48 protein-coding genes and 1 other RNA gene (2 of these 49 running past the window's edge) are annotated in these 57,671 nt (G+C 53.1%); 13 read left to right on the forward strand and 36 right to left on the reverse strand.

Going from position 1 to position 57,671, the window contains the following annotated elements; all coding sequences use genetic code 11:
- Positions 1 to 304, reverse strand: the 5' portion of a protein-coding gene (locus C8275_RS10705; RefSeq protein ID WP_106485090.1) for a hypothetical protein. Its footprint begins 95 nt before the window's first position; only the first 304 of its 399 coding nucleotides appear in the window; the start codon lies at positions 302 to 304; its stop codon lies beyond the left edge, outside the window.
- 237 nt (positions 305 to 541) lie between these two features.
- Positions 542 to 2,029, reverse strand: coding sequence for a Do family serine endopeptidase (locus C8275_RS10710; protein ID WP_022384397.1), 1,488 nt, complete (start codon positions 2,027 to 2,029; stop codon positions 542 to 544).
- A gap of 267 nt (positions 2,030 to 2,296) precedes the next feature.
- On the opposite strand from C8275_RS10710, the gene rnpB reads away from it, so the two are divergent.
- The 4 genes from rnpB to C8275_RS10730 all read left to right on the forward strand — a co-directional run bounded on the left by rnpB (position 2,297) and on the right by C8275_RS10730 (position 10,120).
- Positions 2,297 to 2,648, forward strand: an RNA gene (gene rnpB / locus C8275_RS10715) — RNase P RNA component class A.
- 63 nt (positions 2,649 to 2,711) lie between these two features.
- A complete protein-coding gene (locus C8275_RS10720; protein WP_106485091.1) occupies positions 2,712 to 4,046 on the forward strand; it encodes a YihY/virulence factor BrkB family protein in 1,335 nt (444 codons plus the stop codon).
- Positions 4,047 to 4,072: 26 nt separating this feature from the next.
- Entirely contained in the window at positions 4,073 to 7,252 is a 3,180-nt protein-coding gene (locus C8275_RS10725) for an exodeoxyribonuclease V subunit beta (protein WP_106625814.1), read from the forward strand.
- A gap of 18 nt (positions 7,253 to 7,270) precedes the next feature.
- Entirely contained in the window at positions 7,271 to 10,120 is a 2,850-nt protein-coding gene (locus C8275_RS10730) for a PD-(D/E)XK nuclease family protein (protein ID WP_106485092.1), read from the forward strand.
- 363 nt (positions 10,121 to 10,483) lie between these two features.
- Here the strand turns inward: C8275_RS10730 and C8275_RS10735 are convergent, their stop codons facing one another.
- Genes C8275_RS10735 through C8275_RS10745 form a run of 3 tightly spaced genes read right to left on the reverse strand, consistent with a single transcriptional unit; the run spans position 10,484 to position 12,622 of the window.
- Positions 10,484 to 11,167, reverse strand: coding sequence for a hypothetical protein (locus C8275_RS10735; protein ID WP_106485093.1), 684 nt, complete (start codon positions 11,165 to 11,167; stop codon positions 10,484 to 10,486).
- Between the two features lie 55 nt (positions 11,168 to 11,222).
- On the reverse strand, positions 11,223 to 11,975 hold the full coding sequence (gene truA / locus C8275_RS10740; RefSeq protein ID WP_106485094.1) for a tRNA pseudouridine(38-40) synthase TruA: 753 nt from the start codon (positions 11,973 to 11,975) through the stop codon (positions 11,223 to 11,225).
- Between the two features lie 5 nt (positions 11,976 to 11,980).
- Positions 11,981 to 12,622: a DUF5715 family protein gene (locus C8275_RS10745; RefSeq protein ID WP_106485095.1), complete on the reverse strand. Its 642-nt coding sequence runs from the start codon at positions 12,620 to 12,622 to the stop codon at positions 11,981 to 11,983.
- 337 nt (positions 12,623 to 12,959) lie between these two features.
- On the opposite strand from C8275_RS10745, the gene C8275_RS10750 reads away from it, so the two are divergent.
- From C8275_RS10750 to C8275_RS10770, 5 genes are all read left to right on the forward strand, one after another.
- Positions 12,960 to 13,925, forward strand: a complete 966-nt coding sequence (locus tag C8275_RS10750; protein ID WP_022384388.1) for a PhoH family protein — start codon at positions 12,960 to 12,962, stop codon at positions 13,923 to 13,925.
- A 35-nt stretch (positions 13,926 to 13,960) separates the two neighbouring features.
- Complete coding sequence (locus tag C8275_RS10755; RefSeq protein WP_022384387.1) at positions 13,961 to 14,905, forward strand: phosphoribosylaminoimidazolesuccinocarboxamide synthase; 945 nt, start codon at positions 13,961 to 13,963, stop codon at positions 14,903 to 14,905.
- 161 nt (positions 14,906 to 15,066) lie between these two features.
- A complete protein-coding gene (gene ubiE / locus C8275_RS10760; protein WP_106485096.1) occupies positions 15,067 to 15,804 on the forward strand; it encodes a bifunctional demethylmenaquinone methyltransferase/2-methoxy-6-polyprenyl-1,4-benzoquinol methylase UbiE in 738 nt (245 codons plus the stop codon).
- A gap of 30 nt (positions 15,805 to 15,834) precedes the next feature.
- On the forward strand, positions 15,835 to 16,578 hold the full coding sequence (locus tag C8275_RS10765) for a shikimate dehydrogenase (RefSeq protein ID WP_022384385.1): 744 nt from the start codon (positions 15,835 to 15,837) through the stop codon (positions 16,576 to 16,578).
- Between the two features lie 11 nt (positions 16,579 to 16,589).
- Positions 16,590 to 17,561 (forward strand): alpha/beta hydrolase, encoded by a 972-nt coding sequence (locus C8275_RS10770; RefSeq protein ID WP_106485097.1) that lies wholly within the window; start codon positions 16,590 to 16,592, stop codon positions 17,559 to 17,561.
- On the opposite strand, the gene C8275_RS10775 is transcribed toward C8275_RS10770, so the two are convergent.
- The 27 genes from C8275_RS10775 to C8275_RS10905 all read right to left on the reverse strand — a co-directional run bounded on the left by C8275_RS10775 (position 17,542) and on the right by C8275_RS10905 (position 46,523).
- Entirely contained in the window at positions 17,542 to 19,167 is a 1,626-nt protein-coding gene (locus C8275_RS10775) for an ABC transporter ATP-binding protein (protein ID WP_106485098.1), read from the reverse strand. The genes C8275_RS10770 and C8275_RS10775 overlap by 20 nt on opposite strands.
- Positions 19,168 to 19,196: 29 nt before the next feature.
- Positions 19,197 to 19,628: a S24/S26 family peptidase gene (locus C8275_RS10780; RefSeq protein WP_106485099.1), complete on the reverse strand. Its 432-nt coding sequence runs from the start codon at positions 19,626 to 19,628 to the stop codon at positions 19,197 to 19,199.
- A gap of 152 nt (positions 19,629 to 19,780) precedes the next feature.
- On the reverse strand, positions 19,781 to 20,971 hold the full coding sequence (locus C8275_RS10785) for an OmpA family protein (protein ID WP_106485100.1): 1,191 nt from the start codon (positions 20,969 to 20,971) through the stop codon (positions 19,781 to 19,783).
- Between the two features lie 22 nt (positions 20,972 to 20,993).
- A complete protein-coding gene (locus C8275_RS10790; protein WP_106485101.1) occupies positions 20,994 to 22,943 on the reverse strand; it encodes a fimbrillin family protein in 1,950 nt (649 codons plus the stop codon).
- A gap of 65 nt (positions 22,944 to 23,008) precedes the next feature.
- Positions 23,009 to 25,198 (reverse strand): fimbrillin family protein, encoded by a 2,190-nt coding sequence (locus C8275_RS10795; RefSeq protein ID WP_106485102.1) that lies wholly within the window; start codon positions 25,196 to 25,198, stop codon positions 23,009 to 23,011.
- 28 nt (positions 25,199 to 25,226) lie between these two features.
- Positions 25,227 to 25,424, reverse strand: coding sequence for a hypothetical protein (locus tag C8275_RS10800; RefSeq protein WP_106485103.1), 198 nt, complete (start codon positions 25,422 to 25,424; stop codon positions 25,227 to 25,229).
- Positions 25,425 to 25,463: 39 nt separating this feature from the next.
- Entirely contained in the window at positions 25,464 to 27,809 is a 2,346-nt protein-coding gene (locus C8275_RS10805; RefSeq protein WP_106485104.1) for a polysaccharide biosynthesis tyrosine autokinase, read from the reverse strand.
- Between the two features lie 24 nt (positions 27,810 to 27,833).
- Positions 27,834 to 28,631, reverse strand: coding sequence for a polysaccharide biosynthesis/export family protein (locus tag C8275_RS10810; protein WP_106485105.1), 798 nt, complete (start codon positions 28,629 to 28,631; stop codon positions 27,834 to 27,836).
- A 150-nt stretch (positions 28,632 to 28,781) separates the two neighbouring features.
- Positions 28,782 to 29,696: a phosphoenolpyruvate carboxykinase gene (locus tag C8275_RS10815; RefSeq protein WP_234395749.1), complete on the reverse strand. Its 915-nt coding sequence runs from the start codon at positions 29,694 to 29,696 to the stop codon at positions 28,782 to 28,784.
- 18 nt (positions 29,697 to 29,714) lie between these two features.
- On the reverse strand, positions 29,715 to 30,824 hold the full coding sequence (locus C8275_RS10820; RefSeq protein ID WP_106485107.1) for a nucleotidyltransferase family protein: 1,110 nt from the start codon (positions 30,822 to 30,824) through the stop codon (positions 29,715 to 29,717).
- Entirely contained in the window at positions 30,814 to 31,107 is a 294-nt protein-coding gene (locus C8275_RS10825; RefSeq protein ID WP_106485108.1) for a PqqD family protein, read from the reverse strand. Before C8275_RS10825 ends, C8275_RS10820 begins: the two co-directional genes overlap by 11 nt.
- A 23-nt stretch (positions 31,108 to 31,130) precedes the next feature.
- Positions 31,131 to 31,724 carry a sugar transferase gene (locus C8275_RS10830; protein WP_369861216.1) on the reverse strand — a complete coding sequence of 198 codons (594 nt, stop codon included), beginning with the start codon at positions 31,722 to 31,724 and terminating at the stop codon, positions 31,131 to 31,133.
- A 74-nt stretch (positions 31,725 to 31,798) separates the two neighbouring features.
- Positions 31,799 to 32,914, reverse strand: a complete 1,116-nt coding sequence (locus C8275_RS10835; protein ID WP_106485110.1) for a glycosyltransferase — start codon at positions 32,912 to 32,914, stop codon at positions 31,799 to 31,801.
- A 10-nt stretch (positions 32,915 to 32,924) separates the two neighbouring features.
- Positions 32,925 to 34,100 carry a hypothetical protein gene (locus tag C8275_RS10840; RefSeq protein WP_234395750.1) on the reverse strand — a complete coding sequence of 392 codons (1,176 nt, stop codon included), beginning with the start codon at positions 34,098 to 34,100 and terminating at the stop codon, positions 32,925 to 32,927.
- Complete coding sequence (locus C8275_RS10845) at positions 34,097 to 35,200, reverse strand: glycosyltransferase family 1 protein (protein WP_106485111.1); 1,104 nt, start codon at positions 35,198 to 35,200, stop codon at positions 34,097 to 34,099. Before C8275_RS10845 ends, C8275_RS10840 begins: the two co-directional genes overlap by 4 nt.
- Entirely contained in the window at positions 35,197 to 36,330 is a 1,134-nt protein-coding gene (locus C8275_RS10850) for a glycosyltransferase family 4 protein (RefSeq protein ID WP_106485112.1), read from the reverse strand. Before C8275_RS10850 ends, C8275_RS10845 begins: the two co-directional genes overlap by 4 nt.
- A gap of 4 nt (positions 36,331 to 36,334) precedes the next feature.
- Positions 36,335 to 37,627, reverse strand: a complete 1,293-nt coding sequence (locus C8275_RS10855; RefSeq protein ID WP_106485113.1) for a hypothetical protein — start codon at positions 37,625 to 37,627, stop codon at positions 36,335 to 36,337.
- On the reverse strand, positions 37,627 to 38,601 hold the full coding sequence (locus C8275_RS10860; RefSeq protein WP_106485114.1) for a glycosyltransferase family 2 protein: 975 nt from the start codon (positions 38,599 to 38,601) through the stop codon (positions 37,627 to 37,629). The genes C8275_RS10855 and C8275_RS10860 overlap by 1 nt, the downstream gene beginning before the upstream one ends.
- A complete protein-coding gene (locus tag C8275_RS10865) occupies positions 38,598 to 39,353 on the reverse strand; it encodes a glycosyltransferase family 25 protein (protein WP_157948252.1) in 756 nt (251 codons plus the stop codon). Before C8275_RS10865 ends, C8275_RS10860 begins: the two co-directional genes overlap by 4 nt.
- Before the next feature lie 165 nt (positions 39,354 to 39,518).
- Positions 39,519 to 39,665 carry a glycosyltransferase gene (locus C8275_RS10870; RefSeq protein ID WP_106485116.1) on the reverse strand — a complete coding sequence of 49 codons (147 nt, stop codon included), beginning with the start codon at positions 39,663 to 39,665 and terminating at the stop codon, positions 39,519 to 39,521.
- Complete coding sequence (locus tag C8275_RS10875) at positions 39,652 to 40,584, reverse strand: glycosyltransferase family 8 protein (protein ID WP_106485117.1); 933 nt, start codon at positions 40,582 to 40,584, stop codon at positions 39,652 to 39,654. Before C8275_RS10875 ends, C8275_RS10870 begins: the two co-directional genes overlap by 14 nt.
- Complete coding sequence (locus C8275_RS10880; protein WP_234395751.1) at positions 40,581 to 41,609, reverse strand: glycosyltransferase; 1,029 nt, start codon at positions 41,607 to 41,609, stop codon at positions 40,581 to 40,583. The genes C8275_RS10875 and C8275_RS10880 overlap by 4 nt, the downstream gene beginning before the upstream one ends.
- Positions 41,552 to 42,538, reverse strand: coding sequence for a glycosyltransferase family 2 protein (locus tag C8275_RS10885; protein ID WP_157948253.1), 987 nt, complete (start codon positions 42,536 to 42,538; stop codon positions 41,552 to 41,554). The genes C8275_RS10880 and C8275_RS10885 overlap by 58 nt, the downstream gene beginning before the upstream one ends.
- Positions 42,539 to 42,557: 19 nt before the next feature.
- Positions 42,558 to 43,577: an acyltransferase family protein gene (locus C8275_RS10890; RefSeq protein WP_106485120.1), complete on the reverse strand. Its 1,020-nt coding sequence runs from the start codon at positions 43,575 to 43,577 to the stop codon at positions 42,558 to 42,560.
- On the reverse strand, positions 43,574 to 45,007 hold the full coding sequence (locus tag C8275_RS10895) for a lipopolysaccharide biosynthesis protein (protein ID WP_234395752.1): 1,434 nt from the start codon (positions 45,005 to 45,007) through the stop codon (positions 43,574 to 43,576). Before C8275_RS10895 ends, C8275_RS10890 begins: the two co-directional genes overlap by 4 nt.
- A 109-nt stretch (positions 45,008 to 45,116) precedes the next feature.
- The gene (locus tag C8275_RS10900) at positions 45,117 to 45,542 is read right to left on the reverse strand and encodes a BT0820 family HAD-type phosphatase (protein WP_022384113.1); all 426 of its coding nucleotides are present in this window, start codon (positions 45,540 to 45,542) and stop codon (positions 45,117 to 45,119) included.
- Between the two features lie 36 nt (positions 45,543 to 45,578).
- Positions 45,579 to 46,523, reverse strand: a complete 945-nt coding sequence (locus tag C8275_RS10905) for a transcriptional regulator (protein ID WP_106485122.1) — start codon at positions 46,521 to 46,523, stop codon at positions 45,579 to 45,581.
- Positions 46,524 to 47,924: 1,401 nt separating this feature from the next.
- Between C8275_RS10905 and kdsA the strand changes: the two genes are divergently transcribed.
- From kdsA to C8275_RS10925, 3 genes are all read left to right on the forward strand, one after another.
- The gene (kdsA, locus tag C8275_RS10915; protein ID WP_106485124.1) at positions 47,925 to 48,677 is read left to right on the forward strand and encodes a 3-deoxy-8-phosphooctulonate synthase; all 753 of its coding nucleotides are present in this window, start codon (positions 47,925 to 47,927) and stop codon (positions 48,675 to 48,677) included.
- A complete protein-coding gene (locus C8275_RS10920; RefSeq protein WP_022383716.1) occupies positions 48,674 to 49,624 on the forward strand; it encodes an SIS domain-containing protein in 951 nt (316 codons plus the stop codon). The genes kdsA and C8275_RS10920 overlap by 4 nt, the downstream gene beginning before the upstream one ends.
- A gap of 121 nt (positions 49,625 to 49,745) precedes the next feature.
- Positions 49,746 to 50,606, forward strand: a complete 861-nt coding sequence (locus C8275_RS10925) for an RNA polymerase sigma factor RpoD/SigA (RefSeq protein WP_022383715.1) — start codon at positions 49,746 to 49,748, stop codon at positions 50,604 to 50,606.
- A gap of 62 nt (positions 50,607 to 50,668) precedes the next feature.
- On the opposite strand, the gene C8275_RS10930 is transcribed toward C8275_RS10925, so the two are convergent.
- The 3 genes from C8275_RS10930 to C8275_RS10940 all read right to left on the reverse strand — a co-directional run bounded on the left by C8275_RS10930 (position 50,669) and on the right by C8275_RS10940 (position 55,490).
- Positions 50,669 to 51,844 carry an MFS transporter gene (locus tag C8275_RS10930; protein WP_106485125.1) on the reverse strand — a complete coding sequence of 392 codons (1,176 nt, stop codon included), beginning with the start codon at positions 51,842 to 51,844 and terminating at the stop codon, positions 50,669 to 50,671.
- Between the two features lie 150 nt (positions 51,845 to 51,994).
- Entirely contained in the window at positions 51,995 to 53,740 is a 1,746-nt protein-coding gene (locus C8275_RS10935) for a phospho-sugar mutase (RefSeq protein WP_022385881.1), read from the reverse strand.
- 109 nt (positions 53,741 to 53,849) lie between these two features.
- Positions 53,850 to 55,490, reverse strand: a complete 1,641-nt coding sequence (locus tag C8275_RS10940) for a C69 family dipeptidase (protein WP_106485126.1) — start codon at positions 55,488 to 55,490, stop codon at positions 53,850 to 53,852.
- Positions 55,491 to 55,672: 182 nt separating this feature from the next.
- Here C8275_RS10940 and ald point away from each other — a divergent pair, with 182 nt between their 5' ends.
- On the forward strand, positions 55,673 to 56,773 hold the full coding sequence (gene ald, locus C8275_RS10950; RefSeq protein ID WP_106485128.1) for an alanine dehydrogenase: 1,101 nt from the start codon (positions 55,673 to 55,675) through the stop codon (positions 56,771 to 56,773).
- Positions 56,774 to 56,888: 115 nt separating this feature from the next.
- On the opposite strand, the gene C8275_RS10955 is transcribed toward ald, so the two are convergent.
- Positions 56,889 to 57,671: the 3' portion of a M23 family metallopeptidase gene (locus C8275_RS10955; RefSeq protein ID WP_106485129.1), read on the reverse strand. The gene runs 900 nt beyond the window's last position; the window shows 783 of its 1,683 coding nt (coding positions 901–1,683); the start codon falls outside the window, past its right edge; its stop codon occupies positions 56,889 to 56,891.

Here is a 57,671-nt window from a genome sequence, read left to right on the forward strand (position 1 = left end):
TCTTTTGCAACGCCGCTTTCTTCTCAGAGAAATAGGTGATGCACGTGTGGTTGATATTTCCGTCCTTTGCTTCCAGGTAGGCTTTCAACTGCTCACTGTATCCTTCGCGGCTGGGAAGGAAGCCTTCCTTGGTCAAACGCACGCTGTCAATCTGCTGGATGTCGGTAAAGTAAACCACCGAATCGCCAAAACACAGCGACACGCCCATCACATAGACGGGCTTGTAATCGTCCTTGCGGAGCGTAAAGGCCGACGTCACGACCAACAAAAGCATCAAAATACTTATCGTTTTCAGACTTTTCATAACCATTCTTTCTAAGATTAGTGTGTGCAAAAATACGAATTATCACGTAACGAACAAAAAAAGTAACACGGCGGACAACCTTCTCCGGATATCCGCCGTGCATGCACCTCTTTAAAAACTAAACTAAACTCTTGAATTTATTGCCTGGATTCCGCACGCTATCGGCTGCGGCTGTCGACACCTGTGCAGGTGACACGGGCACAACGGCAATTGGGGCGTGCGAAAGTAGGATTCTCATCATTCTCCCTGACTCAGGTCAACCGCATAGTTGCCACGACGGCCCGAGGGGAAGACACCGCTCAGGAACAATACCTGGTCGGGGGACTGGCTTGCCTCACGCAGGACATTCTCCAGGTCATCAACCGTACGGAGTGTCTCGCCGTTGGCACGCAGGATGATGAAGCCCTTGCGGATGCCGGCGTCTGCCATCTTGCCCTTCGATACACCGGTCACTTCCAGACCGTAGCTCAGGCGAAGCTGCTGCTTCATCTCGTCAGGCAATTCGCGGAAGGCAGCGCCCAGGATATCCATTCCGGCATTCTTCACCACTTTCGTGTTACCTTGCGTGTTGCGCAAAACGACGCTCACGGTCATCTCTTTCTTGGCACGCAGCAGAGTCACTTTCACCTTGTCACCCGGACGGTGCTTGGCCATTGCCTCTTGCAGCTCAGCCATGTTCTTCACTTTCTTTCCGTCAATGGCAGTGATCACGTCATCCTTGCGGATATCGGCATTGGCAGCCGCACTTGCTTCCGTGATGTCAGCCACGTAAACGCCCTCAACGGTTCCAAGGTCCTTGTCCTTTACACGGTCGTCGATGTCATGTCCCATGATGCCCAGGACTGCGCGTTGCACGGTTCCATACTGTTTCAGGTCAGAGACAACCTTTACCATGATGGAGGTCGGGATGGCAAAACCATAGCCTGTATACGAACCTGTCGGAGAGGTCAGCACGGAGTTGATGCCCACCAGCTCACCGCGTGCGTTCACCAGGGCACCGCCACTGTTGCCTTCGTTGATGGCTGCATCGGTCTGGATGAACGATTCGATACCGCCGTTATAGACACCCAACGTACGTGCCTTGGCACTCACGATACCGGCAGTCACCGTCGAAGTCAGGTTGAACGGGTTACCCACGGCGAGCACCCATTCACCGACCTTCAGAGCGTCAGAGTCGCCGACGGGAATGGTCGGCAGGTCATCCGCCTCGATTTTGATAAGTGCCAGGTCCGTGCTCGGATCGGTTCCGATGAGACGTCCCTTGAACTCGCGGTTGTCGTTCAGCGTGACACTGATTTCATCGGCTTTGTCAATCACGTGGTTGTTGGTCACGATGTAACCGTCCTTGCTGATGATGACGCCCGAACCGATTCCCACACGGGGCTGCGTACGCACACGCTGCGCACGCCCGTAACCGTCACCGAAGAAGTAATCGAAGATGTCGCCCGGCGTACGGACAATCTGGTCGCGACCGTTCTGGGTCGACTTGATATGAACCACGGCATGGAGCGACAGTTCGGCTGCCTGTGTCAGGTCGACAGGCTGTGCCTCCGTGGCGCTCATGGAAGCCAGTTTTACATTCGGATTCGGTGAAAACATCTCTGTGAATGAACCGGAGTTTTCCTTCTCACCTTTCATCATCGAATAAGTCGTCACTCCGGCTACAGTGGAGCTGAACAGCATCACAGCCGCAGCGCCTAAAACCATTTTAGTTGTTGTTTTCATAACCAATAATATTTAAATTGTTAATTTTCTACTAGTGTTTAACATCTACGCTGTTAAAGTAAAGACAAAAAACATTCGCTTATTCTTCCTGTCACAATCTTTTCCCATCTTTTAACAGAGCCGTTTTCTCCTTAACAGCGCTTAAGTCTGCCAACTGCCAAATTTGCATTCGTTATAGCATCCTGACACACACCTCCCTAGGAGAAAATTCAAGCTTTTTTGCCCTTCTGAAAGCTATTTTTCATACCTTTGCAGCCAGAAAAAGAGACAGAAGACCGGTCTGTCGCCGCCGGCTATGCCGGAGGAGGAAAGTCCGGGCAACGCAGAGCATCCCACTTCCTAACAGAAAGCTGTCCGTGAGGGTGGAGACAATGCAGAAGAAAAGAACCGCCTCTTCACAAGGGGTAAGGGTGAGAAGGTGAGGTAAGAGCTCACCAGCCGTATGGTGACATGCGGGCTGTGCATCTTGGGAGTTGTAAGATCATGTATACCGGCGTTAAGAGAGTTGCTCGCTCCAGTCGGAGGGTGGATTGCTAGAGCCCGGCGGTGACGACGGGCGTAGATAAATGACAGACGCCTGACAAAGGTACAGAACCCGGCTTACAGGTCTTCTGCCTCTTTTTCTTTTTCCCCTCATACTGGAACACACAATCCTCTGAAACCTCAAAATCAAGAAAACAACATGCTACGCCTCAAGACCCGAATACGCCTGATGAAACGATTCCTCACCGAGGAAATCTGGCGAGTGACTGAAAACGAAGTGAGCCGTGTCAAATACATCTTCTACAACATTCTCAAGGTCATGCTCCTCTCCATCCAGCGGTTCAATGACGACCGCATCGTCAACAAGGCATCGGCGCTGACCTACAACACCCTGCTCTCCATCGTGCCGATTCTTGCCATCCTCTTTGCCGTGGCACGCGGACTGGGATTCTCCGACATGATGGAGGAACAGGTCCGTCGCGGACTGGAGGGGCAATCGATGACCGTCGACGTCATCATCAGCCTGACAGACTCCTACCTCGCCCATGCGCAGAGCGGCATCTTCATCGGGGTGGGTCTGCTCGTCCTGCTTTGGGCGGTCCTCACACTGACGGGGAACATCGAGCGTACCTTCAATCAGATATGGCAGGTGAAGAAGCAGCGCAGCCCCTTCCGCAAGATTACCGACTACTTCTCCATCCTCCTGCTCCTGCCCATCGTGCTGGTCGTCTCGGGCGGTCTGTCCATCTTCATGACCACCGCGCTCAAGAGCCTCGACAGCTACCTCATCCTCTCGTCGTTCGCCAAGTTCATCGTCCGCTGTATACCTTATATATTTACGGGCTTCATCTTTACGGGGCTTTACATCTTCATGCCCAACACGCGGGTACGCTTCCGTTATGCCATCGTCCCGGGATTCATTGCCGGAGCCGCCTTCCAGGTGTTGCAGTTCTTCTACATCAACAGCCAGATATGGGTGTCCAACTACAACGCCATCTACGGTAGCTTCGCCGCCATCCCGCTCTTCCTCCTCTGGACACAGATTTCCTGGAGCATCTGCCTCTTCGGTGCCGAACTGAGCTACTGCAACCAGAACTTCGAGAACTATAACTTCGCCAACGAGACGCGCAACATCAGCCGTCGCTACCACGACTTCCTCTGCATGCTCATCCTCTCCTTCATCTGCAAACGCTTCGCACGGGGAGAGCGGCCCTACACCGTGCTCAGCCTGGCGCACCGGCACAACATCCCCATCCGCATGACGCGGCAAATCATCTACGAGCTGGTGGACCTGCGGCTCATCTACGAGTGCAACCCGGACGCCGACGGCAAGGGCTCGCAACCCTTCTACCTCCCGGCTGAGGACACCGACAACCTCAACGTCGCCACCCTCCTCACCCGGCTCGACATGGCAGGCAGCGAAAGCTTCAAGATTGACAAGGACAACAAGTACAGCACCGCGTGGGAGACGCTCGAACGTGCCCGCGACGAATACTACAAGAAGTTGGGCAACGTGCTGCTCAAGGAACTCTAACGACCGACTTTAACCCTACCATCATGATGGACAACGCTTCTGAACTCTTCGTCTACAAGGCTTCGGCGGGCTCGGGAAAGACGTTCACGCTCGCCGTGGAATACATCAAGCTCCTCATAGCCAACCCCACCGCCTACCGCAACATCCTCGCGGTGACCTTTACCAACAAGGCGACCACGGAAATGAAGGAACGCATCCTGGGACAGCTCTTCGGCATCGCCATCGGGGATGCGGCATCGGATGCCTACCTGAACGTGGTCAGCAACGGACTGGGACTGTCCCCTGAGGAGGTGCGCGACAAGGCACGGCGCGCCCTCTCCCTGCTGATTCATGACTACAGCCGCTTCCGCGTGGAAACCATCGACTCGTTCTTCCAGTCGGTGATGCGCAACCTGGCGCGGGAACTGGAACTGGGTGCCAACATGAACATCGCGCTCAACAACGCCGAGGTGCTCTCGGACGCCGTCGATATCCTTATCGAGAAGCTTGACCGACGCTCGCCCGTGCTGGGATGGCTCCTGGAGTTCATCCGCGAACGCATCGCCTCGGACAAACGCTGGAACGTGTCGGGCGAAATCAAAAGCTTCGGCTTGAACATCTTCGACGAGACCTACATCGAGAAGGGCGACGGACTGCGCGCCAAGCTGGCGGACCCGCAGACCATCCCCGCCTACCGCAAGCTGCTCGAGGCACTGCGCGACGAGGCGACGGACGTGATGCACAGCATCGCCGACCAGTTCTTCGGCATTCTCGAAGCAGAAGGACTGCGCCCCGACGACCTTGCCGGGAAGAGCCGCGGCATCGCCTCCTACTTCAAGAAGCTGCGCGACGGAAAGTGGGGCGACGACATCCGCAACAGCACCGTGGAGAAGTGCCTCGACTCCGCCGACAACTGGGCGGCGAAGACATCCCCACGACGTTCGGAAATCATCGCCCTGGCGTCGGCACAACTGCAACCCCTGCTCGTCGAGGCGGAAAAACAACGCCCCGAACAGGGACGGACACTCAACTCCTGCGAACTGTCCCTGCGTTACCTCAACCAGCTGCGTCTGCTCGCCAACATCGACGAGGAAGTCCGCGCACTCAACCGACGGGAGAACCGCTTCCTCCTCTCCGACACCAATGCGCTGCTCCGACGGCTGATGCAGGAGGGAGACTCCTCGTTCGTCTTCGAAAAGATTGGCACCACGCTACGCCATGTCATGATCGACGAGTTCCAGGACACCTCGCGCATGCAGTGGAACAACTTCAAGATGCTGCTCCTCGAAGGACTGTCGCAGGGAGCCGGAAGCCTCATCGTCGGCGACGTGAAACAGTCCATCTACCGCTGGCGCAACGGCGACTGGAGCATCCTCAACAACCTGCGCGGCAAGATGGAGGGCATCTACCCCATCCGCGAGATGAAGCTGACCACCAACCGACGCAGCGAGAGCAACATCATCCGCTTCAACAACGACATCTTCACCGCCGGGAGCGCCTGGCTCAACGAAATCTACCGCGACACCTACGGCACGGACTGCACCGAGCTGCAACAGGCATACAGCGACGTCTGCCAGGACTCGCCGCGCAAGGAGGAGAAAGGCTACGTCCACGTGGACTTCCTCATCCCCGAAGACAACGAAGACTACGTCGAGATGACCCTGGAGTGCCTCGCCGAACAGGTGGAAAAGCTCGTGAGCGAAGGCGTGCGGCTGGAAGACATCACCATCCTCGTGCGCAAGAACAAGAACATCCCCGTGATTGCCGACTACTTCAGCGCCAACCTCCCCTACCGCATCGTGTCCGACGAAGCCTTCCGCCTCGACGCCTCGTCGTGCGTCTGTGCACTCATCGACTGCCTGCGCTGGCTCGCCGACGAGACCGACACCATCGCCCTCGCCCGCCTCGCAGCCATGTACCAGCGGGAGATTGTCGGCAGCGACACCGACTGGAACACCCTCCTGCTGCAGGGGGCGGAACACTACGTCCCGCAGGACTTCATCACCCGACGGGAGGAGTTGCGCCTCATGCCGCTCTACGAACTGCTCGAACACCTCTTCACCCTCTTCGGCATGGCGGAACGCGAGGACCAGGACGCCTATCTCTTCGCCTTCTTCGATGCCGTCATCGAATACCTGCAGGAGAACTCCTCCGACCTCGACTCCTTCCTCGCCTGGTGGGACGACAAGCTCTGCGCCAAGACCATCCCGTCCGGCGAACTGGAGGGCATACGCATCTACTCCATCCACAAGTCAAAGGGACTGGAGTTCCACACCGTCCTCATCCCCTTCTGCGACTGGAGCCTGGAAAACGAGATACGCACGCAGATGATCTGGTGCACGCCGCAGGACAGCCCCTACAACGAGCTGGACCTCGTCCCCGTGAACTACGGAGCGAACATGGCAAACTCCACCTACGAGCAGGACTACCGCCACGAACGGGTCCAGCTGTGGGTCGACAACCTGAACCTGCTCTACGTCGCCTTCACACGCGCCGGGAAGAACCTCTTCGTCTGGGCAAAGGACGGGCAGAGCAACTCCATCTCCACCCTGCTCTACCACAGCCTCTGCCGCATCGACCCGGCATTCGAGGGAATGGGGGAATTCGAGACCGGCACCCTCTGTCCGTCGGTTGAAAAGGAAGAACGGCAGGCAGGCAACAACCGACTCACCGCGCAACCCGGCACACGGCTCGTCAAGATGGCATCCTTCGACAACCGCATCGACTTCCGCCAGTCAAACCGCTCGGCAGACTTCATCCGCGGAGAAGAGGACGAAGACGACAGCCAGCGGTACATCCGCCAGGGAAGACTGCTGCACTACGTCTTCGCCACCATCCGGACACGCGACGACGTGGAGCCGACCCTCGCACAGATGGAGAGCGAAGGACTCTTCGACTCCGCCGGCGACGTCGGACACGCACGCTCGCTCATCCAACGTGCCCTCGCACGCCCCGAGGCAAGGAAGTGGTTCGACGGAAGCTGCGAACTCTTCAACGAGTGCTCCATCGTCTACATGGAGGACGGCGAACTGCAGACCCGGCGCCCCGACCGCGTGATGATTGACGGCGGACAGGTCGTCGTCGTCGACTTCAAGTTCGGAAAGCAAAGCCCCGCCTACCACGAACAGGTGCGCGGCTACATGCAGCTCCTCCGACAGATGGGATACACCGACGTCCGCGGATACCTCTGGTACATCTATAAGAACGAACTCATCACTGTGGAATAAACCGTAAACAAGCCACCCATGAACCCATTCCTGAAACTCGTCGCCGAAGACCTCCATGACAAGCTCCAAGGCGACTTCACACATACCGCCGTCGTGTTCCCCAACAAACGTGCGGGCCTCTTCTTCAACGAATACCTCGCCACGCGCGCCGGGCAACCCGTCTGGTCCCCCGCCTACCTGACCATCAGCGAACTCTTCCGCTCACTGACCGACCGCCGCGTGGGCGACCCCATCGAACTCGTGTGCCGCCTCTACGAGGTCTTCCGCGATGCCACCCGGAGCCACGAGACACTCGACGAATTCTACTTCTGGGGCGAGCTGCTCATCAGCGACTTCGATGACATCGACAAGAACCGCGTCGACGCCGACCGGCTCTTCGCCAACCTCCAGGACCTCAAGGCATACGACACACTCGGCTTCCTCAACGACGAGCAGGCGGACGCCATCCGTCAGTTCTTCCGCAACTTCTCCGTCAGCAAGACTACCGAGCTCAAACAACGCTTCATCGCCCTGTGGAACGTTCTGGGCGACATCTACCACCGCTTCCGCGACGACCTCGCCGCACAGAACATCGCCTACGAGGGCATGCTCTACCGCGAAGCCTGCGAAGCGCTCGACGCCTCCACCCTGCCCTACGAGCACTACGTCTTCGTCGGTTTCAACGTCCTCAACCGCGTGGAACACCTCCTCTTCGAGAAACTCCAGGCTGCCGGGAAGGCGCTCTTCTACTGGGACTACGACGTCAGCTACCTCGACACCCCCAACCACGAGGCGGGCGAGTTCATCCGACGCAACCTCCGCGACTTCCCCTCCGAGCTGCCCGAATCCCACTTCCACGCCTTCGCCGGGCACAAGGAAATCGAGTACGTCGCCGCCTCGACGGAGAACGCGCAGGCACGCTTCCTCCCCGACTGGCTGCGCGCCCACCTGGGCAAGAAGGAGTCCGAGACCGCCGTCGTCCTCTGCAACGAGGCGCTCCTCCAGCCCGTCTTCCACTCCCTGCCCTCCGACACCGTGCGGCACGTCAACATCACCATGGGCTTCCCCCTCGCCCAGACACCCGTCTACAGCCTCATCAACGCCCTCGTCAGCCTTCAGACCGAGGGCTATCACGCCGACACGGGACGCTATGACTACGCCGCCGTCATCGCCGTGCTGAAGCACCCCTACGTCCGCAGCCTCTCGCCTGAAGCAGAGCCACTCGGACGCTCCCTCACCGCCCGCAACCGCTTCTACCCCCTTCCCTCCGAGCTGCAGACGGACGAGCTGCTGACGCACCTCTTCACACCCGTCAGCGGGAACGCAGCCCTCTGCACCTACCTGGAGGCGGCACTCGAACGCACCGCCTCGCTCTACCGTCAGGAGACAGCCGCCCCGAACCCCTTCGACCAGCTCTACCGCGAGTCGCTCTTCCAGGCATACACCACCGTGAACCGCTTCCGTCGCCTCATCGAGGGCGGCACCCTCCGCGTGCAGACCCCGACCCTCGCCCGCCTCATGAACAAGGTCTTCTCGACCGCCTCCATCCCCTTCCACGGCGAACCCGCCATCGGGCTGCAGGTCATGGGCGTGCTCGAGACCCGCAACCTCGACTTCAAGAACGTCGTGATGCTCTCGCTCAACGAAGGCAAGCTCCCCAAGGGCAGCAGCGACTCGTCGTTCATCCCCTACAACCTGCGGAAGGCCTTCGGCATGACCCTGCTCGAACACAAGAACGCCGTCTATGCCTACTACTTCTACCGCCTCATGCAACGCGCCGAGCACGTCGCCCTGCTCTACAACACCTCGTCTGACGGACTCAACCGCGGCGAGATGTCGCGCTTCATGCTCCAGCTCCTCACCGAGAGCAACCACGACATCCGCAAATCCTCCGTCACCGCCGGACAGATGCCCATGAGCACCGCGCCCATCCGCGTCGACAAGACTCCCGAAGTCCTCGAGCGGCTCTACCGACGCTTCCACACGGGCGAGAAGGGCTTCATCTCGCCGTCCGTCCTCAACACCTACCTCGACTGCCGCCTGAAGTTCTACTTCCACTACATCGCCGGGCTCCGTCCCAAGGAGGAAGTCAGTGCAGAAATCGACTCCGCCACCTTCGGCAGCATCTTCCACCGCAGCGCCGAGCTGGTCTACCGCGAGCTGACCGCGCACGGCGACACGGTGCGTCGGGAGGACCTCGAACCGCTGCTACGCGACAAGGTGCGCCTGGAGTACTTCGTCGACAGCGCCTTCAAGGAACTCTTCTTCCACGTCCGTCCCGAGGACAAGCCCGAGTACAACGGCGTGCAGCTGCTCAACTCCGAAGTCATCGTCAGCTACCTCCGCCAGCTGCTCGAGAAGGACCTCTACCACGCTCCCTTCCGCATGGTCGCCATGGAGCTGCCCGTCCACGAGGATTTCACGCTCAGCACCCCGACGGGCACGCATACGGTCCGCATCGGCGGCATCATCGACCGCCTCGACAGCAAGGACGGCACGCTGCGCATTGTCGACTACAAGACCGGTGGCGAGCCTTCCGTGGCATCCAGCATCGAGATGCTCTTCACCCCCACCGAACGCCGTCCGAACTATGTCCTGCAGACCTTCCTCTACGCCGCCATCATGACGCACCGCCAGCCGTTGCCCGTCGCCCCGGCATTGCTCTACATCCACAAGGCAGCCTCGGCAGACTATTCGCCCGTCATCCGCATAGGCGAACCGTACAAGGAAAAGAAGGAGGTGACCGACTTCCGTGAGTACGACGAGGAGTTCCGTGCGCGTCTGCGCGAATTGCTGGAGGAAATATTCCATCCCTCCGTCCCTTTCACACAGACGGACTTCGACACGCACTGCGCCTACTGCGACTTCAAGGACTTGTGCTGCCGATGAGTCTTCCCGTCGTTCCCTTTGGTCGTGGAAATGCCGTATCCAGCGTCTCGCAAAACTTTTTGGTGCTGGATACGGCATTTCCTTAACCTTTCAAAACGTTTTGGAGCTAGATACGACATATCCTTAACCTTTAGAAATGTTTTGAAGCTGGATACGGCGTATCCTGAGCCTTTTGAGACGTTTTGAAGCTGGATACGACGTATCCTGAGCCTTTCGAAATGTTTTGGCGCTGGAAATGGTGTATCCTAAGCCTTTCGAAATGTTTTGAAGCTGGATACGACGTATCTGACGTCCGGGAAATAAAAAAGACGCCGGAAACAGGGTTCTCGACGTCTTATCAAATCAGGGGGAAGAAGAAACGGGTTACAGGGGCATCCGGCTTTTCACCAATTCAGGCATGTACCTGTTCTTGTCGTGCACATCGCCCAAACCAAGCCTGGGATAGACCATTCCGCCTATTCCCGGGATGACTCCATGCTGTTCATCCCGTTCCGTATCTACCGCGAATGTGATAAATTCAAACTTTTCGGCAAGTGCGGACGGAAATTCCTCTTTCAGGTTCCTTGCCGCATCCTTATACATCACCGGAGCCACAATATATACCTTCTGCGGCTGAATGTCGGTCATCAGCCTCGTCAGCTGGGTCTTCACGACGCACGACGTACTGACAATCGACTTCACCAGGACCAAGGTCCGGCATTCCTCGACAGGCTCCACATACGACTTGACAATCGGACTATATTCCAAGTGCGTTTTGGGGTCCAGCATCATCCGTTCATTCCAAAACACAGCCAGGGACACCTTATCGGACGACAGTACATCCAGCACGCCCCGTGCCAGCCAGTCGGCATCCTCGGATGCACATGCCAGCATGGTGTTTCCATAGTTTCCGCCCGCTTTTTCATTCAGCAGCAGTCCCAACTCCCTTCCCAAGCGGTAAAAGGCGTGCCGATAGTCCTCCACCGACACATCCGGCTCTGTCAAGAGCTGCATCAGCCGGATGGTCTCCCGGTCTTTGTCAAAAGTGATATTCTTATAGGTCCTCATATTTTCCGTATCATTTTAGCTCAGCAATTGTCCATTGTCAATTATCCATTGTCAATCAGATAAACACTTCCTCCGGATACTCCACATCCACGAGGAAGAGGGCATGGCCGGGAGCCGACGTGCCCGCCTTGCAACGGTCCTTCTGTTCGATGATGCAACGGAAACCCTCAACCGAGAGCTTGCCGCGACCGACCTCGAAGAGCGTACCGACGATGGCACGCACCATGTTGCGGAGGAAACGGTCGGCACGGATGGTGAAGACCCATTCGGTGTCGCTCACCTGCTCCCAGCGGGCGTGCATGATGCGACAGTTGTTCGTCTTCACGTCGGTGTGGAGCTTGCTGAAGCTCGTGAAGTCGGTGTACTCTGCCAACACACTCGCCGCCTCGTTCATCCGGCAAAAGTCGAGCGGAGCGCCGAAAAGGCGGCACTTGTACGCGCGTCCGAAGGGAGTCTTCGTGGTCGTCACATAATACTTATAGGTGCGGGACGTGGCATCAAAGCGGGCGTGCGCGTCCGCCTTGACAGGCACCACCCGGTAGACGGAGATGTCGGGCGGGAGCAGCCGATTGAGCTTGTCGGCGAGGAAGGCGGGGTCGCATGGCTCCGTCGCGTCGAAGTGCGCCACCATGAGCGAGGCATGCACCCCGGCGTCGGTGCGTCCCGCTCCCACCACCTCGACCGGACGGCGGAGCAAGGTGGAGAGCGCCTTCATCAGTTCCTCCTGCACGCTGTTGCCGTTGGGCTGAATCTGCCAGCCGTGGTAAGACGTGCCATCGTAGGCCAGATAGACGAAATAGCGTTGCATGGCGGTCAGCGGACGGTGATGTGGAAGCAGCCCTGCTTCAGTTCATACTTCACATAGCACTGCTCGCTCTCGCGCAGGTCGCGCAGCACTTCCGAGAGGACCAGCTTCAGCGTGTCGGCACTCACATCCTGATAGGGGCGTCCGTCGAGCTCCTCGATTTTCTTGAACCGTTTCCAGCTGACGTCGAAGGTCGTGCCGTAGCAGTGTGTGGAGTTGGCGGACGCGTTGCCGTTGACGCGGCGCAACCGCTTGACGTCGCCCTGTGTGCGGAGGACGGAGGTAACGATGATTTTATTGGGGTTGAGTCCCTTTGCGGTCAGCGAATCGAGAAAGTTCTGTCCGATGGACTGCAAGAGGGTGTTTGCCTTGGGGACGAGGAAAGGGATGGAGTGCGTCAGTGAATCGAGATGGTAGGCGTCGCACGATGCCAGCTCCTCGAGCTTGCCCACCCGTTCGAGTGCCTCCTCGCGCGACGCCACGGGACGGATGCCCAGGCTCTTGGCAGCTTTCAGGTGGGTGTCGTTCAGGTCGGGGAAACTCCGTTTGTAGCTGATGACGCCCCGCACGTTGTGCGGATTGTTCATAATCATGGACGTGTCCTGCTTGCATCCGCCCGACAACACTGCCACGAGGCAAAGGGCCGACATCAGTCTGATGGTAAGTCTACGCTTGCTTTTCATTCGAATCGTTATTTTGTTGCATTTATTGAAGTTGACGGGAATCCGGCGGATTCCGCTTGCGAAAGAGATGTTCTGTCAAAAAAAAACTGCGTGCAAAGATAGGCGAAAATCGAGAGCACGGGAAAAATAACAAGCGCTTTATTCCGCCAAAAAAGGAAGATTCACTACCTTTGCGCCGACAAAAAGGGCCGAAAGTGCTCAATCAGAAGCGAAGACGCCGCTCCCTGCAACAGACACGGCAGTAGCCCCCGACCGGCAGCCGGCGGAATCGTTGTCAACCTAAAAACCAAGAAACCTACTCCGAATGATAGAGAAGCATATAGTTCTTGAAGACATAGACCCCGTAATCTTCTACGGCGTAAACAATGTGAACATCCAGATGATAAAGGCTTTGTACCCGAAGCTGCGCATTGTCGCACGCGGCAATGTGGTCAAGGTCATGGGCGATGAAGAGGAGATGTGCGCATTCGAAGAGAGCCTGCTGGCACTGGAGAAGCACTGCGCGCAGTACAATTCGCTGACCGAGGAGGTTATCCTCGACATCGTGAAGGGCAGACGTCCGTCGGTGGAGCCGGCGGGGAACGTCATCGTCTACAGCGTCGGCGGGAAACCCATCACGCCGCGCAGCGAGAACCAGGAGAAGCTGGTGAAGGCCTTCGACGAGCACGACATGATTTTCGTCACGGGACCTGCCGGGTCGGGCAAGACGTACACCGCCATCGCCCTTGCCGTGCGCGCCTTCAAGAACAAGCAGATACGGAAAATCATCCTGAGCCGTCCGGCAGTGGAAGCCGGTGAGAAGCTGGGCTTCCTCCCGGGAGACATGAAGGAGAAAATCGACCCCTACCTGCAACCGCTCTACGACGCCCTGCAGGACATGATTCCGGCTGCCAAGCTTCAGGAGATGATGGAGCAGAACGTCATCCAGATTGCTCCCCTCGCCTTCATGCGCGGACGTACGCTGAACGACGCCGTCGTCATCCTCGACGAAGCGCAGAACACCACCTCCCAGCAAATCAAGATGTTCCTCACCCGCATGGGCATGAACACCAAGATGATTGTCACGGGCGACATGACACAGATAGACCTGCCGCCGTCGCAGACCTCGGGACTGATTCATGCCCTGCACATCCTCAAGGGCATCAAGGAAATCAGCTTCATCGAGATGAACAGGAAGGACATCGTCCGCCACAAGCTCGTGACCCGCATCGTCGAGGCGTACGAGAAGTATGAGGCGGCGAAGGAGACGAGGGGACGCGCCGACAAGTGAACAAGCATATACAACCATTTAATCCATACAGACAAATGAAAGCATTAGTAAAAACAGACTTCCACTTTCCCGGTCAAAAGAGTGTTTATCATGGAAAGGTACGCGATGTGTACAACATCAACGACGACTTGCTGGTCATGGTTGCCACCGACCGCATCTCTGCCTTCGATGTCATCCTGCCGAAAGGCATCCCCTTCAAGGGACAAATGTTGAACCAGATTGCAGCCAAGTTCCTGGATGCTACTGCTGACATTGTCCCCAACTGGAAGATTGCCACTCCCGACCCCATGGTGACCGTCGGACTGAAGTGTGAAGGCTTCCGCGTGGAAATGATTATCCGCGGCTATCTCACCGGCAGCGCCTGGAGAGAGTACAAGGCTGGCTGCCGTTCGCTCTGCGGCGTGGCTCTCCCCGACGGAATGAAGGAAAACGAGAAGTTCCCCACCCCCATCATCACCCCGACGACCAAGGCTGAAGCCGGACACGACGAGAACATCTCGAAAGAGGAAATCATCGCTCAGGGTCTGGTGAGCAAGGAGGACTATGAACTGATGGAGAAATACACCTACGCCCTCTTCGAGAGAGGCAGCCGGATGGCAGCCGAGAAGGGCCTCATCCTGGTCGACACGAAGTATGAGTTCGGCAAGAAGGACGGCAAGGTGTACCTCATCGACGAAATCCATACGCCCGACTCTTCCCGCTACTTCTATGCCGACGGCTACCAGGAGAAGTTCGAGAAGGGCGAACCGCAGAAGCAACTCTCCAAGGAGTTCGTCCGCCAGTGGCTCATCGAGCACGACTTTATGGGCAAGGCAGGCCAGCAGGTGCCTGAGATGACCGACGAATATGTCAACAGCGTGTCCGAGCGCTACATCGAGCTGTACGAACACATCGTCGGCGAGAAATTCGAGAAGGTGGAGTCGGCAGACCTTGCCGCACGCATCGAGAAGAACGTGACTGAATTCCTGAAGAACAGATAAGCGAACAGTTGACGAGTTGACAGGCAACTCCCATTGACATACATACCAGTTGACGAGCTGACGAGGACAGGACCATCGGACAATCTCCCGGTCCCCTTGTCGACTCGTCAACTCGTCACTTCAAACACTTACAAACTCACAACCTAAAAAACAAACACAACATGGGATACGCGCAAGAACAGATTACGCCGTATAACACCGAAGAAAGCAAGAAGGAACAGGTGGAGCAGATGTTCGACAACATCGCCCCCGCCTACGACCCCTTGAATCACCTGTTATCCCTGGGCATCGACCGCCACTGGCGACGCACCGCCATCGAGTGGTTGAAGCCTTTCCACCCGGAGCGCATCCTCGACATTGCCACCGGAACGGGCGACTTCGCCATCCTGGCAGGCAAGGAACTGGCACCACGCGAACTCATCGGCGTGGATATCTCGGAGGGCATGATGCAGGTAGCACGACAGAAAGTGGAGAAAGCCGGTCTCTCGGACCACATCCGGTTCCAGCAGGCAGACAGCCTGAACCTCCCCTTCCCTGACGAAAGCTTCGACGCTGTCCTCATCGCCTTCGGAGTACGCAACTTCGCCAACCTCGATGCTTCGCTCAACGAGATTCACCGCGTGCTCGCCACCGGCGGCCACCTGGTCATTCTCGAACTGTCCACCCCGATAAGCTCGCCCATGAAACAGCTCTTCGGCATCTACTCAAAGTGCGTGCTGCCCTCCCTCGGACGGCTCATCTCCAAGGACCACAATGCCTACACCTACCTGCCCGAAACCATCAAGGCATTCCCGCAAGGGGAAATCATGCAGGACATCATCGGCAAGGCAGGCTTCGGCACGGTGACCTTCCGCCGGCTCACGATGGGTATCTGCACGCTCTATATGGCTACCAAATAAGACTAACTGATTTTAACCTACACACGAGTTATGGATAAATACGGATTGATAGGTTACCCCCTGGGGCACTCCTTTTCCCGTGGTTATTTCAACGAAAAATTCGAGAACGAAGGCATCGACGCACAGTATCTCAACTTCGAGATACCCGTTATCACCGACCTTCCTCAAATCCTGGCAGAGAATCCCGAGCTGAAGGGACTGAACGTCACCATTCCCTACAAGGAACAAATCATCCCGTTCCTCGATGAACTGGACAAGGATGCCCTCGCCATCGGCGCGGTCAATGTGGTCAAGGTCATCCCGCAGAAAGGCTACAAGTACAAACTCGTCGGCTATAACTCCGACGTCATCGGCTTCACCCAGTCCATCGAGCCGCTGCTGGAGCCGCACCACAAGCAGGCACTGGTCCTCGGCACCGGCGGGGCAGCCAAAGCCATCACCTACGGACTGAAGAAGCTGGGCGTGGAGAGCACCCTCGTCTCGCGCCGCCCGTATCCGAACGCCTTCACGTATGACGAACTGACTCCCGAGGTCATGCAGGAGTACCAGGTCATCGTCAACGCGACTCCCGTAGGCATGTATCCGCACAGCGAACAGTGCCCGGACATCCCCTACCAGCTGTTGACCCCGCAACACCTGCTCTACGACGTCATCTACAATCCGGACATCACCCTCTTCATGCGCAAGGGCATGGCGATGGGCGCAACCACCAAGAACGGACTGGAGATGCTCCTCCTGCAGGCCTTCGCCGCGTGGGACATCTGGAACCAATAACTCCGCGCATCATGAACAGACGCAGCAAACGCATCGTGAGCAGTGTGGCAGGCATTGTCGCACTGCTCTTTGTCGTATTAGCGGGCGGGGGTCTCTACCTGACGAGCTACGCCCTCCAGCCGGACGGCGGCGCGAAGGACTTCCGCGCTTCGGACCTGAAAGGTTCGTGGAACTACCTCTACCGCGAATACCCGTACGTGGGGCAATGGGTGGACAGCCTGCAACAGGTCTCCGCCCTGCGCGACACGTTTATCACCGCTCCCGACGGAGCACGCCTGCACGCACTCTATGCCGCCGCTCCCGACACGACGCGACGGACGGCAGTCATCGTGCATGGCTACACGGACAATGCCATCCGCATGCTGATGATAGGCTATCTCTATCACCACGACTTGCGCTGCAACATCCTCCTGCCCGACCTGCGCTATGCCGGGCACAGCGAGGGGACCCACATCCAGATGGGATGGAAGGACCGCCTCGACGTGCTGCGCTGGATGGATGTAGCCAACCAAACCTTCGGCGGGAACACCTCGATGGTGGTGCACGGCATCTCGATGGGCGCCGCCACCACGATGATGGTCTCGGGCGAGCCGCAACAACCCTATGTGAAGGCATTCGTGGAAGACTGCGGCTACACGAGCGTCCGCGACCAGTTCGCCAAGGAGCTGAAGGAGCAGTTCCACCTGCCCGCCTTCCCCCTGCTCGACGTGGCAAGCCTGCTGTGTGAGTGGCGCTTCGGCTGGGACTTCGACGAGGCGAGTGCGCTCCGTCAGGTGCGTCAGTGCCGGCTGCCCATGCTCTTCATCCACGGCGACGCCGACGACTATGTCCCCACGTGGATGGTTTACAAGGTCTATGAAGCCAAGCCCGCCCCCAAAGAGTTGTGGGTCGTGCCGCGTGCCGCACACGCCATGTCCTATCACGACAACCGCGAGGAATACACGCGCCGGGTGAGCGCCTTCCTCACCGACTGCCGATGGTGACCACCTCCGTACACAGACGGGCAATCGTCTCCCGATGCGTGACGAGAATCAGTGTTTTGCCCTGCACCTGAGTGGACAGCCGTCCGAGCATCAGCCGTTCGGTCTCGCTGTCGACCGATGACGTCGGCTCGTCCAGCAACAGGATGCCGCCGGGACGAAGCAGTCCGCGGGCGATGGCTATGCGCTGTGCCTGTCCCTCGCTCAGTCCCGCCCCCTGTTCGCCGCAACGGGTATCCAGTCCGTCGGGAAGTGTCCCGACAAAATCCGCCGCAGCCGTGTGGAGCGCGGCATGCAATTCCTCGTCCGTCGCATCGGGACATCCCATCAGCAGATTCTCGCGGATGGTTCCACTCACCAGTGTGTTGCCCTGAGGCACGTAGGCAAAGTTGCAACGTGTCAACGGGGAGGCAGTGGCTTCCCTGTCGCCGTCATAGAGCGTGATGCTTCCCCCGCCGGGCTTATGAAGGGCAAGCATCAGCCTAATCAAGGTGCTCTTGCCCACGCCGGTCTCGCCCACCACGGCAGTCAGGCTTCCCGGCTTGAAATCATGGCTGAACCCGTCGAACACGGGACGGTTGCCACCGGGATAGGCGAACGTCAGGCGGTCGATGCGGACACCGACGGGACCGTTCAGGCGGACGGGCTCTCCCTGCTCCTCCAGCGGTTGCGCCGTGAGTTCCTGCAGCCGTTCGGCGGAAGTCAGCACGCGGGTGAACGACGGAATCTGCCGACTGAGCTCGACCATCGGACGCTGCACCTGCGAGACCAGTTGCAGGAAGGCAGTCATCATGCCAAAGGTCACCGTTCCGTCAAGCAGTCCGAAGATGCCCCACAGGAAGGCGACGGCATAGCCCGTGGCAAATCCCAGCTGCACCATGCTCCGCGAGAAGGCGGAGAAGTCGATGCGTTGCCCCACCTTCGTTTGCAGCAGCCGCTGCAAGTGCTCCAGCAATGCCTCGGCGCGGGGCGTGTATTCCAGCGTCCGCATCAGTACCCGGTGTTGCAGGTGCTCCTGCAGATGACTCTGCACGCGGCTGTCCGTGTCGCGGATTTCCCGGGAGAGGCGGCGCATGCGGTGCATGTAGGTCTTGCTGAAGAGCAGTGCCACAGGCATGACGAAGAGCAGTACCCCCGCCAGCCGCACATCGAGTGACAGGAGGAAGAAGAGGGCACCGGCAAGCTGCACCGAGGTGACCAGGGAAGCGGGCATCGACCGGCAAAGGAAGTCGGTGACGGTGGTCACATCTTCCTCGATGCGGTTGAGCATGTCGCCCGTATGGAGGGCACCACTTCCGCTGTCCCGGCTCTCCATCAGGTGGTTGAAGAGTCGCTGACGGAGGGCGTTCCGCATCCTGATTTCCGTGTGTCCGACAAGCCGGCTGCGGACGACCGACAGAAGGAGTTGCATCACCATGCACCCGACAAACAGTCCGACAAGGAGCCGGAGGTCATCTGCAGGCTGAGAGGTCACCCGGTCAATCAGCAGCTTGCAGACGTATACAAAGAACAGCGAGACCCCGACATACAGGGTCCCGACAGCCACGCTTCCCAGCAAGGGCAGGCGATGCCCCCGCGAAGCGTTCCAAAGCCAACGAAGTGTATTCATCGATAATCTGTCATAAGGAGAGAGCGTACTCAGCTCATCAATTTCAACAAGACGCGCCGAAGGGGCAGCAGGTGCCTCCACCAACGTGCCAACAGACGTTCACGGCGCGACGAGCAATCGACGACACGTCCCCGCCGGATAATCTGCGTCACCCTGCCACAGATGGCATCGCGACTGCAACGTTCCGTGGCACACAGGTTGCCGTCACCCATCAGCACACAGTCATCCCCCTCCCGTCGGTAGACCCGGTGGAGGATGTATCCGCGTCCGGGAATGCACGCCAGCACCACATCGCCCGTACAGACTTCGCCGTGTACGGCTTCCAGCACCACGCTGTCCCTTCCGCCGACAATGAAGGGGCGCATGCTACTCCCCTTGGTCTTCAGCGTCACGGTGTGCCCTTCGTCCAGCATCCGGACGATTTCGGGGAACAGTTCATCCCCGGAAAGAATCAGTTTCATTTGGGAAGAAAAAAGTAGTCCCCTTCCCGGTCACGCCTGATCGAAAAGGGGACTGTCACGCAGGTGTGCCGTACAATCACGCTCTGGCAGACACCTGCAAGGAAGTTTGACGAACCAACCTGACCGACAGCCGGCAGGTTGTCTCCGTCGTATTATTTACCACTGGTGATGACTGCACGGCTCAGACGCGGGTCGTCGTAGAACATGTTGTCCACGCCACCCTTGTAGTCGAGCTTCAACTGTGCCTTGTCAACCCCGAACTCCTCGACGAAGCAGTTGTACACCGCCTCGGCACGCTCCTTGCTCAGACGCTCGTTGAGCTCCTTGCTGCCCGTACCAGCATCGGCATAACCGGTGATGGTATAGATGATGGAGGAGTCGCCCTGCTTGATGACCTCAGCCAGGATGCCGATGTTGGCACGTGCCTGGTTGGACAGTGTGCTCTTGCCGATGGGGAACACCACGAGGTTGGCAGCACCGATGCGCTTCACGAGGTTCTTCATGGCCTCCTTGTTGCCCTCGGCGAGTGCCTTCTCCAGGCGTTCGTTCTCTTCGGTCATCTGACGGAGCTTCTCGCGCATGGCGTCCAGCTCGGCGTTGTTGTAGACGGTGCGTGTGCGGGTCACGGTCTTGCCGCGGTTCCATCCACGGGGCTTGAACTTGTATGCCAGACCGACGGTTGCAGAGAGCATACCTTCACCGCTGCGTCCGCCCGGCTCGCCGTCGAAGTCATCGTTGGTGAATGTGCCGCGGATGTCGACGTTGAGGTCGAGTGCCGAGCTGAGGCGGAAGGTGTTGAGCAAACCGACGTGTCCGGAGATGGCAGTCTCCTTCGGCTCTTCGGTGACACTCATGGCACCCACACCCACATAGGGAATCAGGTTGTAGACACGCGTCTCGTTGTAGCCCGCGATAAGGTTCGAGAGGTTGAACATGGCGTCCAGGCGGATGTTGAAGAAGTTGAACTTCTGGTCTTTCAGCCAGTCGCCCCACATCTCGTCGCCGTCGGCATGGACATCCGTCTGCGTGGCACCCTTAGCCGAGAGTCCGCTATACATCAAGCGCACTCCCACTTCCGGGATGAACCACTTGCCCACGGCGATGTCGAGTGCCGGAGCGATACGCTTGCCGAAGTCAGCCTGACGGTCGTGGTCGCCGAAGTAGACATTACCTCCGGCACCCACGCTGATGAACCAGTTGCTCCAGAAGCTGTTGGTCTCGACCCTGTATTTGTCGTCGTTATACTCTACAGTCTCTTCTAAATGTACATTGTCCTTGGCTTGTGAGAAAGCCGTTGTTGCAGCCGCAAACGCGAGTACTGCAAAGAATGTTCTCTTAATCATGTTGATTCTATTTGTTTGTTAATTATTTCTCCCTTCCACTCTTCCCGTTGTCGCAAGTATATTCAAAACATACGACTACCGGGAAGTGGTCAGCATAACCAGTCACTTGCGTGATGGTCACATCCTGGTGACTCCGGATGGTGCCATCTGCATCTTCCACTGTCACATCGGTATAAGATACCTCTTTTCTGCTTTTCTCAAAATGCTCCACCTCATTCATATAGCTGATGGCTTTCAACTGTACCGCAGCATCCGGAACGTTGATGTACCACATCTTGTCCACGACTTCTCCTCGTTGGTCGTCGGCGCATAAGATATCAGCAGCATCGCCTTCGAACTTGGAACGTATCATCAGTGAACCGCTGTTCCATGCTGGATAGACTCCTCCACGATGAAGCTCCACCCAAGGATCGGCAATCTGCAACCCTGCTTCTGTCACGGGGTCTATCAGGTTGTCCTCAATGGTGTGGCGGGTATAGCGCATGTTGGTGTCGCCCATGATGATAGCCGGACGGTTGTTGGTCTTTGCCCGTTCCATCACATAATCACGCAACTGGCGCAATTGGGCAAGCTGGGCACGTACCCATGGATTCTCATCTTCCTTATTGCCCTCACCGCCATACGTATTCATGTGGGTAATGTAGACATCGACCGCCACACCTTCGGCGACCGTCACCACGTAATGACGGAAGCCCTTTGCGACAAGCGTATTGGCGCCTTCATCAAGTCCGCCGTACTCAGCCTCGAACCGCACCATCGTTTCACCGGTAGCAGTGGTGCCATCCTTCTTCCAGAAGAAGCCAAGGCCGTCGGTGTTGTTGCGTCCCGCTATATTTGACACAGAACCTCGATGAGTTCCGGCATCATAACGGGACATCGCATTTGCCAGTTCCTTGTGATAGGCAAAGTCCTCGCTGACGGCAATGAAATCATACTCCAGCCTGTTCATGATGTTACCGATGGTCTTCGTACCATCTGCTCCCGGTCCATCGGGATTAACAAGTCCCAAAATATCCGGCAGACCATCTACATTCAACGCGGCGCACGTGAACTTGCCCTGTAAGAGAGTTCCCTCCTTATCATAGATTTTGATAGTCTCATAGTTAGTGAGTGCTACCGGGAAGTTGTAAATCTGTTCTGCGGAGAAATTTGTCAGACTGTTGGCTGTGAACTCGGCAACATGCTGTTCCGTTGATACCGTAATGGTAAAGAGGTCACCGGACTGAATGAGTGGGAAAAGGCTCATGTAGCAGGTCAGAGACTGCTCCAGCACCGGAGCCTTCGTATCCCATTCGAGAGTAATGGTGTTCTCTCCTTCGTCGGTCTGTTTCCAACTGCCATTGTCCGCACTGAAAGTGAAGGCTCCGGCAATGGGCACACCGGCTCCCTCCCGGCTGACGCTCAGCGTCAGACTCTTCAGCGTTTCACCCTGTAACGGCGTTCCGGTGGCATCAATCGTGAAGCGTGCCAGCGAAAAGAGATGCCTGAAAACGAATTCATGGTCTCCGTCGTCTGTCTTCGCCGTGGCACGACCATATTTATAGTCACCATGCAACGTGCCTTCGTCCATATTCTGCATGGCAGGCAACACACCGGTCAGCGAATGGACGTCGTGAGATACATTGGCTTCGTCATAGGGATAGTAGGCATAAACCGGCTTATCAAAAGCCGATGTGCCGGAAGCGGCAAAAGCAGCAGTAGAAGCCGTGCCCTGCCCGACTTTGGCATAACGCTTCTGTACAGCACCCGACTCCTCGAATACACCGATTTCGTCGCCATCCGTCCAGACAATGCCCACCGCATTGGTTCCATCCACAGCCTCACCGACAGCGGTGCGTGTGGTGGTTGAAGGTGCCATGTGGGCAACAATCCGGCTCTGACTCAGTCCGCTGTATTCCGAGACATCCTCTGAACAGGAGAAAAGAAACTGGGTTGCCAGCATTACGGCAACCATACCAAGATATTTACGCATAAAGGTTCATTCCTTAAGGAGACAGGCATGTCCATACACGCCTGTCCCGTGGAAAAATGTGATGATTATCTGATTCTCGTCCAACCGATGGCGTCAGTCTGGTTATCAATCATGCCGGAGCTGTAGCCCGGAGCGACCGATTGCATCGTAGACCCTCCATCGGGGTACAAACCGGTAATGGGTGAACGGTCCGGATCGTATGCCTGACGATATTTGGTATTCAGCAAGAGGATATTTTTGGCGACATTGCTGTAATCGGTAGCTTTGTTCATCAGCACGATACCGACAGGATAGAAACCATTGGTATCCATCTCTGTAATTTTACCGTTAATCCAATTGTTAAGAGATTGGGCCACTGTTCCGCTAGTCGTTTTATCGCTCTCACTACTATCTTCAAGATAGCCACCTAAGCCCATATAAATCCAGGCATTGTGTGCATAATTATCCAAATCATTGTAATTGGTATGCGACCAACTCAGAATATTCTGTCCCTTTTCTTTACGCTCTGTCAACGAAGGAACATAACCACGACTACTGCTAGTATAGCCCTGATTTTCTGTTGACAACTGGGCATGAGTTCCATAGACCTCAATACCGCTTGGAACATTATCACCTTCAGTCAAACCTCTCTGATAATAAGGATATCCAGTGAATTCTGCTCGATCCAATGTCATACCCATGTTCATGAACAAGCACTTACTGTTCGCAATAGATACCGAGTTCTCCGTATTGACAATAACAATCACACTGCCCAGTACATCCTTCACAACCGTATTCTGATCCAACTTTCTGGCATCAATCACTGCACTATTGTTTGCACAGATTTCACTAATTCGTTGTTCCCAACCGCCGTTATCACGATTGTAATCATAACTGTCTTGTGCAAACGTACAGATTACTACCATATATTCTTCTCGTTGAACATGCTTGGTTATTTCACTTAAAGTTGCTTCAAAAGAGGGGGCATTACAATTCATAAGTCTACCAGAATGGGATAAACTAATTATATCCTCTGATCTACTTCCGTTTGCAACACCTAAATCATCAACTCTTGCATAATTGGAAGTACCCAATCCCAACTCCGCAGCTTTCCATCTCGTATCAATATGGAAAGCACGAATACCAGCATTATATTGGGCTTCAATACTTGTATTATCCTGACTATCACTATTCAGCGAGTTCCATGAACCGGGGATAGAAATCTCAGAGAGATAGACGTTGCGTGGAATGTTAATCATCCAGTTGGAAGCATCCCACTCTGCATTTCCGTCCAAATTCGGCAGATCCGGGAGTCTGTGAATCTTTCCCGGAACAAGGGTCATATTGTCACCACTTTGACCACCCAACTTCTTTGTATAACGATGACCATCGCCTGTAGCAATCTGGATGGACCAATCATCACTAATGGTGGTCTCACCGGTCAACAGAAGGAAGGCATTCATCTCAACGCTCTCGCCTATGCCCAAAGTCAAGTAACCATGAGTTTTAGGATCAGTAGCAGTAATGTATACTGTATTGGAACCATCTATAACGGTCGTGGTCGGCATCACATTGCCATCCGTATCCGCGGATGCAAGGTTGACATTAAACTCTCCGGAAATGGTAACCCCTGCAGGTGCCGTGAGAGTGATACTGTTTACTGTCACAGCATTGCCTTTAGACGGTCCCTGCAACTTGAAACGGATAGCCGTGGAAAGAGGGATATACTTCAGGTTCACAGTCTCGCCGCTTTTCACACCGGCAGTCTTGGCATACATAAAGCAGGCATCCATATTCGGACGTACCACATCCTTACCATCTTCTTTCACGATGTCACATTCTTGCTCGTCAGGCATGTTCAGTGTCACGGTGCTGTAGTTACTGCCCAGTTCAGCTCCGGAAGCGGGGTATACGGAATAGAAACTAGCCGTTTCGTTTTCTCCCCAACGCACACCAATCTCGCTTGTCTTGTCCAGACTGGTAGCATAGTTCTGTGTCGCACTATTGACGGTCACTTTATAGTTCGCAGTGCCGACACCATTGCTGTTTGCACACTCAGGTGAGCTGACAATCACCTCATCCCCGTTCACCCAATAAATAGGGAACGCATTATCAGATTCCGGACCATAAATGGTACGTGTCGTGTTCTGCCCGAGCGTGGCATCAAATTTCACCTCTTCACCGTTTGCAGGTTGGACGGTTGACCGTTCCTCGTCCTGACAACCACTTGCCAAGAGTGCAAGAAGAGGAATCATGAAATACTTTGTAGCTTTCATATCAGTATTGGTTTTTAGTTGTTACTTTCTACTTAGTCTCATCCCATCTTTGCTCAGTAAAATGATAATCGAAGCCGGTGTTCACCTGATGCTCTTCGATCTGCCCATTACCGGCCTCAGGGTTCTTGATATCCACAGAAGAGGCACAGATGCCACTTTCCAGGATTACCTGAGTCTTCTCCGTCTGAGGAGACTCATACGGTGCTTTCTCTTTGTCGTTTTTCATTGCAATAAAAATTAAATTGTTAAACTATAGTTTGAAGTCTCACTTTCTCTTTTTCTCTCGCCCGTATCCATACCGCCCGTACCCATATCCATAGCCATACCCGTAGCCATAGCCGTGGCGGTGCGGGTCGACGCCGTTGAGCACGAGTGCCATGTTGTGGAGCTTCTTGTCCTCGTAGAGGCTCTCGATGTCGGGCAACTGACGGCGGTCGAGACGTCCCGAACGCACGACGAAGACGGTCAGGTCGGCTATGCGGTTGGCAATGGTCGCGTCCGCCACGATGCCCACGGGGACATTGTCGACGATGATGTAGTCATAGCGCGTGCGCAGCTCGGCTATCAGGGTGTCGAGACGGCTGTCCAACAGCAACTCTGCCGGGTTCGGCGCCACGGGACCGGAGGCGATGATGTCGAAGTGCTCGCCCTTGCGGATGATGTCGTCGACCGTCACCGTCGTGTCGGCAAGGTAGTTGGTCACACCCGTCCGGTGCTCGCCCAGGTGACGGCTCAGCGTCCCCTTGCGGATGTCGAGGTCGATGACCACCACCCGCTTGCGGGCATAGACGAAGCTCATTGCCAGGTTGCACGAGATGAACGTCTTGCCTGCTCCCTCGTTGAACGAGGTGAAGGTGATGACCTGCGTCGGGCGGTCCTTGCGCGACATGAACGCCATGTTCGTGCGCAGGATGCGGAATGCCTCGGAGACGATGCTGTCGTCCTGACCCACGGAAGCCTTCGCCGTGCGTCCGTGCTGCCTTGCCGCCTCCTTGTCGAGCGGAATCTCGCCGAGGAACGGCACGCTCACCGCCTTCTCGATGTCCTTCCGTCCGTGAACCCGGGTGTCGAGGAAGAGCACCAGCAGGCAGCCCACGCCCGGCAGGGCAATGCCCACGAGCAAGCCCAGGAGCAGGATGCGGTTGCGGCGCGGCGAGATGGGGCTGTCGCCACCCTCGGCACTGTCGATGATGCGGGCATTGTTGTCCGCCATCGCCTGGGAGAGGGCGTTCTCCTCCCGTCGGTTGAGCAGGAAGAGGTAGAGCGACTCCTTGATTTTCTGCTGACGTTCGATGGAGAGCATCTGGCGCTCCTTCGTCGGGATGGACGTCACGCGGCTCTGGGCACGCATCTCACGGTTCTGCGCGTCGTTGCGCTTCACGTTGAGGCTGACAATCATGTTGTCCACCGCACGGATGATGGTCTGCTTCATGGCACGGAGCGAGTTGTTCAGCTCCTCCACCACGGGGTTCTTCTCGCTGCTGTCGCTGATGAGGCGGTCGCGCTTGAGCTTCGCCGTGTTGTAGAGGTTGATCTGGCTCTCGATGTTCATGTCGCTCAGTCCCGTGTTCGAGGGGATGAGGTCGGTCTCCTTCGAGGGGTCGGTCAGGTAGTCCTTGATGAAGTTCGCCAGCCGGAGCTGCGTCTCCAGTTCCAGCGCGTCGGCGTTGTACTTCTGCGACTCGGTCATGTACATGCCGGCAGCGGACGAGATGTCCACAATCTGGTTGCTGCGCTTGAACGACTCCAGGTCCGACTCCACGCCGCCCAGCTCACGCTCGATGATGATGAGACGCTCGTTGATGAAGTTCGCCGTGTTGACCGCCACCTGGTTCTTGTCCTTGATTGCCTCCTCGTTGTAGACGGTGATGAGCATGTTGAGCACATCCTCCGCCCGGACGGGCGAGCTGTCCTTCAGCGCCAGGGTGAGGATGGACGACTCCTCCTCTTCCTGCTGGATGCCCAGCGCCCCCTTGTAGCGGTTCACGACCGACTCCAGCGGACGCTTCTGCACGCGGATGGGCACATCGGTCCACGAGGCGGCGTAGTAGTTCGTCGGGGTCACGACGAGCCGTTGCCCGTGCACCCGGACGGTGTCGCCCATCGCCACGGTGCAGGTGCTGTCAGCCTCCATCCACGAGAAGCGCGAGAGGATGACCGACCGTTCGCTCTTCGGCTGAACCGTCAGTGCCAGCCCCTGTTCGGGCATCGCGTCGGGGAAGCTCAGCCGCACGGGCGACTGGGTGTAGAGTTCATTGTAGCGCAGGCCGTCCTGTATCAGGTAGTCCACGTCGGCATGGACGCGCTGCACCACTTCACGCATGAGCTTCTTCGAGCGGAACTGGAGAATCTCGTTCGCCACGTTGACCTTGTTGATGAAGTTGTCGTAGCGGTCGAGTCCGGCAGTCGAGGTCTTGTTCGAGGGGTCCTTGATGATGACCGTCGCCGAACGGAAGTAGACCAGCGGCGAGCGGGCATAGCTGAGCCACGCCAGTCCGCCGCAGACCAACACGGAAATCAGGAACCACTTCCACTTGGAAGCGAAATACACGAGCAGGTCCACCACATTGATGCCCTGTTCGTTTCGGTTGTTGTTACTGGTTGTTTGCATGGGTATGTATCAGGTGACAAGAAACTATTTCGTTGCCCAGATGATCGAGCAGGCAGCCGTGACTGCAGAGAGCATGGTCGTGCCGATTTGCCATCCGCGCTCCTCGTTGTCCTTCTTCCGGTACTTCGGCTCGACGTAGACGATGTCGTTCTGTTGCAGGTAGAAGCAGGGGGAGTCGAAGAGGTCCTTGCTGCGCAGGTCGTGCATGAACATCTGCCGTTCGCCGTTCGACTCGCGGATGACCGCCACCCGGTTCGTGCGCGCCTTCGCATCGAGGTCGCCCGCCTTGGCTATCGCCTCCAGCAGGGTGACGCGGTCGCCGTCGACGGAGAACGTCCCGTTGTTTGCCACCGCGCCGAGCACGGTATATTTGAAGTTGAGGAACTCGATGGACACCAGGGGGTCCTTCATGTAGTCACCTTCGATGAGGCGGGTCTTGATGAGGTTCGTCACCTCGCTGACCTTCAGTCCTTCGACATGCAGTTTGCCCAGGATGGGGAAGTCGATGTTTCCCTCCACATCCACGCGGTAGCCCTTCTCGTTCACCCGTGTGGCAGCGTCAGCCGTCACGTTGCCGTCGGCGCCCACATGGAACGTCCCCCCGTAGATGTTGAACGGGATGGCAAGTTCCGGGTTCTTGCAGCTGACGGTGATGCTCAGACGGTCGTCGCGGTGGACCACGGCTTCATAGCCGACATCATAAGGATACTTCTCGCCCATCTGCATGTCCTGCAAGTAAACAAAGTTCTTGCGCGATGCGCAGGAAGTCAAGAGTAACACGGCAAGCAGACTGAGGCTTGCCCAGAGTTTCGGTTTGTTCATTGTGTTTTTATTATTGATTTTGATGAATAGCGTTTCAAGTGCCGTTCGTATCGCGTTCAAGTGCCGTCCGTATCGCGTTCAAACGCCGCATGGACGGACCAAAGTATAATACTTAGGTAGGCTAAGTATGATACTTAGGGTGCCTAAGTATTATACTTTGGTCTGTACATGCCCGGGGTTTATCGCGTACAGGTTCTGCCAGCACAGCGTTGCAGCCGCCTCGTCAGGCAGACACTCCAGCGTGCCGACCGTCACCCGCTCGGTGAGACGGGCGAGGGTGTCGCACAAGGCACCGTTCAGCCGCTCGTCGTCGGTGATGACCGAGCAGCCTGGATAAAGGACCACAAAGGCGTCCACCTCCCGGCGGCGTACGAACCGGTTCGCCGGGGCTTGCGACAGGCGCACCATGCCGCCAATGGGGTATGAGAGGTTCCGGTAGCACGGGGTCTTGCCGCTCCACGGTGTGCCGTATGCCACCGCCCCGTCGCCCACCAGGCGCACCGCCGGGTTGTCGTCGTTGAGCAGGGTGCAGCCGGGGATGTGCTTCAGCCACAAGGCGGAGTGTGTGCTCTTGCCCGTGCCGCTCTTGCCCATGAAGAGGTAAGCCCGTCCGTCGTGACAGACTGCCGAGGCATGGATGGACACACCCCCGTGAAGCAGGATGGCTTGCGAGAAGACAATGCGGAGCATCGACGAGAGCACCTGTCCGGCATCCGGCTCGCGCCAGTCCAGACAAGCCGTCGCCCGGGAGAAGTCGCGCGCTGCCAGCAGACGGTGCACCACGCTTCCGCCGACGGAGAGGATGTCCACGCGGTAGGTGTCCACGCAATCATAGAGACGGACACAGCCCATGTCGTTCAGCGTCTCGTCCGCCAGCCGCCCCTCGGGGAAAGGGACCGGCGAAGCCAGCGCCTCGAACCGGAACAGTTCTTCGCCCGCCTCCTCTTCCGCCTGACAGCGGAACGGACGGAACGAGGGCAACAGGGTGTCGGCATCGCAGCCGGCAGGCAGGTAGACCGTCAGCCGGAATCCTGCCACGCAACAGGTCATCACAGATGGAAGCATAAGATTCTGTTCAGGTAATCAGTTATCAGTTTTCGTGGAACGCAGGTTGTTCCGCAACAGGCCGGTGAACAGCCAGAACGCCTCCCTCGGCGCATACGTCCGGGCAAAGCGGACATTGCGCAGGAAGGAGCGGGACGTCTGCCACTTCCGTTGCAGCCACGACCTGCCGGCGCCGCTCCGCCCCTCTAGGAACAGCCCGAAGTTGCCGCCCCGCCGCACGATGTCGAGCAAGGGTTCAGCCGACGGGGCCTGTGCCGGGTAAGGCAGGCAGCCGGGTTCCAGTCCCAGGTGTTCCACCAGGAAAGCGTGCAGGAGCGGTGTCCAGCGCGTCAGTCCCAGGGAACGGCATGCCGCCTCCATCTCACGGGCATCCACCTCGCCATGCAGGCAGTGGCAGGCACGCGCCATGTCGCAGAGCTGCCGCAGCCCGATGCCCCAGCCCAAGGCATGCTTGAGGATGTGCAGGTTGAGCAGCAGCAGGTTGAGGAAGGGAGTCGGCACGGTGATGTCCACCGGGACGTCCGCCGACAGCTGCCGGGAGCAGTAGCCCCAACGCTCTTCCAGCCGTGCCGCCTTCGTCCGCAGGAACGGGTTGTGAAGGTCGAACAGGCGGGTGTGATGCTCCACCTCCACGCCCTGCCACACGTAGCTCAGGCTGCGGTCGGGCATCTCTTCCACCTCGATGCCGCGTGCCTGCATGCAGAGACGTGCCAGGCGGAAGGAGACGGGATTGGTAAAGTAGAAGTCGATGTCGCCACTCTCGCGTAACAGCGGACTGGCATAGAACTGTGCCACGCCCTGCCCCTTCTGGAGGATGGGGTTCAGCTCCCGCGACACATAGAGCGTGTAGAGGTTGCCGAGCACCCGGTTCATCAGGCGGTTGCGTTCCTCGATGCGGTCTGCCGTCACCACCCAGCGCATGAGGAGCGCCGACGGGGGTAGCAGCTCGTCGGGCAGGAACTGGAGTCCGCGGAACACGATGCCCGCCACGGTCTGACGGCGCGACAGGGTGTAGACCCGTTCCCAGGCACCGGCTGACAGGGGGAAGCCTTCCCAACGGTCCGGCTCACGCTCCCACAGCCCGGCACGCAGGAGGACGAGCAGGGCGGCAAAGTCCTTATCGGGCATCCGCCTCCCCTCCCTCCTCGACCAGCAGGCCGAAGCCAGTCCAGCTGTCCAACAATCGTTTCACATCGGCAAGAGCCGTATCCCGGTCGACTTCGTAGTTGTCGCACAACCACTCCGCCAGGGCTTCGGGAGTGGAGCAGCCTTCGTTCATCTGCTGCCAGATGTCCGCCGCCGTCCGGTTCATGCGGAAGACGTGCGAGAGGTTGACTTGTTCCGTCCGGCTGTCGACAATCATGTACTGGCTGCCGATGCGGCGGAGTTGCAGGTTTTGTTTCGGACGCATAGTTGTAAATGAGTTAACAGGAGTCAGAACTTCTTTCCTCCCAGGATGGACATCACGGTGAGGAAGATGATTTTCGCATCGAGCCACAACGAGCGGGTGGCGAGGTAGTGCAGGTCCATCCGCAGGCGGCGGAGCATCTTCTCCATCGTGTCGGTGTAGCCGTTGTAGAGCGTCGCCTCGGAGAAGAGTCCCGGACGCAGCCGGTAGAGCAATTCGTAATCGGGATTGACCGCCTTGATTTTCTCCACGAAGTACGGACGTTCGGGGCGGGGACCCACGAAGCTCATCTCCCCCCTGAAAACGTTCCACAGCTGGGGCAGCTCGTCGAGGTGATGCTCCCGCAGGAAGCGTCCCACCCGGGTGAGCCGTTCGTCGTCCTTCTGACACAAGGCAGGCTTGCCATCCTCCTCCGACGTCACCCGCATCGAACGGAACTTGTAGAGGGTGAACGTCCGTCCGCGATAGCCCACCCGCTCCTGACGGAAGATGGCGGGACCGCGGTCCTCGCTCTTGATGGCTGCATAGATGGCAAGGAAGGCAGGCGAGAACACAATCATTCCCAGGGCGCTGCCCACCACGTCGAACAGCCGCTTCACGCAACACGCGGCAGGCGACATGGCATCTTCATAACAACCGGACTCTTTCGCCGTGCTTATCTCTACCAACGACACGGCATTTGCTTTAGCATCATTCATAGGTCGAAATACATTTTTACGCATGATTCTATCATCTGTTTCTTTGTGAATGTCTCTTCATAGCGCCGCTTCGCTCCCCCGGCGTAACGGCTGTAAGTCTCTTCGTCGTCGCAGACGGCACGGATGGCTGCTGCAAGTTCCTTCGGGCGGCAAGGCTCCACGTTGATGCCTGACACCCCTTCGGCATTGACCCACGACACCCCCGAACCGGGGATACGGGTCGCCACCACGGGACGTCCGCACGACATGGCTTCAATCTGCACGATGCCGAAGGCTTCCGTCTTCTGCACGCTGCTCAGGCAGAACACCCGGCACGCACCGTAGCAGGCAGGCAGGTCGGCATCGCTCACGTGGCCCAGCAGCTTCACCCGTCCGTGCAGCCCGAGGTTGTCAATCTGCGCCTGCAGTTCGTCGTGCAGGCTGCCCGTGCCGCCGATAAGCACCACGTAGCTGTCGTCGAGGAAACGCGCCGCCTCGACCAGGTGACGGTAGCCCTTGTAAGGCACCAGCCTGCCGAGGGAGAAGACAATCTTCCTGCCCGGATAGGCAGCCCGTAGGGTCTCCACGGCTTCCGCATCGGGACACATCGGGTCGATGCCGATGGGGATGCAGCGGGTCTTCGCCTGCACCTCCTTCAGGAAAGGCGACTCGGCAAGGTAGACGGGCGTCGTGCCCACGATGCAGTCGGCGCGGCGCACCAGCCAGTCCTGCAACGGACGGTAGAAGCGCAACAGGAGCTTCTGTTTCTGGATGTCACTGTGCCAATGGAGGACCATCTTGCCGCGGTAGCCCGATAGGAACAGCGCCAGGCACGCCATCGGGTCGGGATGGTGCACGTGGATGATATCATAGTCGCGGCAGACCTTCCGCAAGGTCACGACCAGCGAGGGGGAAATCATGGTGGCAGCCACCTTCGTCCAGGCAGGACACGCCGTCAGCCGGGCATGCGGGTTGAGCTGCGTCACGCCACCCCTGCCCTCGCCCGCCGCACACAGCATGTCGCAGTCGATGCCTTCGGCGGACAGTCCCAGCATGAGGTCGTACATGACCTTCTCCACCCCGCCTCTGACGGGATAGAACTTTCCCAATTGTAATACTCTTAATGCTTTCATCTCTTCTGATTTAGTTACCGGCCAACAGCCGCTTGTGAGCTTCAATCACCTCGGGATGGTTCCGGCGGATGTATCCCCCGACGCTGTTGTAGGTCAGTCCCAAGCGTCGGGCGATGGACTTCAGGTCTTCGGGAGTGGTGCGATAGAGGTACACCGCCTCGGCATACTTCTCCCGGCTTCCGTGTGCCACCCGTCTGCCGTCCGTCGTGCGGGTCGTTGCCAGCTGACGGGCAAGCTCCGGCTCGTGCTTGTGGAGGTACTGACGGAAAGCTTCCGCCTGCAGCCCGAACTCCTTCGCCACGTGGGCAATGGGGCGCGGAGCGGCTTTCAGGCTCCCAACGGCAGCACCATACTTGACCGACGGGGCGTTCACGGTCCGTTGCAGTCCGGGATGCCACTGGTTGAGGTAGGCACGGAAGCCTTCGACGGTGACACCCGTGCGGCGGGCAATCTCCTTCAGCGTGAGAGCCGTCTCGCGGTAGAGGTCCAGCGCACCGGCATAACGCTCCACCGTCGCGGGGAGAGGCAGGTGGCGGCTGCCGTTGCCCACCAGACGGCCCGCCTGCTTCGGACGTCGCGCCAACGCCTGTTCGCGTTCGCAACGTTTCCGGTCCACGATGTCACGGTGGTAGTAGCGCAGGTGCTGTCCCAGTCCGCTGACCGACACCCGGCACAGCTCCGCCACCTCATCGAGGGTCAGCTCGGAGGTGCGGTACAGCTCGACCGCCCCTGCATATTGTTCCGAACATTCCGGGCGTGCCCCGCGCCGGATGTTGTCGTTGATGCCCAGTTTGCGGCGCAGTGCTTCACGCCTGACGGGAATGTCCGGATAATGGGTTCTCATGAAATTGGCAAGTGCCGTGCCGTCCACGCGAAACTTCCGCGCCACCTGCGAAACGTTCAGGTCGATGTATTCCATCATGTCGCACGCCGCCACGGCTTCCTTGTATTTGGCATGTGCAGGAGCCGTCTGACGTCCTGCCGCCTTGATGCATCCGTCCTCCTCCATGCCGTTGCGACGCAGCACCAGCTCGCGCCGGTACCGCCTCAGGTAGGCACCCAGCGCCGTAGCCGAGACGCCACACTCCCCCGCAATGTCCTTGAGCGAACGCTCGGTGGAGGTATAGAGGGTGACGGCTTGGGCGTATTTTTGGTGGAGGGTCAGGGTAGGCAAGCTGTCCGTCATTGCAATAGCAAATCAAACAATTCTTTCCACGAAGATGCAGTAGGAGAAGCAACCGCCTGTTGGGGTACAACGGTCAAAAAGGAAGCATCATTCAACACCAGCCGCTTCATGTATTCCTTTAAGGCTTCTGCATCCTCCACATCGAAGAAGGCAGTCTGCCGGCTTCCCGCGGCAGTCTCATGGGCATACGGAAGGTCTGCCAGCAACATGGGCTTTCCCAACCCGGCGAACTCACTGATGGGCAGTCCCCATGTTTCTACTCTGGAGGGAAAGACGAGGCAATCAGCCTGTTCGTAGGTAGCATAGAGTTTCTGCTGATTCATAAATCCGGCAAACTGTACAGACTCCAGACAGCCCCATTGCTCATAAAGCCAGCGGGCATATTTGTTTTCCGTCCCGGACAGGGTCAGCACCACCTCGAATCTATCTGTGCCTATCTCCTGCTCCAGCCTTGCCGCGGCAAGGCAAAGCGTTTCAAAATTCTTGTGGCAATCTGCAGTCGCCACACAAATGAACGCATAACGTTTGCTGCTGCGTGTGCAAGCTATCTTCGGGACCTGGCGTCTTTCAGGGGGAGCTACGACAAAAGAATCAACCGGCAATCCAAACATCCTGGCAAATCCTTGACGCAACCATTCAGCCTGAACAATCAGACAAGTATTACGCTTGATGTTTACCCGATAGGCAAACTTGGTAAACCACGCAAACAGGACAATCTTATAATCGAATCTGAAATCTTGCCATTTCCATTTCAGGAACGGAAAAGAGGTCTGACAATAGACAGCTTGTCTTTCAGCCTTGACACGAGGAGTCGTATCATGAAGCGACAACCATAAATACACGGGAGCTATCTGCTTGGAAATACGGTACATTGTAACATACTCACACCACAGACGCCTGCCCCACCCTTTGACTGTACTTGGCTTCTCTATATATTCAATCCCCTGATAACATGCCAGTTCCTTTTTATGGACCAAAGCTATCACTCTGTATTGCTCAGAGGACTGCACCAGTGTGGAAAGATAGGCCAGGCAATTCCGCAGAATGGTAAGCGTACCACCTTTGCGAATATTCACTGCCGAAACAACAATTGTTTTCATTTCTTCAGACTACAACACCGGAACATGTCAAGCCACTGTTGCATGACGGTCTCTTCACTATAACGGAAAGAAGCTTCTTTGGCATTTCGTCCCATCTGTTTCCGTAAGGATTCATCCCCCATCAACACTGCCATCTGCCGAGCCAATCCCTGAATGTCTCCTTCCTCCACCAGATAACCGGTGACGCCCTCCTCTACAATGTCCTTGGGACCGCATTTACAGGCAAACGACACAACAGGCAAACCGAAAGCCTGCGCTTCCAGCAATACCATCGGCAAGCCTTCATAGCGGGAGGAAAGAACAAACAAGGAAGCTTCCTGATAAATTCTCTCAATATTCCGAGTCGGACTCACCAAGGCAATCTGTTGTTCCAGTCCATATAGCTGGATTTGCCGTTGCAAGCCGCTCCGTTCTTCCCCATCGCCCACAATCTCCAACGTCCAGTCCGGGAATTGCGGTGCCAGGATATTCCAAGCATCTATCAAACGCTCAAATCCTTTCTGATGAGTATATCGCCCAATGGCTACAACCTTTTTGTTCTCCAGCGATGAAACTTGTGAGGTCGAAAAAGTAAGTGCATTGGGTATCACCCTGATATTTGACAAAGCTCCCCAATAGCCACGGTCTTCTTCAGTCAACACGATAAATTTGTCAAACCGCTGGACGGTCTTCTCATCCTGTTTGCTACGCCACCAATCAGCCAATCGCCACAATCCCTTACGTCCATATTGCATACGCTTGAATTTGGAAAAGTGGATTTCCAGCAACTTTGCACTTCCATCCTTAATGCCGGGAATAAAATGCGCGTCATTGCAAAACATCGAAATGGTCACATCCGGATGCTCCCGAAACAATAGCTGCTTCAAACGCCTCTTGTGCTTATACTGCTTTAACGGGTAATGTACGAGCTTATTCAGGAACGATTTCCCATTGTTCACCTCATAATCTATATGGAGGTCTATACACCGGATTCGCGGGTCCAACTCGAAAAAGGGAGGCAATCCCCGTTGGTCGGTCGTTACAATCACCACATCCATGCCATGTGCAACCAGATAATTGGCTTTGTTTGTCAGCACACGCTCCATTCCTCCGGCGTGGCAAGTCCCGGCTATGCAATACAGGATTTTCATTTTACTACTTACTGGGGCATGGTTTCACGTCCCCTTCCTTATCTTTATCTATCATCAGGAATAAAGCGAAGACCAGGAAAATGTCTGTTGCAACCTTGAACCATACAATAAAGTTAACCAGTAACAACATCAGGAACAAGACCCTGTCTGTCCGAAACTTATGCGAACAAATCAAAGCGGACTTCACGATAACCGCACTGATTGCCAACAAACCGACAAGACCGAAATAGAATATGAAACGTAAATAACCGACATCTGTTCCCATGTAATAGCCTCCAACGATCTCACCGATAAACAGGGGATCAACATCACGAGGATTGGAAAAATAGCCATCACCAATCAACCAGGTCTTTACTGTCTCGGGAAATACATACATCGTCTCCAGTTTCTCATTGGAAGCAATCAGCCACTCTCCATTTTCCACCAGATTAAAGAAACCTTCAAAAGCAAAACGCAGATTCTTGTGAACCTCGGAAATGTTATAGTAGGCCCAAACCGCCAAAGGAATAGCTATCACCACAAAGACAGACAGCCATATCCAGAATCGCCTTCCGTCGGTAGAAAGATGGAGCGTATGTATCTTAGTCATGTACAAAGCATACAACAAGGCTATCAAAGCACCCACGTACGTCGTACGTGCAATCATACTGCCTGCAACTGCAATTACCAGAAAAGCCAGCACATAAGTCCAATAATATCTTCTGTCTATATTGTGATGCAGTAATACAACCATAATCATCACCAGTACCGCCGAGAAACGCGAACCGGCTACGTCCAAGGAAGCACCGATACCATACAAGCGTTTCACACGCTGTTCGTTCAAAAAATCCTGCCCTTGCTCGATATATGTATCAATTACCTCTTTGGCTGGAGTATACAAGTCGAAAAATAAAGCCAATATACATTGAGAGACACAGACTGCTATCAAATAGTTACACACCAGCTTGACCGTCACATCCCCATGCACACATTTCATCAACATCACGACGGCATAAGCACCTCCCAACCATACCCACATGGAAACCAAATATCCGGCATAAGCATAATCAGGTGTATTATTATAAGTTATCGAGAACAGTCCTATCAATGAAACCATAGCGGCCCCGATTGACAGAAAGAACATGTCCTTGTTTATTGAAGCATTTCGTCCCCGTCCCAAACGCATCATATAAACCATCAACCCCACTACTGCCAGCATCATCTTTGTATTCACATCAGGCAATATCTTAAATGAGAAAGGAAAGAAATAGAGGCTGGTAACAATTATCACCAAAAGAGTTAATATGCTTCGTATCATCACTTGTATATTATGCCATACATCAATTTATATACTAACTTGTAGTGTAGCCAAAGTAACCAATAGTGCCCGTGCAATGCTGCAAGTTGTAACAGCCAACTCCTTAACGAGAGTTGTCTGAACCGTGAAATGAACGGATTGGCTTCCGGGAAACAATTCTTCCATAAACGATACTGACTCCAATCATCACCTATCAGAAAAGGATATTTCACTGCGAGCTTGAAAGCCCCGATCTCCCCATCCAACGTACTACCATATCTTTCCTGCAAGAAAGTGACCGTTTCCGCCGTATTATGCAGCACCGCACTCAGATGCCTTTCAGACATCGTATTGGTAAATGCCTCACGGTTCAATTTCACATAATGATAAAATGCCCGAGGTACATAAGCCACCTGACCGGCACATGCGAACAGACGAATCATCGTCATGTCTTCACCCATGCCATATCCGGAAGGGAACCAAATGTCATTCTGCGTATAAAGTTCACGTCTGACCAGTTTATTCCAAACGTTATATTTCATCCGACCATCCAAGATACCTCTCAGTGCCTCATAAGCCGTCGGATAACCAGGTTGCTTCATATAACGTTCGTTGTGCTCAAAAGACAAGAACCAGTCACACCATACTATATCTGCATCATTTGCTTTCGCCGCCCTGTACATGGTCTCCAGCGCATCAGGCTCCAAATAGTCATCGCTGTCACAATGATAGATGTATTCACCCGTTGCAACTCTCAATCCGGTATTGCGTGCTGCCGGCAACCCCAGGTTTACCTCATGGTTCAATATATGAACCTGCGCCTTGCGTTCGGGAAAATTATTCAAGGCCAATTGCAACAGCACCATGCTATCATCCGGAGTTGCATCATTGACGAAGATGAACTCTACCTCTTCCATCGTCTGTTGCATCAAAGAATTGACACAACGCACAATGAATTCTTCAACTTTATAAATTGGAATGATGACGGAAATCATTTTCTTATCTTCGAAACGAACTTTCCAGCTTGAAGCAATATTCTCTTTACCAAACTAAGCCTATAGGAGTCAATACGATATTTCCAAGGCATATTGTGGCGGATTTCTCCAAAATAAGCTTGATTGATAGAAGAAGAGAACGACTCTATGTTTGCATCTACCATATAGGGATAGACTGCATATAACCGGATTCCTTGTCTTCTGTATAAAGACCAATGATCAGCGACACAAGCCGGCAACTCGTTCTTCTCCAATATCCTTTTTGCTGCAGCTGAATTGATCAAATAAGCATATGCTCCCACTGCGTCATACACAGAAGCCAATTGTAAATGTCCGCTTATCTTACGAATACGATAATACCAGTAATCACCGGAAAGGAAAATGATTGCAGGCTCGTCCCTATTTATATAAGGTATAAGATTCGCTATTTCTTTCATATCTCCCAGAATCGTTATATCGTCCTCCAAAACCAAAGCATAATTCTGAGGCAATTTTGCTATTTTTTCATAGCATTGATAATGGCTCAACGTACAGCCTACCTCTCCACGATTTAATGGACGCCCATATCGTTTATAAGCTAAAGCTGTATCGAATCGTCCTCCAATTTCGTGCTCAGTCATCCTGCGACCATTGACAGCAGAAACAAACGAATAAGCAAACATATCGGACATTGTCATAAGCATATTTTGCATATGCTCTTTTCTAGCTCTATCTTCTTCCAGGTTTATGATAAATGTAGTTATCTTTTCCATTTTACGATTTGAATTAAGGATTGTATGACAGGCAATAAGAAAGATAAAAAAGGTCTCATGATGATAGTCTGACAAATTTTATCCTTCCTGCTACATAAAGGATTGCTCTATAATATATTGCACTATTCCAAGGAACTATCCAACCACTCATGATATATTATGTTCTCAACAATATCTATCAGGAGAAGAATCATCGACAAAAACGAACTCCATCTCCCTTAAAGCCTGCCCAAGCAATGAACAAGCGCAACGCTCAATATACGATGCTACATTGTAGACAGGAATTATAACACTGACCTTACTTTTTTCCATAAATAAAGTAACGTATCAAAATCTTTATTCTTTTACACAACGGGAGCTGATCCAACTCATTCAGTTTGCTATAAAAGAAATCAAAATAAAACTTTTCATCAAAGTACGGAGACTTCCGATAATACTCCCACCAAATATCAAAGTTCACACAATATTTTTTCCAAGGCTTATGACCATTAAAATGAATATTCCCAAAGTTTAGTCCATACTCCTTATCGCAATTCCTATAAGACTCTTTCACTTGTTCGAACTCATATAAGAAATAATAATAAGAATAATCTGTCATGTTATAATACGGCTGCAAGTAACAAACCTTACCACAACATGCTATATTCAATATATCCTGATCCTGATATCTATACTTCCGTTGCGCCAACGTCTTGAACTGATGTACCATTCCAACCTTACGCATCAACTTCGTATTCATCATAATAAAACCAGACTGTAAATACTGTCCTTGGCACAGTCCTGGAGTAGATGCTATATAATTCTTTCCATCGATGCTCAAATTGATTCCAAAATCCTTGGTCGCTGCGAGCAAATATCCATCCAGATTCATTTGGTATAGCTCAAACAAGTCCATTCGGAATATAATATCTGCATCTGCATAAATAACTTTATCGTATTCAGGTATTAATTCCGGAATTAGCAGACGGTAATATGCCGCAGTCGTAATACCACGAATTTCAAACGCATTATCAAATGTGTCATCAACCTCCCGATAGTTTATCCTACAATTAGAATAATGTTCAGATAATAAATCCAGCTTACTTTTATCTAAATTCTCATGGACAGAATGCAAGATAAAAATATCATAAAATGTCTCCTGATTCGCATTCTCCATCAATGATGAAATACAAACACAAGCAGGAAGCACCAGATTATTATCAAAAGCAAATGCTATAGGTACAACATTCATATTATCCTCTTGATTTTAGGAATACTACGGTAATAATCACTCTGAATAAATTTTATCCCCTCTCGAACAGCATTTAATTTCAATTTGAATACTGTAAAATTCAACTTCAATAATGAAATCAAGAAGGTAAAAAGAAGTGTATAAGCTATACATACAACATCCCATATTCTAAACAGAATAGACTTTTCCGGGAGAACTATAAAACGATGCCAAAAAACAATCTTAAAATAAAAATCTGCATAAATTACCCGCTGCGTTTTATTCTCATCATACAAGGCTGATCCTGCATCCAAATGTCGAATACCACTATGAAACCAAGTAAGTTGCTTTAGTCCCATCAGATATGCCCTATAATACATGACCTGATCTTCACCTTGCGCATATTTCATTCCATCCACCCATCTTTCTTCTTCAAAACGGATTTTCAGAAAGTTCTCCTTCGAACAAAAGAAACAAGGACCGGCATTTGTCTGAGACCAATACACACCCGGCTCAGGATTACGATTATAAGAAAATCCGGCGTTACGCATCACTTTATATCCCCACTTACCATCATCCTTTCTGGCAATCATCCGCCCAGATATTGCCATCATTAGCCTTTTTAGGAACGGGCGTTCTGCATTAGGGAATACATCGGCTGCGATTACATCAGCCTTATTCCGTACCAAATGGTTATATAAGCCTTCCACAGCATTCTCTGGCAAATAAACGTCATCATCCAAAAACAAGATGTATTCACTCTCCACCTCATTATAGGGCAATGCACGCTGTGCTACCATCCCCTTAGGTACATAAATATATTCTTCTCTTCCTATTGATTCTTTTGGAAGTTTATAGCCTTCGGCAATGTATACTAAAATACGGGAAGGCTGGATAGTTTGCTTTGCCAAAGAATCAAGAAGCGTTTGGTATTTATTGCCGGCTGTACCTAACGTACGAATCACTACAGTATATTCCATTATACTATCTAATTTAAGCTGTACCTCTTTAGATTTCTTAATTTCAATAACAATTCTGAGATACATTTCAGACGATGTGTCAAGCACCATGCCATAACTTTAAGTTTAACATTCAAATAGGGGCATGACCATATATGGCAATGGCTATTGGGGAACAAAGCAAGAAATTTTGTGTAAGTAGTAGTTGTTAGCAACCACTCTTGCTTGCTTTTCAATATCCTCCAGCTCATTTGTTTTTCATATAGAGAAAAAGTATTCCTTTTTTCAAACCAAGAAATAACATCAAGATACATCATTATTTCATCATGCATCATTCTAGGGTTAGAACTGCGCATGACTGAATTTATATTCAACCTATTGTAAAAATAGAGTGGCCTATCTATAGTTACTATTACCTTAGCTGTGTCAAATACCTTCACTGCAAAATTAAAATCTTCACAGAACGTGTAACCAACAGGAAACTGCAACCCACCATCTTGCAATAACTTTTTTCTTATTAACAAGTTCCAAATTGTAGTCCAAGTATAACGCAGATACTGTCTAATAAATTCAATTTTATCCATGCGATACTTCGGAGTCCGATAAAGCATCAAGCCCGTATCCTGTACCATATAAAAATCGCACATTACAACATCAGCTGTTCTCTTTTCTGCTACAGTGTACATTGTATTAAGCATTTCATTGTCCATCCAATCATCACTATCACAGAATATCACATACTCACCTTGCGCATGCAACAGCCCAACATTCCTAGCAACTGCAACTCCACGGTTCTGCTCTAATTCAACAATCTGAATATCTTTTGCACGATCAGGATAGTCCTTTATAACGGATAATAGCACTTGCATCGAACTATCATTGGAGCAATCATTCACAAATATATATTCAATAGAATCTAATGTTTGCTCAAACAAAGAACGAATGCATTTTTCTATATGCCGTTCTACATTGTATACAGGTACAATCACAGAAACATCTATTTGTCGTTGAGCCATATCACACATTAAGTAAATATCAGAAACAACTTCTAAACCAATATCTATCCTTATACTTCAACAGTACCAGACTCAACAATATAGATGAGAATAGAGACAATATATATACTTTATAACCATTTTCCTGTAATACATATCCCCACAATACAACCCAATACATATGTACCAAATAAATAATAGTACTCATAATCCTCAAATGAATACAATATTTCTCACGAAGAAACTTCATTGGCATTTTTAAAATCAATTGAAATAAAAAATATGTAATCAAAACAGAACCTATAGAAGGATAGAAGAAACTCAAAAGTATTCCCAGAAAAAGTCCTCCCAATAATATGCCATTACGAACAATTCTGCCAGTACAAGCTATTTGCATACCTAATACTACATATATAAATCCTATAAAGAATCCATTACGAGTTGACTTAAACAATTTAAAATATAAATCCATTAATTGTGGTATCAGACCATTTTGATTACAATAGTCTATGCCTATCCCCAGTAAAAAGAAAATAATCGAAATAATCAATACATGATACCTAGTAAGCTTGAAAAAGGAACATACAAGAATAAGCATAACTGCAACAATTAAAGCTAAAAGATACCATAATGGCCAAGAATAAAAATTCTCTCCAACCAATAAAAAATTCCGAATAAATATAATCACGCTATTAAAAGCTGAAATATCATCTGTTATAAAGCCCCAAATTGTAAATGGGAGATAACATAATGTCCATATTAAATACATCTTACCAATCCGATATAAATACTTATGTACTCGAATCCGCCCATTCAAATTGAGAGGAAATTGTTGTCCCCTAAACAAAAGGAAGCCAGAGGTCATAAAAAAGTATGGAACAGCTATATTATAGATTAGCTCCAGTATCTGTCTTACATATTCACAGTTTATGCTACTTTCCAAGTTAGAATGTATAGCAACAACGACAAAAGCCATGCATAATTTAAATACATCTAACGAATTAAAATTATATTTTCCTAATCCATGTTCCAAACTTACAGACAACGTATCAGCTTTCATCTCTTATACTTCCTAACGTAAATGGCCAATTTTTCTAATATGAATTTCTGTTCATCGCATGAACATCCCAATTTATATACACAAAACGCACAAGAAAATACGCAGGCTAAACATACTACAAAGGTCCGTGATAAGTTTTCTTCCATTAAACAATGAAAAAGATACGGAATTATAGGAGACAATATTACTACTTTCAATATCGGACAAATAACTTCTTGAAAGTATCTCTTTAGCCCCATATATATCATTGGTAATACAATTCTTAAACGTACATATTGTGTACACAGCTCTATTACAAAATGAATTATAAATACACTTATGGGAGACGTATGAAAATATTTCAAAGACACATAAGATATGGGAACGATTAGTATTAACATAGTTCCTTCAATCAATTGAAATCGTTTTAGTATACCAGTAGCATGGACGGATATAATTATCGGATTAGATAAGGTCCCCAACAAACTTATACATAGCATTATTTGCAAGAAGCCTATTGTATAATCCGGCACTATACCTAGCCATAGCTTCAATATGGTAAATGTCTCTAACATAAGAGGCAAGATTATGAAAAGCATAATAAAGAATGAGAACTTAGACCCACGTATCAGCAAACTATGCATATAGCTAAAATCTCTCATCGCAAAACTTTTAGTTAATTGAGGATTTATTGCCGTTTGGAATGTTCCACAGAAATTAGCACATACCGATTGGACTTGAACGGCAACCCCTCTCGCAGCATTAACTAATGGACCGAAAAACATATTCAGAAGCACATTAAGTCCTTGCGTATATCCTATGAATGCAAGATTCCCATTTAACACCCATCCCGAATAGACCATAATCTCTTTAAATAACTTTTTATCATATCTCATTTTACTCCTAGCTTCCTCAAAGTGCCGAGTAGCATAATACGAATAAGCTAAGAAGTCAAACAGCTGTATGAGAAATAATAACAATACATAAGTTATCAACTTATCGTATGGAATGACAACTAGAAAATAAACAATCACTAACTTCAAGATGATATCAGCAATTGAGATGTAAGCAAATGCTGTCATTCGTTCATGAGCTATGATAGTCGATACATAAGGAGTATTAAGTATTCCTAGGACTGTTGAAAAAACAGAAAAATGATAAACCCATAATGCTGCATATTGTCGTTCTACAGGTATCTGCAATTGAGTTGACATGAACCAAAAACCTATTGTTTCTCCCAAAATCAAAATGACTAATGCCAGCAATAGATATATACCTAATACATTTCCGAACGTATTTTTTAAAACATCCAAATCCCCTTTTCCTAAATCGAAAGTAAGATAACGGGATGATGCCGCACCTAAAGATCCAGTCAAGAAACCCAACAGACCTATGACTCCTCCCACCACATTATAGATACCATAATCCTCCACACCCAACGTGTTCAGCACGACACGGGACGTATACAATGACACCAGCATGCCGAACAGCATCCGCACATAAAGCATCAACGTGTTCTTCGCGATGCGGCGGGTATTTTCTGCGTGTGAATCCATCGGACTATTTACCCAATAACCTTTTCCAGAACGGACGTTCCTGCACCGTGCCGTGCAGCTCCTCCCAGTAACGTTCGGAGGTCCAGTGATTGTGCACCATCTCATAGATTGCAGCCCAGTCCGGGAGAGCACCTACATTGCGGTCATCAATAAACAGGTCCGCCCTCACCTTGCGACAGGGAGAAGACGGGGTCTCGGAGGCTTGCTCGTCGGGATGATTGGCATTGACGGCATAAAACTCCAGACCGCGTTCGCGACAGAATGCAACCGCCTCATCGAGCAGACGGCCTTCACGCACCGTCCACAGAATCAGCTGATGATGCTCTGCCTGCAACCGACGGAGCGTCGTTATCGCAAAAGGTATCTCACGACCGATGCGTGGATAACGGTGTTCCACGATGGTCCCATCAAAATCTACGGCTATAATCATGAATGTGTGTCAGATTGTAAGAAGATTCAACTTTCGTCAGCTTTGCATCGGCAGAAACGGATAGTCGGCTGCAAGCGAACACCGGCTGGTCAGGATATGCTGACGGAGGTCCTCAGCCAACCCGTCCGCTGCCACTATCGACAGCAGCATGTTGTCGGCTTCACGGCATACGGAAGTCACCTCCTTGAAACTGCCTACGCGAACATCCCCATACACCGTCCGGAAATGACGACCAACGGCAGAAAGAATGCCCAACAACGCCTCTGCAGCTTCACGGGAGTCGTCCGCCAACATCCAGTAACGGGCCTTCATGACCCACTGGTCAAGGCTCTTGGCAATGGTCATCAGGTCCAGCTGGTCGTGCGGACAGAAGCAGCAGGCATCCACCTCCTGCTGCAAATCGGCAGTCGTCAACGGCGAAGGCTCGTCCTGCTGTTCACGACGCTGACGGATATACTCCTCTACATTTTCAAACGTATCCTTGCAGATTCCACCGATGGCAACCGTCATGTTCCCCAGACCTGTCACCAGGCACTTGTCGCGCGAGATGCGGATGCGGTAACCTTCAAAGCCGGCAAGGACACCGGACGTGATGCGTACCAGCGTATTTCCCGGAGCATAATGGCTGAAAGGGTGTGGCATGAAGCGGATGCGGTGAGGAGCCATCTGAGACACCAGCATGAAGGGTTGCATCTCCCGGTCGGAAATGATTGCCGTACGATGTGTACTGCGGTCGTTGACCAGGTAGACACCGACGAAGTTCTGCTTCAGGTATTCCTGAATCCGACGGCAATCGCCCTGCACAAAGATGAGTCCGGAGATAGTGGGTTGCTCCAGCTTCCTGACGTGACTCTTCTTCTTCCGATAGACAATGGATTTATGGATGAACGTGTTGAACTGCTCCTGCAACCGCGCATGGATGGCTTCCACCTTTGCACGGTGAACGAACAGGTAACACCACGAGGAGGAGGTGCTCTTCACATCGGACTGTTTTCTCTCTTCCGCGCCTGACGAAGCAGACTCGTTACCAAGATTGTCCTCAATGACTTCAGAAAAAGTGTCTGAACTATACAGTGGCATCGATACTCTTTCTAATTTATGTACTGGCCTTTGCGTTCACATTGTGAATAAGGATCGACCACTTCCTTATAAAGGGAGTTTTGTATGTCTTTCATAATCACCAGTTTTTATCCAGTATAACAGCTCTTTATGCTATCTCTTCATGTGATCTGAGTAATGCATCTCTTATGAAGAGATGTACTTATAAATATATTTCATTGATAATCAATAATGTTTTCTTAAGGCATCAATCCTGTTTCATAAGAAAATTATAAGAATCAGGACTATGTTTCCAAAATTTTCTAGACGAAAATTATTTACTTTCAGTACTTTTCCGTATATTTGCCATTGCAAATCCATCTCTTCATAAGAGAAGTTTTTCTTTACATTCTGAGTACCCCTGCAATCTCCCTAAATAATATGTAAATATTTATATAAATCATAAGGCAAACGAAAGAAAGGATGAGACGGACTGTAGAGTCCGGATTTTTATATCCGGAATGAGGTCCTCCGCATCCGATTGCCTGTGATGCCTGCTCCGCTCTCAAACCATCCTTTCTCCGTTTGACATTTTGTCCAGGGAAGCCCTCCAAAGTGCCTTTCCTCGCACCAAAATACGATTTGGTGGATTCGAAGGGCATTCTCAGGCGATTCGCAAAATACACTTTGACACAAGTTCGCATCATCTGACATCCCAATGGAGGTCAGAAGGTGTTCGGCTGTTCATTCTGACACTCGGTTCACGGCAACCTGCACATTGTGCCACCATCTGATTTTTTACGTCCGCGGACCTTCCAGAGAGTGAAACTCACTTTTTTGGCATTTCAGTTTCCAAAGATTTGACTTCCGGGCGCGAAACAATAGTGTTTGGGGCATGAAACTATATTGTTTGACGCCTCAAACTATATTGTTTGGCTCGCGAAACAATATTGTTCCGGGCACGTTTTGCCTGTTTTCCGAAAACGAAGTGTATAGTTTTCCTAAATAGATAAACAGTCTTGACACAAGTACTAAATTCCCTTAACAGTTGGACGCTAATTCATCCTGACTTCGGAAAATATGAGTTAGCAGAAAAGTCCTTTTTAGAAAGGTTTGTCAAGCAAAGACGGCGAGATACTGTCTTTTTGGTTTTTCGAAATCCGGACAGGAAGGATGTGTGCACAAGGAGCGTCCGTCAGGCGAAACAAGAGACATGCCCGTCAACATTCCTAAAAGAGTTTAAACGGTGTGCAACGAACGGAGAGATTCACTTACCTTTGTTCAAATCCAATCGGGATTGTCAGATAACAACAGTAACAGTAGAATATAATAAATAGGTATCGTATGAATCCAGTGTTTATTGCCGGACCTTGTGTCATGGAGTCTTTCTCGCTGATGGAGGAAGTGGCGCAAGAGCTTGTCCGCCTGAATCAAATCTACCATATCGACATCATCTTCAAGGCTTCGTTCGACAAGGCCAACCGTACCTCTATCCATTCGTTCCGCGGCCCGGGACTGGAGCAGGGACTCAAATGGCTGGGCGACATCAAGACGAAATACCGCCTGAAAGTGCTGACCGACATCCACGAATCCTATCAGGCGGAACCGGTAGGCGAAGTGGCAGACGTACTCCAGATTCCTGCCTTCCTCTGCCGGCAGACCGACCTGCTCGTGGCAGCGGCACGCACCGGACGTACGGTGAACATCAAGAAGGCGCAGTTCCTCTCAGGCACCGACATGCAGTACCCGGTCGAAAAGGCACTGGAAGCCGGGGCTTCCGAGGTATGGCTCACCGAACGCGGCAACATGTACGGCTACAACAACCTGGTGGTGGACTTCCGCAACATCCCCGACATGAAGAAGTTCACCCCGACCGTCATCATGGACTGCACCCACTCGGTGCAACGTCCCGGGGCTGCCGGCGGCAAGACAGGCGGAAACCGTGAGTTTGTCCCCGCCATGGCTCTTGCAGCCAAGGCATTCGGCGCGACGGGTTATTTCTTCGAGGTACATCCCTATCCCGACAACGCGCTGAGCGACGGTCCGAACATGCTCTACCTGAGTCAACTAGAATCTGTCATCCAGTCACTGCTATGAGCCAGATACGAACATACGCCGAGAAGTGCCTGCGCGATGAGGCAGAAGCCCTTCTCAACCTGATTCCGTTGTTAACGGACGACTTTGACCGTGCCGTAGAAATGATTTTTCACAGCAAGGGACGCCTCATCGTGACGGGAGTGGGCAAATCGGGACATATCGGGGCGAAGATTGCCGCCACACTGGCAAGCACGGGCACGCCTTCGTTTTTCGTCAATCCACTCGACGCCTTCCACGGCGACCTGGGCATGTTCACGGCAGAAGACATTGCCCTGGTGATTTCCAACTCGGGACAGACCGACGAACTCCTGCGCTTCATCCCCTGCCTCATCGAACGCAAAATCCCCATCATCGGCATGACAGGCAACCCGGATTCACTCGTGGCACGCTATTCGGCATGCCACCTGAACACCTACGTCGAGCGTGAGGCCTGTCCGCTCAACCTGGCACCGACCTCTTCGACCACGGCTGCACTGGCAATGGGCGATGCGCTGGCATGTGCCCTGATGGAGGTGCGCCATTTCCGTGCACAGGACTTTGCCCGTTTCCATCCGGGTGGCAGTCTGGGCAGACGCCTGCTGACCCGTGCAAAGGATGTGATGCGCAGTGAAGACCTCCCCGTCGTCCCGTCAGGGATGAAGCTGGGCGACGCCATCGTCCCCATGAGCGAGGGCAAACTGGGTCTGCTGGTGGTAGCCGACGACGAGCACATCAAAGGTATCATCACCGACGGCGACCTGCGCCGCATCATGCAACGCTGGCATGCCCGATTCTTTGACCTGCGCGTAGAGGACGTGATGACTCCCAACCCCAAGCGTATCCATCCGGACATGAAGATTGCCGAAGTGGAGCAGATGCTCAACCGCCATAAAATCCACTCCCTGCTGGTCGTCGACGAAAACGATCGTCTGCTGGGCATCGTGGATAACTTCAGCTGTATGATTTAAACCCACTGCCAGGAGGGGAAGGATATTTGATTAGTTTAACAAACTATTCAACCCATTTATTAGGAATAATCGCGCGGAATTGCGTAATTTTGCACGCTTATTTTCCAAACTCTAGACACGGATGAGACAACTAAAGATTAACAAAAGTATCACGAATCGTGAAACCGCTTCTCTGGAAGCCTATCTGCGCGAGATTGGCCGCGAGGAGTTGATTTCTGTAGATGAAGAGGTAGAACTTGCACAACGTATCCGTAAAGGCGATGAAGCCGCTCTGAACAAACTGGTGAGAGCGAACTTGCGCTTTGTCGTTTCTGTGGCAAAACAGTACCAGAATCAAGGATTGAGCCTTGCCGACTTGATTGACGAAGGTAATATTGGCTTAGTGAAAGCAGCCCAGAAATTTGATGAAACGCGCGGATTCAAATTCATCAGTTATGCCGTGTGGTGGATCCGTCAGTCCATCCTCCAAGCCCTTGCCGAGCAATCACGTATCGTACGTCTGCCGTTGAACCAGGTAGGTTCAATCAACCGCATCAACAAAGCACTGGCAAAGTTTGAACAAGAGAACGAACGCCGCGCTTCTGCGGGAGAAATCGCCGACGAACTGGGCATCGAAGAAGACAAGATTTCCGACGCACTCCGCGTATCGGGCCGTCATGTCTCGGTCGACGCTTCGTTTGTGGAAGGTGAAGACAACTGCCTGCTCGATGTGCTCGTCAACGATGATTCGCCCATGGCAGACCACTCGCTCGTCAGTGAGTCCTTGTCGGAAGAAATTGACAGAACCCTGTCCACCCTTACTCCGCGTGAGAAGGAAATCATCCAGACATTCTTCGGCATCAACCACCGCGAGATGAGCCTTGAAGAGATTGGCGACAAATTCGGATTGACACGTGAACGTGTACGTCAGATCAAGGAAAAGGCGATTCGTAAGTTACGCACAAGTCCGCAAAGCAAGCTGTTGAAGGCTTATTTAGGATAAGACGATTTTATCAGAATCAAGGATAGAGGGCGTCCGGAGCAATCCGGATGCCCTTTTCAGTATCAATACTTCGTGAATGCCGTCACGGAGAGGGAAGCGAGAGCCAACAGAATACCGACACAGACGACGCCGCTCCACTGCGCCAATGCCCAGGCTGAACCGGCTAGAAGAGTCCCCACCGAACCACCAATGAAGTAGGTTGTCATGAAAATGGTGTTGACCCGGTTTGCCGCTTGCGGTGCAACCTCGAACATGCTGGTCTGGTTGCTGATCTGGATGCACTGCATGCCGATATCAATCAACAGGATACCTCCAATCATGCCGGCATAGGTATCCTGAGCAAAGAAGAGCAACAACCACGATGCCAGAAACAAGGCACAGCCCAGGAAGTTGAACCGCTTCACGCCTACCTGCTTCACATAACGGCCGACAATGGATGCCGACAGAGCACCGGCGACTCCGCAAAGTCCCAACAGACCGACCACATCACTCCCGACACAGAAAGGTTCCTGTGCCATCCGGAAAGCAAGACAGGCCCACAGGGAGAGGAAGGAGCCGAAGGCAAAGCCGGCACGTCCGGCATAAATCCGGAGTGGCGGATACTTCTTCAACAAGGAAAGGATGGATTTCATCAGATCGACGTAGCGTCCGCTGAACGTGGGGGCAATGTCAGGCAGCACGCGCATCACCACCAGGAAGCTGAACACCATCAACACGGCGGCAGCGTAATACATGGTCCGCCATCCCCAGAAATCGGCGACCAGTCCACTCACCACCCGCGAAGCAAGGATGCCCGTCAGCAAACCGGATATGACCAGACCGACATTACGGCCCTTCGTCGCCGGGGTAGAGAACTGGGCGGCAATGGGAATGAATATCTGAGGAACGACCGAACAGATGCCGGTCAGCAGAGAAGCACCCCACACGATACGGACGTCAGTAGCCACCGCAATGGCAAGCAAGGACAGCACCAGCACAAAGAAGTTGATTTCAATGATGCGCTTGCGGTGATACAAGTCGCCCAAAGGAATGATGAAAAGCAGTCCCAACGCATAGCCCACCTGGGTAATCATTGCGATAAGGTTGGCCTGGAACTCCGACACGCCGAAGTCCAGCCTCATCAGGTCGAGCAACGGCTGGTTGTAATATAAGTTCGCAACCGAAACACCGGCAATCACCGCCAATGTCCACAACAAATGCGCCGGTATTCCGGCATTCTCTTTCAGTACCATAGTCATCGGATAATCGTCTGTACACAGCCTTCGTCGGCTGATTCGGATGCAAAGGTAGTCAAAAATAAAGAAGCACGTAGCATGGAATCTCATCCACTCTACGTGCTTCTTCAATTTATCGGGAACGGAGCTGTCGGATGGCTCCGCTTTTCAGTCTCAGATGCCCAGTGACTTCTTCACCCCTTCGATCTTCTCGATGGCCGAAGCATTGGCTGAAGAATAGCATCCGGCACAACGCATGGTGCCCTTTGCCTCGATGTAGAACTTAATCTTGGGTTCCGTACCGGAAGGACGTACGGACACCTTCGTTCCATCTTCACAGAAGTACTGGATGACGTTCGAGGTCTCCGGCATGTCGAGGTCGCTCACGTTGCCGGCATTGTCGGTCTGCTTCAGAACCTTGTAGTCTTTGGTCAGTACGATGGGCGAACCACCCAGTTCCTTCGGCGGATTTGCACGGAAGTTCTCCATCATCGCCTTGATTTCGTCGGCGCCACTCTTGCCCGGTTTTACGACGTTCACGGTCACTTCGCGTGAGAAACCATAGTCTACATAAATCTCCATCAGGACATCATACAACGTCTTGCCATTGTCCTTTGCCCATGCACAGATTTCAGCCAGCAGCGAGCAAGCCGACACGGCATCCTTGTCGCGTACAAAGTCTTCAGCCAGGAAGCCATAGCTCTCTTCACCGCCGCCGATGTACTGCATCTTGCCTTCGAGCAGACGGATCTGACGGGCAATCCACTTGAAACCGGTGTAGCAGTCGAACATGGTGATGTGGTTCTTGTCGGCAATCGACTTGATGAGTTCGGTCGTCACGATGGTCTTCACTACAAACTCGTTGCCTTTCATCTTGCCCATGGCAATGCGGTTCTTGATGATGTAGTAGAGGAAGAGCAGACACGTCTGGTTACCGTTGATGAGCACCCACTCGCCCTTGTTGTCCTTGCACGCCATACCTACGCGGTCAGCATCGGGGTCGGAAGCCATCACAATGTCGGCATCCAGCTTCTTTGCCAACGCAATCGCCATCGTCAAGGCTTCGGCATTTTCAGGATTCGGAGATACCACCGTGGGGAAGTTACCGTCCTTCACCATCTGCTCAGGCACACAGTGTACGTTCTCAAAGCCCCACATCTGGAGTGAACGAGGAATCAGCATCATGCCTGTTCCGTGCAACGGCGTGTAAACGATGCAGAGGTCTTTCTGGCGTTTGATGACTTCGGGGTCAATGGAGATGCCCTTGACCTTCTCCAAGTAGATGTCGTCGATGTCCTTGCCGATGATGGTGATGAGGTCCTTGTTGCCTTCAAACTTGATGTCAGCTGCAGAAGCCACCTTGTTCACTTCGTCGATGATACCCTTGTCATGCGGAGCAAGCACCTGTGCGCCATCGTCCCAATAAGCCTTGTAGCCGTTGTACTCTTTCGGATTGTGCGAGGCAGTCAGGATGATACCGCTCTGGCAACCCAGGTGACGAATGGCGAATGACATCTCCGGAGTGGGACGCATGTCCTCGAAAAGGTATACCTTGATACCGTTGGCGGAGAAGATATTGGCTGAGATTTCAGCAAACAGACGGCTGTTGTTGCGGCAATCGTGACCTACGACTACAGAAATCTCCTTACGGTCCTTGAAGCACTTGTTCAAGTAGTTCGACAGACCTTGGGTCGCTGCACCTACGGTGTAGATGTTCATGCGGTTGGAACCTACACCCATAATGCCGCGCAGACCGCCCGTACCGAACTCCAGGTCTTTGTAGAAGGCCTCGATCAGCTCGTTCTTGTCCGGATTTTCCAACATTCTTTTCACTTCTGCCTGTGTCTCGGCATCGTATGCCGGAGTCAGCCACTTCTGGGCTTTGGCAGTCACTTCTTGAATCAAAGCTTCATTTTCCATAGTAAATATTTTAATTAACCATTATACTAAATAAGCGTCCAAATGTATAAATTTAGACGCTTATAACCTACAATGGGTGGTAACTTTTTTAACTTAAGAGCGCAAAAAGTTATTCAGGAACCTTGTAACGCATGCCGGTCTCCTGAATCACACGGCGATTGTAATCTTCAGGATATCCCGGACGTTCGGGAGCAGCCCCGATACCGTCTTCCGTCCGTTCGAACTGTCCTCCGCTCACTTTCTTCACCACCATATCGTTGTATTTCACAATCAGGAACTCGCCCAGCTTACGCCACTCCTTGTGCATGTTCTCAGCGGAAGCTACGGTATAGTCCGTCAGGTACTTCACAGCCTGGGCAGGGTCTTGCTCATAGAGTGAAACGGCTTTCTCCTCGACACCCTTCTGTGCATCGAAGAAGCCTTTCTCCAGACGGCTCTGCACGGCACGGAGGTCACCGATCATCAGTCCGTAACGCGGATAAATCATGTTCGACACCCAGTTGCATACCCAGAAGGAGTTGTCCCAGGAGAACGTCACGGAGTCAGCTTCCTTACCGGCTGCGAAACAAGCGGGGATACGGTTGGTGCAGCAATAGACGGGGACATAGGCAATCATGTTGGCGTCATCAAGACCGAACCAAAGCACACCTCCCACGGCATTGGGGAGATGGCTGCGCATCTGGGCAACAAAAGTGAAGGCTGACTGCTGTGTAGAGATGGGACGCTCGTTGAAGTATTCCTTTCCGTCCACCTTAAACGTAAGAGGCGACGGACGGTAAGGACTATTGAAGGCTCCGGCACCCAGATCCGAGGTGATGTCAAGCGCCGTACCCTCATAATGGTCGCGCATGTCGTTCTGGATATCCTGCAAGGAGAGCTTACGGTCTGCCTTGATGTAGAGCGGCATCGGCTCCTTGGTCTCACCTTTTATATAAGAGAGGTACTTCTCCATCTCGGGATTGTGCTTGCGGTAGAAGCTCCACACGCGGGCTTCACAGAAACGGAGGGCACCGAAATCGGCAGGCGCATAGGCAGCAGAGAAACTGAAGTCCTTGTTTTTCCCGTCAAAGTAGCCTTTCTCGCGGGCAAAAGAGATGACGTCGGGCGAATAGAGGCAATTCTCCTTGTCATCCAGAGGGAACTGATGAATGCGGCTGTGGTTGGCATGTGCGGCGATGCAGTCGTCAGGGATGCGGACAGCCACCCACACAGCTCCCTTCACACCGGGACCCTTACCAATCATCTCCATGATCCATGCTTCGTTGGGGTCTGCAATGGTAAAGCTCTCCCCTTCGCTGTAATAACCGTATTCCTTCACCAGGTCGGTCATCACCTTGATGGCCTCACGGGCAGTCCGGCTGCGCTGCAATCCCAGGTATATCAGACTTCCGTAATCAATCAGACCGGTGGGGTCGGCCAACTCGGAACGTCCGCCGAACGTGGTCTCGGCAATGGTCACCTGATACTCGTTGATGTTACCGATGACGTTGTAGGTTTGTGCCACCTGAGGGATTTGTCCCAGAAACTTGTTTGTGTCCCAGTCGCGGATGTCAATCATCTCGCCCGGCGCATGCTTGCCGGCAGGATAATGGCACAAGTGACCGAACATTCCGTACGAGTCGGCGGAGTACGTAACCAGCACCGAACCGTCAGTCGATGCAGCTTTGCCTACAATCAGGTTGGTGCAGGCCAGTGATTTCATTGCGACAGCCAGCAACAACGCAGCGGCCATCCAGACTTTCTTTCTCATGTCAGCTATTATTAATAGAATTAAGTTCCGCATACGCCCAACCGGTCAGGGAATGAGCCTGCGGAAGTTGGATTAATAGGATATGTTTAACAACATCATTTGCTATAATTAGCGTCGCAAACTTACGCATTTTTATCGGGATTTCGTATGTTTGAGGCTGTAAACCTATAAAATGTAGCATTATGATAGTCGGTATTCCCAAAGAAATCAAAAACAATGAGAATCGCGTATCAATGACTCCCGCCGGAGTACGCGAACTGGTCAAGAGAGGTCACACGGTATACGTACAGCAGACCGCAGGTGAAAACAGTGGTTTCCCAGATGCTGAGTACGAACGTGCCGGGGCACATATCCTCCCGACCATCGAGGAGGTCTATGCCATAGCCGAGATGATTGTCAAAGTGAAGGAGCCGATTGAACCTGAATACAAGCTGGTACGCCGGAGACAGCTGGTCTTCACCTATTTCCACTTCGCCTGCGACCGGACACTGACCGAAGCGATGTTGCAGAGCGGAGCTACCTGCCTCGCCTATGAAACGGTGGTAGACAAGCAAGGGACGCTGCCGTTGCTCATCCCCATGAGCGAAGTGGCAGGACGGATGTCGGTGCAGGAAGGGGCACGCTTCCTGGAAAAGCCGCAAGGCGGAAAGGGTATCCTGCTGGGCGGCGTACCGGGTGTCAAGCCTGCCAAGGTGCTGGTATTGGGCGGTGGAGTCGTTGGTACGGAAGCGGCGCTGATGGCTGCCGGACTGGGTGCCGACGTGACCGTGTGTGACATCTCCTTGCCTCGCCTGCGCCACCTGACTGAATTCATGCCGAAGAATGTCAAGACGATGTTCTCATCGGCCTACAACATCGAACAGGAGTTGCCCACGACCGACCTGGTCATCGGAGCCGTACTCATCCCGGGAGCCAAGGCACCGCACCTCATCACCCGGGAAATGCTGGGAATGATGAAGAAGGGATCGGTCATGGTGGACGTAGCCATCGACCAGGGCGGATGCTTTGAAACGTCACATCCGACAACGCATGCCGAACCGGTCTATGAGGTGGACGGAATCATCCATTATTGTGTGGCAAACATTCCGGGTGCCGTGCCCTTCACTTCGACGTTGGCACTGACCAATGCAACCCTTCCCTACGCGCTGCGTCTGGCAGACAAAGGCTGGCAACAGGCTTGCGCGGAAGACCCGGGCTTGAAGTTGGGCCTCAACGTTGTGGACGGCAAAGTGACTTTCCCCGGTGTGGCTGAAGCCTTCGGCATGGAACTGCACACCCTGTAACCGATTGGTACAAACACACAAAGACACAGAATCGCGCTGTCAGGAACGAGGGGGACTGTCCTCCGGTCGTTCCACACCGTGATTCTGTGTCTCTGTATTCTCTCTGACGATGCTACTAGTAGCGGAAACGCTCCCGGAAGACGGTCGTGTTGCCACAGCGGTCGGTCACGGTCATCTCCAGCGTATGCAGCCCGCCACGTTCCACATCGGTCTCTCGAAGGTTACAGGTGAGGCGGCTGTAGGAACGGTTGCACTCGAAAAGCACGAACTTGCCGTCCACCGTCGCACGATAGCTGCCCAGCCCTGAAGCATCGTCACCAATCCGGAAGGTGATGCGCCCCGAAGCCCACCGGTTCCGGTTCAGAGGCGTGACACGCGGTGCAACGGTATCAATCGCCACCGTATAGGTTCCCAAGGAGCGGACTTTGCCCTCCAGCCATCCGTCAACCCATTTACTGCCCACATACCACCGGGACTTCCCCGAGCACTCGGCAATGTAGTACTTCGTGCTGTCTGCCACGGGGAAATGACGTACGCCGATACGCAACGGACAGTAATCATGCAAGGGGACGGAACGGTCATGCAGCTGGTAGGTAAAGGCGATGGCTGCCGAATCTGTCGTCATCTGCACATCCGCATCTACGTCTTCATAAAGCATCCCTTTCGGAATGACAAGCTCCATGCCGGGACGCGTGAGGATGTTCGCACGGTCCCAACGCAGCAGCTGATTGCCCGTACGTTGTGCAACAGGTATTTCCTGCCGGGTACCATGCACGGTGAAAGCATATTCCGAGCGGTTGCCAAAGCCATCTTCCAACAGATAGACAAAACGGTAGTCACGCTCCTCGTCAATCGTCACCCAGCCACGTCCGGGAACCTCGCTCTGCACCAGACGCAG

The sequence above is a fragment of the Bacteroides sp. Marseille-P3684 genome, from assembly GCF_900291465.1.
Lineage (GTDB): Bacteria > Bacteroidota > Bacteroidia > Bacteroidales > Bacteroidaceae > Phocaeicola_A.

Excerpts from the sequence above, each read along its gene's own strand:
- C8275_RS10835 (WP_106485110.1), bottom strand. The coding sequence starts at position 32,914 with ATGAAAGCATTAAGAGTATTACAATTGGGAAAGTTCTATCCCGTCAGA.
- C8275_RS10875 (WP_106485117.1), bottom strand. The coding sequence starts at position 40,584 with ATGAATGTTGTACCTATAGCATTTGCTTTTGATAATAATCTGGTGCTT.
- C8275_RS10805 (WP_106485104.1), bottom strand. The coding sequence starts at position 27,809 with ATGCAAACAACCAGTAACAACAACCGAAACGAACAGGGCATCAATGTG.
- C8275_RS10855 (WP_106485113.1), bottom strand. The coding sequence starts at position 37,627 with ATGATACGAAGCATATTAACTCTTTTGGTGATAATTGTTACCAGCCTC.
- C8275_RS10850 (WP_106485112.1), bottom strand. The coding sequence starts at position 36,330 with ATGAAAATCCTGTATTGCATAGCCGGGACTTGCCACGCCGGAGGAATG.
- C8275_RS10800 (WP_106485103.1), bottom strand. The coding sequence starts at position 25,424 with ATGAAAAACGACAAAGAGAAAGCACCGTATGAGTCTCCTCAGACGGAG.
- C8275_RS10810 (WP_106485105.1), bottom strand. The coding sequence starts at position 28,631 with ATGAACAAACCGAAACTCTGGGCAAGCCTCAGTCTGCTTGCCGTGTTA.
- C8275_RS10785 (WP_106485100.1), bottom strand. The coding sequence starts at position 20,971 with ATGATTAAGAGAACATTCTTTGCAGTACTCGCGTTTGCGGCTGCAACA.
- C8275_RS10815 (WP_234395749.1), bottom strand. The coding sequence starts at position 29,696 with ATGCTTCCATCTGTGATGACCTGTTGCGTGGCAGGATTCCGGCTGACG.
- C8275_RS10845 (WP_106485111.1), bottom strand. The coding sequence starts at position 35,200 with ATGAAAACAATTGTTGTTTCGGCAGTGAATATTCGCAAAGGTGGTACG.
- C8275_RS10925 (WP_022383715.1), top strand. The coding sequence starts at position 49,746 with ATGAGACAACTAAAGATTAACAAAAGTATCACGAATCGTGAAACCGCT.
- C8275_RS10870 (WP_106485116.1), bottom strand. The coding sequence starts at position 39,665 with ATGGAAAAAAGTAAGGTCAGTGTTATAATTCCTGTCTACAATGTAGCA.
- C8275_RS10770 (WP_106485097.1), top strand. The coding sequence starts at position 16,590 with ATGAACAGACGCAGCAAACGCATCGTGAGCAGTGTGGCAGGCATTGTC.
- C8275_RS10825 (WP_106485108.1), bottom strand. The coding sequence starts at position 31,107 with ATGCGTCCGAAACAAAACCTGCAACTCCGCCGCATCGGCAGCCAGTAC.
- C8275_RS10900 (WP_022384113.1), bottom strand. The coding sequence starts at position 45,542 with ATGATTATAGCCGTAGATTTTGATGGGACCATCGTGGAACACCGTTAT.
- C8275_RS10830 (WP_369861216.1), bottom strand. The coding sequence starts at position 31,724 with ATGTCGCCTGCCGCGTGTTGCGTGAAGCGGCTGTTCGACGTGGTGGGC.
- C8275_RS10755 (WP_022384387.1), top strand. The coding sequence starts at position 13,961 with ATGAAAGCATTAGTAAAAACAGACTTCCACTTTCCCGGTCAAAAGAGT.
- C8275_RS10820 (WP_106485107.1), bottom strand. The coding sequence starts at position 30,824 with ATGCCCGATAAGGACTTTGCCGCCCTGCTCGTCCTCCTGCGTGCCGGG.
- kdsA (WP_106485124.1), top strand. The coding sequence starts at position 47,925 with ATGAATCCAGTGTTTATTGCCGGACCTTGTGTCATGGAGTCTTTCTCG.
- C8275_RS10860 (WP_106485114.1), bottom strand. The coding sequence starts at position 38,601 with ATGATTTCCGTCATCATTCCAATTTATAAAGTTGAAGAATTCATTGTG.
- C8275_RS10725 (WP_106625814.1), top strand. The coding sequence starts at position 4,073 with ATGGACAACGCTTCTGAACTCTTCGTCTACAAGGCTTCGGCGGGCTCG.
- C8275_RS10750 (WP_022384388.1), top strand. The coding sequence starts at position 12,960 with ATGATAGAGAAGCATATAGTTCTTGAAGACATAGACCCCGTAATCTTC.
- C8275_RS10880 (WP_234395751.1), bottom strand. The coding sequence starts at position 41,609 with ATGTATCTCAGAATTGTTATTGAAATTAAGAAATCTAAAGAGGTACAG.
- C8275_RS10865 (WP_157948252.1), bottom strand. The coding sequence starts at position 39,353 with ATGGAAAAGATAACTACATTTATCATAAACCTGGAAGAAGATAGAGCT.
- C8275_RS10780 (WP_106485099.1), bottom strand. The coding sequence starts at position 19,628 with ATGAAACTGATTCTTTCCGGGGATGAACTGTTCCCCGAAATCGTCCGG.
- C8275_RS10885 (WP_157948253.1), bottom strand. The coding sequence starts at position 42,538 with ATGGCTCAACGACAAATAGATGTTTCTGTGATTGTACCTGTATACAAT.
- C8275_RS10790 (WP_106485101.1), bottom strand. The coding sequence starts at position 22,943 with ATGCGTAAATATCTTGGTATGGTTGCCGTAATGCTGGCAACCCAGTTT.
- C8275_RS10890 (WP_106485120.1), bottom strand. The coding sequence starts at position 43,577 with ATGAAAGCTGATACGTTGTCTGTAAGTTTGGAACATGGATTAGGAAAA.
- truA (WP_106485094.1), bottom strand. The coding sequence starts at position 11,975 with ATGCAACGCTATTTCGTCTATCTGGCCTACGATGGCACGTCTTACCAC.
- C8275_RS10930 (WP_106485125.1), bottom strand. The coding sequence starts at position 51,844 with ATGACTATGGTACTGAAAGAGAATGCCGGAATACCGGCGCATTTGTTG.
- C8275_RS10920 (WP_022383716.1), top strand. The coding sequence starts at position 48,674 with ATGAGCCAGATACGAACATACGCCGAGAAGTGCCTGCGCGATGAGGCA.
- C8275_RS10935 (WP_022385881.1), bottom strand. The coding sequence starts at position 53,740 with ATGGAAAATGAAGCTTTGATTCAAGAAGTGACTGCCAAAGCCCAGAAG.
- ubiE (WP_106485096.1), top strand. The coding sequence starts at position 15,067 with ATGGGATACGCGCAAGAACAGATTACGCCGTATAACACCGAAGAAAGC.
- C8275_RS10745 (WP_106485095.1), bottom strand. The coding sequence starts at position 12,622 with ATGTCGGCCCTTTGCCTCGTGGCAGTGTTGTCGGGCGGATGCAAGCAG.
- C8275_RS10840 (WP_234395750.1), bottom strand. The coding sequence starts at position 34,100 with ATGACGGACAGCTTGCCTACCCTGACCCTCCACCAAAAATACGCCCAA.
- ald (WP_106485128.1), top strand. The coding sequence starts at position 55,673 with ATGATAGTCGGTATTCCCAAAGAAATCAAAAACAATGAGAATCGCGTA.
- C8275_RS10775 (WP_106485098.1), bottom strand. The coding sequence starts at position 19,167 with ATGAATACACTTCGTTGGCTTTGGAACGCTTCGCGGGGGCATCGCCTG.
- C8275_RS10735 (WP_106485093.1), bottom strand. The coding sequence starts at position 11,167 with ATGAGGACCTATAAGAATATCACTTTTGACAAAGACCGGGAGACCATC.
- C8275_RS10730 (WP_106485092.1), top strand. The coding sequence starts at position 7,271 with ATGAACCCATTCCTGAAACTCGTCGCCGAAGACCTCCATGACAAGCTC.
- C8275_RS10710 (WP_022384397.1), bottom strand. The coding sequence starts at position 2,029 with ATGAAAACAACAACTAAAATGGTTTTAGGCGCTGCGGCTGTGATGCTG.
- C8275_RS10765 (WP_022384385.1), top strand. The coding sequence starts at position 15,835 with ATGGATAAATACGGATTGATAGGTTACCCCCTGGGGCACTCCTTTTCC.
- C8275_RS10940 (WP_106485126.1), bottom strand. The coding sequence starts at position 55,490 with ATGAGAAAGAAAGTCTGGATGGCCGCTGCGTTGTTGCTGGCTGTCGCA.
- C8275_RS10795 (WP_106485102.1), bottom strand. The coding sequence starts at position 25,198 with ATGAAAGCTACAAAGTATTTCATGATTCCTCTTCTTGCACTCTTGGCA.
- C8275_RS10720 (WP_106485091.1), top strand. The coding sequence starts at position 2,712 with ATGCTACGCCTCAAGACCCGAATACGCCTGATGAAACGATTCCTCACC.